The 55,926-nt window shown below is 65.7% G+C and carries 54 protein-coding genes (1 of these 54 only partly in view); 23 read left to right on the top strand and 31 right to left on the bottom strand.

The genetic code is table 11. The annotated features are described in order from the left end of the window. From NN5_RS11890 to NN5_RS11875, 4 genes are all read left to right on the top strand, one after another. A protein-coding gene (locus NN5_RS11890) for a NupC/NupG family nucleoside CNT transporter (protein WP_067734313.1) crosses the window boundary here: on the top strand, positions 1–818 show its 3' portion. Its footprint begins 508 nt before the window's first position; only the last 818 of its 1,326 coding nucleotides appear in the window; its start codon lies beyond the left edge, outside the window; it ends in the stop codon at positions 816–818. Between the two features lie 144 nt (positions 819–962). Next, the gene (locus NN5_RS11885; RefSeq protein ID WP_067734312.1) at positions 963–1,328 is read left to right on the top strand and encodes a DUF4870 family protein; all 366 of its coding nucleotides are present in this window, start codon (positions 963–965) and stop codon (positions 1,326–1,328) included. A gap of 539 nt (positions 1,329–1,867) precedes the next feature. After that, on the top strand, positions 1,868–2,239 hold the full coding sequence (locus NN5_RS11880) for a hypothetical protein (RefSeq protein WP_245656434.1): 372 nt from the start codon (positions 1,868–1,870) through the stop codon (positions 2,237–2,239). After that, a complete protein-coding gene (locus NN5_RS11875; protein WP_067734311.1) occupies positions 2,236–2,508 on the top strand; it encodes a ribosomal protein L7/L12 in 273 nt (90 codons plus the stop codon). The genes NN5_RS11880 and NN5_RS11875 overlap by 4 nt, the downstream gene beginning before the upstream one ends. A gap of 63 nt (positions 2,509–2,571) precedes the next feature. Here NN5_RS11875 and NN5_RS11870 read toward each other — a convergent pair whose 3' ends face one another. The 3 genes from NN5_RS11870 to NN5_RS11860 all read right to left on the bottom strand — a co-directional run bounded on the left by NN5_RS11870 (position 2,572) and on the right by NN5_RS11860 (position 4,724). Beyond that, entirely contained in the window at positions 2,572–2,781 is a 210-nt protein-coding gene (locus NN5_RS11870; RefSeq protein ID WP_067734310.1) for a hypothetical protein, read from the bottom strand. Positions 2,782–3,162: 381 nt separating this feature from the next. After that, positions 3,163–3,510 (bottom strand): hypothetical protein, encoded by a 348-nt coding sequence (locus tag NN5_RS11865; RefSeq protein WP_067734309.1) that lies wholly within the window; start codon positions 3,508–3,510, stop codon positions 3,163–3,165. Positions 3,511–3,671: 161 nt separating this feature from the next. Continuing rightward, the gene (locus NN5_RS11860; protein ID WP_067734308.1) at positions 3,672–4,724 is read right to left on the bottom strand and encodes a ribonucleotide-diphosphate reductase subunit beta; all 1,053 of its coding nucleotides are present in this window, start codon (positions 4,722–4,724) and stop codon (positions 3,672–3,674) included. 300 nt (positions 4,725–5,024) lie between these two features. Between NN5_RS11860 and NN5_RS11855 the strand changes: the two genes are divergently transcribed. After that, a complete protein-coding gene (locus tag NN5_RS11855) occupies positions 5,025–5,267 on the top strand; it encodes a DUF2171 domain-containing protein (protein ID WP_067734307.1) in 243 nt (80 codons plus the stop codon). A gap of 101 nt (positions 5,268–5,368) precedes the next feature. Here the strand turns inward: NN5_RS11855 and NN5_RS11850 are convergent, their stop codons facing one another. The 8 genes from NN5_RS11850 to NN5_RS11820 form a co-directional block, all read right to left on the bottom strand. Next, positions 5,369–5,761: a PepSY domain-containing protein gene (locus NN5_RS11850; protein ID WP_067734306.1), complete on the bottom strand. Its 393-nt coding sequence runs from the start codon at positions 5,759–5,761 to the stop codon at positions 5,369–5,371. Between the two features lie 393 nt (positions 5,762–6,154). Beyond that, positions 6,155–6,607 (bottom strand): MaoC family dehydratase, encoded by a 453-nt coding sequence (locus tag NN5_RS11845; RefSeq protein ID WP_067734305.1) that lies wholly within the window; start codon positions 6,605–6,607, stop codon positions 6,155–6,157. Between the two features lie 35 nt (positions 6,608–6,642). Then, entirely contained in the window at positions 6,643–6,909 is a 267-nt protein-coding gene (locus NN5_RS26540; RefSeq protein ID WP_245656432.1) for a GNAT family N-acetyltransferase, read from the bottom strand. A 148-nt stretch (positions 6,910–7,057) separates the two neighbouring features. Further along, a complete protein-coding gene (locus NN5_RS11835; RefSeq protein ID WP_067734304.1) occupies positions 7,058–7,519 on the bottom strand; it encodes a GFA family protein in 462 nt (153 codons plus the stop codon). Continuing rightward, on the bottom strand, positions 7,520–9,373 hold the full coding sequence (locus NN5_RS11830; protein WP_067734303.1) for an acetyl/propionyl/methylcrotonyl-CoA carboxylase subunit alpha: 1,854 nt from the start codon (positions 9,371–9,373) through the stop codon (positions 7,520–7,522). After that, complete coding sequence (locus NN5_RS27190; RefSeq protein ID WP_281190418.1) at positions 9,370–9,495, bottom strand: hypothetical protein; 126 nt, start codon at positions 9,493–9,495, stop codon at positions 9,370–9,372. Before NN5_RS27190 ends, NN5_RS11830 begins: the two co-directional genes overlap by 4 nt. A 51-nt stretch (positions 9,496–9,546) precedes the next feature. Next, the gene (locus NN5_RS11825; RefSeq protein ID WP_067734302.1) at positions 9,547–9,948 is read right to left on the bottom strand and encodes a hypothetical protein; all 402 of its coding nucleotides are present in this window, start codon (positions 9,946–9,948) and stop codon (positions 9,547–9,549) included. Beyond that, the gene (locus tag NN5_RS11820; protein ID WP_067734301.1) at positions 9,948–11,549 is read right to left on the bottom strand and encodes a carboxyl transferase domain-containing protein; all 1,602 of its coding nucleotides are present in this window, start codon (positions 11,547–11,549) and stop codon (positions 9,948–9,950) included. Before NN5_RS11820 ends, NN5_RS11825 begins: the two co-directional genes overlap by 1 nt. A gap of 132 nt (positions 11,550–11,681) precedes the next feature. On the opposite strand from NN5_RS11820, the gene NN5_RS11815 reads away from it, so the two are divergent. Both NN5_RS11815 and NN5_RS11810 read left to right on the top strand, forming a co-directional pair. After that, positions 11,682–12,569 (top strand): LysR family transcriptional regulator, encoded by an 888-nt coding sequence (locus tag NN5_RS11815; protein ID WP_067734300.1) that lies wholly within the window; start codon positions 11,682–11,684, stop codon positions 12,567–12,569. A gap of 239 nt (positions 12,570–12,808) precedes the next feature. Next, positions 12,809–14,260 (top strand): NAD-dependent succinate-semialdehyde dehydrogenase, encoded by a 1,452-nt coding sequence (locus tag NN5_RS11810; RefSeq protein ID WP_067734318.1) that lies wholly within the window; start codon positions 12,809–12,811, stop codon positions 14,258–14,260. A gap of 36 nt (positions 14,261–14,296) precedes the next feature. Here the strand turns inward: NN5_RS11810 and NN5_RS11805 are convergent, their stop codons facing one another. Then, positions 14,297–14,623 (bottom strand): WYL domain-containing protein, encoded by a 327-nt coding sequence (locus tag NN5_RS11805; protein ID WP_067734299.1) that lies wholly within the window; start codon positions 14,621–14,623, stop codon positions 14,297–14,299. A gap of 146 nt (positions 14,624–14,769) precedes the next feature. Between NN5_RS11805 and add the strand changes: the two genes are divergently transcribed. Then, positions 14,770–15,957 (top strand): adenosine deaminase, encoded by a 1,188-nt coding sequence (add, locus tag NN5_RS11800; RefSeq protein WP_245656430.1) that lies wholly within the window; start codon positions 14,770–14,772, stop codon positions 15,955–15,957. Positions 15,958–16,334: 377 nt separating this feature from the next. Here add and ppa read toward each other — a convergent pair whose 3' ends face one another. Beyond that, on the bottom strand, positions 16,335–16,874 hold the full coding sequence (ppa, locus tag NN5_RS11795; RefSeq protein WP_067734298.1) for an inorganic diphosphatase: 540 nt from the start codon (positions 16,872–16,874) through the stop codon (positions 16,335–16,337). Positions 16,875–16,984: 110 nt separating this feature from the next. Then, positions 16,985–18,928 (bottom strand): M61 family metallopeptidase, encoded by a 1,944-nt coding sequence (locus tag NN5_RS11790; RefSeq protein ID WP_067734297.1) that lies wholly within the window; start codon positions 18,926–18,928, stop codon positions 16,985–16,987. 104 nt (positions 18,929–19,032) lie between these two features. Here NN5_RS11790 and hisS point away from each other — a divergent pair, with 104 nt between their 5' ends. The 6 genes from hisS to metK all read left to right on the top strand — a co-directional run bounded on the left by hisS (position 19,033) and on the right by metK (position 26,401). Beyond that, positions 19,033–20,304, top strand: coding sequence for a histidine--tRNA ligase (hisS, locus tag NN5_RS11785; RefSeq protein WP_067734296.1), 1,272 nt, complete (start codon positions 19,033–19,035; stop codon positions 20,302–20,304). Positions 20,305–20,442: 138 nt separating this feature from the next. After that, a complete protein-coding gene (prfA, locus tag NN5_RS11780) occupies positions 20,443–21,513 on the top strand; it encodes a peptide chain release factor 1 (protein ID WP_067734295.1) in 1,071 nt (356 codons plus the stop codon). Positions 21,514–21,515: 2 nt separating this feature from the next. Next, the gene (gene prmC, locus NN5_RS11775) at positions 21,516–22,367 is read left to right on the top strand and encodes a peptide chain release factor N(5)-glutamine methyltransferase (protein WP_084384890.1); all 852 of its coding nucleotides are present in this window, start codon (positions 21,516–21,518) and stop codon (positions 22,365–22,367) included. A 233-nt stretch (positions 22,368–22,600) separates the two neighbouring features. Continuing rightward, complete coding sequence (locus NN5_RS11770) at positions 22,601–23,407, top strand: DUF4167 domain-containing protein (protein WP_084384888.1); 807 nt, start codon at positions 22,601–22,603, stop codon at positions 23,405–23,407. A 94-nt stretch (positions 23,408–23,501) separates the two neighbouring features. Continuing rightward, complete coding sequence (lnt, locus tag NN5_RS11765; RefSeq protein ID WP_245656428.1) at positions 23,502–25,142, top strand: apolipoprotein N-acyltransferase; 1,641 nt, start codon at positions 23,502–23,504, stop codon at positions 25,140–25,142. Between the two features lie 44 nt (positions 25,143–25,186). Then, positions 25,187–26,401 (top strand): methionine adenosyltransferase, encoded by a 1,215-nt coding sequence (gene metK, locus NN5_RS11760; RefSeq protein WP_067734292.1) that lies wholly within the window; start codon positions 25,187–25,189, stop codon positions 26,399–26,401. An 81-nt stretch (positions 26,402–26,482) separates the two neighbouring features. Here the strand turns inward: metK and NN5_RS11755 are convergent, their stop codons facing one another. Beyond that, complete coding sequence (locus NN5_RS11755) at positions 26,483–28,534, bottom strand: S46 family peptidase (RefSeq protein WP_067734291.1); 2,052 nt, start codon at positions 28,532–28,534, stop codon at positions 26,483–26,485. A gap of 282 nt (positions 28,535–28,816) precedes the next feature. Between NN5_RS11755 and NN5_RS11745 the strand changes: the two genes are divergently transcribed. Next, positions 28,817–29,668, top strand: coding sequence for a sulfurtransferase (locus NN5_RS11745; protein WP_067734289.1), 852 nt, complete (start codon positions 28,817–28,819; stop codon positions 29,666–29,668). A 171-nt stretch (positions 29,669–29,839) separates the two neighbouring features. On the opposite strand, the gene NN5_RS11740 is transcribed toward NN5_RS11745, so the two are convergent. The 5 genes from NN5_RS11740 to NN5_RS11725 all read right to left on the bottom strand — a co-directional run bounded on the left by NN5_RS11740 (position 29,840) and on the right by NN5_RS11725 (position 33,210). Beyond that, positions 29,840–30,385 (bottom strand): glutathione peroxidase, encoded by a 546-nt coding sequence (locus tag NN5_RS11740; protein WP_067734288.1) that lies wholly within the window; start codon positions 30,383–30,385, stop codon positions 29,840–29,842. 74 nt (positions 30,386–30,459) lie between these two features. Further along, positions 30,460–31,416 (bottom strand): NAD-dependent epimerase/dehydratase family protein, encoded by a 957-nt coding sequence (locus NN5_RS11735; protein ID WP_067734287.1) that lies wholly within the window; start codon positions 31,414–31,416, stop codon positions 30,460–30,462. Between the two features lie 113 nt (positions 31,417–31,529). Further along, a complete protein-coding gene (locus NN5_RS11730; RefSeq protein ID WP_067734286.1) occupies positions 31,530–32,165 on the bottom strand; it encodes a CoA transferase subunit B in 636 nt (211 codons plus the stop codon). Further along, positions 32,165–32,449: a DUF5076 domain-containing protein gene (locus NN5_RS25145; protein WP_169800982.1), complete on the bottom strand. Its 285-nt coding sequence runs from the start codon at positions 32,447–32,449 to the stop codon at positions 32,165–32,167. The genes NN5_RS11730 and NN5_RS25145 overlap by 1 nt, the downstream gene beginning before the upstream one ends. Before the next feature lie 41 nt (positions 32,450–32,490). Further along, positions 32,491–33,210, bottom strand: coding sequence for a CoA transferase subunit A (locus NN5_RS11725; RefSeq protein ID WP_067734285.1), 720 nt, complete (start codon positions 33,208–33,210; stop codon positions 32,491–32,493). Between the two features lie 258 nt (positions 33,211–33,468). Here NN5_RS11725 and NN5_RS11720 point away from each other — a divergent pair, with 258 nt between their 5' ends. The 3 genes from NN5_RS11720 to NN5_RS11710 all read left to right on the top strand — a co-directional run bounded on the left by NN5_RS11720 (position 33,469) and on the right by NN5_RS11710 (position 38,141). Next, positions 33,469–34,350, top strand: coding sequence for a LysR family transcriptional regulator (locus NN5_RS11720; RefSeq protein ID WP_067734284.1), 882 nt, complete (start codon positions 33,469–33,471; stop codon positions 34,348–34,350). 119 nt (positions 34,351–34,469) lie between these two features. After that, entirely contained in the window at positions 34,470–35,252 is a 783-nt protein-coding gene (locus NN5_RS11715) for a universal stress protein (RefSeq protein ID WP_067734283.1), read from the top strand. Positions 35,253–35,825: 573 nt separating this feature from the next. Then, a complete protein-coding gene (locus NN5_RS11710; protein ID WP_067734282.1) occupies positions 35,826–38,141 on the top strand; it encodes a CDC48 family AAA ATPase in 2,316 nt (771 codons plus the stop codon). 44 nt (positions 38,142–38,185) lie between these two features. On the opposite strand, the gene NN5_RS11705 is transcribed toward NN5_RS11710, so the two are convergent. The 4 genes from NN5_RS11705 to polA all read right to left on the bottom strand — a co-directional run bounded on the left by NN5_RS11705 (position 38,186) and on the right by polA (position 44,507). Beyond that, entirely contained in the window at positions 38,186–38,974 is a 789-nt protein-coding gene (locus NN5_RS11705) for a glutaminyl-peptide cyclotransferase (RefSeq protein WP_067734281.1), read from the bottom strand. Positions 38,975–39,041: 67 nt separating this feature from the next. Beyond that, on the bottom strand, positions 39,042–40,334 hold the full coding sequence (locus tag NN5_RS11700; protein WP_067734280.1) for a DUF3422 domain-containing protein: 1,293 nt from the start codon (positions 40,332–40,334) through the stop codon (positions 39,042–39,044). 99 nt (positions 40,335–40,433) lie between these two features. Beyond that, positions 40,434–41,573: a mechanosensitive ion channel family protein gene (locus NN5_RS11695; protein WP_067734279.1), complete on the bottom strand. Its 1,140-nt coding sequence runs from the start codon at positions 41,571–41,573 to the stop codon at positions 40,434–40,436. Positions 41,574–41,666: 93 nt separating this feature from the next. Beyond that, positions 41,667–44,507, bottom strand: coding sequence for a DNA polymerase I (gene polA, locus NN5_RS11690; RefSeq protein WP_067734278.1), 2,841 nt, complete (start codon positions 44,505–44,507; stop codon positions 41,667–41,669). 207 nt (positions 44,508–44,714) lie between these two features. Here polA and NN5_RS11685 point away from each other — a divergent pair, with 207 nt between their 5' ends. Next, positions 44,715–45,038 carry a hypothetical protein gene (locus tag NN5_RS11685; protein ID WP_067734277.1) on the top strand — a complete coding sequence of 108 codons (324 nt, stop codon included), beginning with the start codon at positions 44,715–44,717 and terminating at the stop codon, positions 45,036–45,038. 138 nt (positions 45,039–45,176) lie between these two features. On the opposite strand, the gene bla is transcribed toward NN5_RS11685, so the two are convergent. From bla to NN5_RS11665, 4 genes are all read right to left on the bottom strand, one after another. Continuing rightward, complete coding sequence (bla, locus tag NN5_RS11680; protein WP_067734315.1) at positions 45,177–46,175, bottom strand: class A beta-lactamase; 999 nt, start codon at positions 46,173–46,175, stop codon at positions 45,177–45,179. 337 nt (positions 46,176–46,512) lie between these two features. Further along, positions 46,513–48,156, bottom strand: coding sequence for a chaperonin GroEL (groL, locus tag NN5_RS11675; RefSeq protein WP_067734276.1), 1,644 nt, complete (start codon positions 48,154–48,156; stop codon positions 46,513–46,515). A gap of 45 nt (positions 48,157–48,201) precedes the next feature. After that, positions 48,202–48,486, bottom strand: a complete 285-nt coding sequence (locus tag NN5_RS11670; RefSeq protein ID WP_039288438.1) for a co-chaperone GroES — start codon at positions 48,484–48,486, stop codon at positions 48,202–48,204. 177 nt (positions 48,487–48,663) lie between these two features. After that, entirely contained in the window at positions 48,664–50,043 is a 1,380-nt protein-coding gene (locus tag NN5_RS11665; RefSeq protein ID WP_067734275.1) for an MATE family efflux transporter, read from the bottom strand. Between the two features lie 231 nt (positions 50,044–50,274). Between NN5_RS11665 and NN5_RS25840 the strand changes: the two genes are divergently transcribed. Beyond that, positions 50,275–50,790 (top strand): c-type cytochrome, encoded by a 516-nt coding sequence (locus tag NN5_RS25840; RefSeq protein WP_067734274.1) that lies wholly within the window; start codon positions 50,275–50,277, stop codon positions 50,788–50,790. A gap of 107 nt (positions 50,791–50,897) precedes the next feature. Here NN5_RS25840 and NN5_RS11655 read toward each other — a convergent pair whose 3' ends face one another. Both NN5_RS11655 and NN5_RS11650 read right to left on the bottom strand, forming a co-directional pair. Further along, positions 50,898–51,515, bottom strand: coding sequence for a hypothetical protein (locus tag NN5_RS11655; protein WP_067734273.1), 618 nt, complete (start codon positions 51,513–51,515; stop codon positions 50,898–50,900). Positions 51,516–51,593: 78 nt separating this feature from the next. Next, positions 51,594–52,460: an NTP transferase domain-containing protein gene (locus NN5_RS11650; protein ID WP_245656427.1), complete on the bottom strand. Its 867-nt coding sequence runs from the start codon at positions 52,458–52,460 to the stop codon at positions 51,594–51,596. A 183-nt stretch (positions 52,461–52,643) separates the two neighbouring features. Between NN5_RS11650 and NN5_RS11645 the strand changes: the two genes are divergently transcribed. The 3 genes from NN5_RS11645 to NN5_RS11635 are packed head-to-tail and all read left to right on the top strand — an operon-like array spanning position 52,644 to position 54,578. Beyond that, positions 52,644–54,131 carry a helicase HerA domain-containing protein gene (locus NN5_RS11645; protein ID WP_067734272.1) on the top strand — a complete coding sequence of 496 codons (1,488 nt, stop codon included), beginning with the start codon at positions 52,644–52,646 and terminating at the stop codon, positions 54,129–54,131. A gap of 58 nt (positions 54,132–54,189) precedes the next feature. After that, on the top strand, positions 54,190–54,375 hold the full coding sequence (locus NN5_RS11640) for a DUF4169 family protein (RefSeq protein WP_067734271.1): 186 nt from the start codon (positions 54,190–54,192) through the stop codon (positions 54,373–54,375). Further along, positions 54,375–54,578, top strand: coding sequence for a hypothetical protein (locus NN5_RS11635; protein ID WP_067734270.1), 204 nt, complete (start codon positions 54,375–54,377; stop codon positions 54,576–54,578). Before NN5_RS11640 ends, NN5_RS11635 begins: the two co-directional genes overlap by 1 nt. Positions 54,579–54,747: 169 nt before the next feature. Here NN5_RS11635 and NN5_RS11630 read toward each other — a convergent pair whose 3' ends face one another. Continuing rightward, positions 54,748–55,848, bottom strand: coding sequence for an NAD(P)/FAD-dependent oxidoreductase (locus NN5_RS11630; protein ID WP_067734269.1), 1,101 nt, complete (start codon positions 55,846–55,848; stop codon positions 54,748–54,750). Positions 55,849–55,926 lie beyond the last annotated feature (78 nt).

The raw sequence follows: 55,926 nt of genomic DNA, 5'->3' as shown, positions 1-55,926 counted from the left end.
TGATGACCGTGGGCCTGGCGGGCGTGGCCGGAACGATCCTGGCCGCCTATGCCTCGATGGGCATCCGCATCGACTATCTGGTCGCGGCCGCGTTCATGTCGGCGCCCGGCGGCATTTTCATGGCCAAGATGATCATGCCCGATCCGCGCGGGCCCCATCCGGACGAAAGCGACGTCCACGAAGGCGCCAACCCGCCTGCCGGCATGGCCGCCGCCGCGCTCAACCGCGAGGACGTGACGCACCAGCCGGGCGTCCATATCGACGAGCCCGAACCGGTCGAGCACGACGAGGAAAAGCCCGCGAACCTCATCATGGCCGCCTCGCAGGGCGCGCAGACCGGCGTGAAGCTCGCCGTCGCGGTGGGCGCGATGGTGCTCGCCTTCGTCGCCCTGATCGCGCTGGCCAACGGCATCGTCGGCTGGGCGGCAAGCCTGTTCGGCTTTGCGGACGTGACCTTCCAGTCCCTGCTCGGCTATGTCTTCGCCCCCGTGTTCTACCTCTTGGCGGCGCCCGACTGGCACGAGGCGATGCAGGCCGGCGGCCTGTTCGGCACCAAGATCGTGCTCAACGAATTCGTCTCGTTCATTGAGCTGGGCAAGGATGCCGGACTGTCCCCCCGCACCGTGGCGGTCGTGACGTTTGCCCTGTGCGGCTTTGCCAACTTCTCCTCGATCGCGATCCAGATGGCCGTGACCGGCGGCCTCGCCCCCAACCAGCGCCCGGTGATCGCAAAGCTGGGCATCCGTGCGCTGGCGGCAGGCAGCCTGTCCAACCTGATGAGCGCGGCGCTGGCGGGACTGTTCCTGGGCCTCTCCTGATCCGGCCCAGCCCCGGCTGGCGCGGGAAAGCCTTCGCCTAACGCCGAAACGCCACCCCCTTGCCGCATCGCACGCCGCTTGCGTCCGGACTGCAAAGCAGGCAGCATCCCTGTCGATCGGCATCCGGCCGGCAGGGAGACCGCCATGGACGATCTCGACCGCAAGCCCCCGGCTTCGGGGTTCGAATTCAACAATCCGACAGTGATCAGCCTGCTCTACCTCGCCGCATGGGTGACGGGCGGGCTGACCGGCATTATCGGTGCCGTGCTGGCCTTCGTCTGGCGCAACGAGCCCAAGGCGGATTGGGAAATCTCGCATTACCAGTATCATATCAACAGCTTCTGGATCGCGCTTGCAGGCACCGCGCTGGGCATGGTGCTGATGATCGTGCTGGTGGGTTTCCTGCTGATGGGGGCCGTCGCGATCCTCGTGATCGTGCGCAGCGTGCTTGCCCTCCTCAATGCACAGAAGCACCTGCCGATGCCCAACCCCGGTTCCTGGACGATCTGACAGCCAGACGCGCAGGCTGCCGAACAACACGGCGGCCCACGCAGCCGCCGGAATCGGCGTACCTGCAAAAGAGGTGAAAAGATTTTAATAACAATATCGATAGATAGTTAACAATACTAACCAAGACAATTTTCCTCGCCAGAACTGTCGGAATTTTACAATAAACCTAACGGAAATTGTGTACTTTATAGACCATCACAACAATCGTTATTACTGTTGACGCATATTTCGTTTTATTTGATTTTAGAACAAGAGCCAGTGCTGTAGCGCTGGCACAAAAGGTTCATGGAACCAGACAGACGAATCGCCGGGAAGGCATTGTTGATTCCGCTGTCGGGTTCGACATTTGCCCCGTCGTAGGTGCAGCCTCACCGCTGTACCGGCCGCCGTCCCTCCCACCCCCCCTGGGACGGCGGTTCGACGGGGAAAATGAAGTCCGTTTCGGAAAGGCAGGACGAAGATGGGGTTTGGACAGTCGTTCATTCTCTCCCGCCCCGGGCGTGCCCCCTTTCCTTCAGCCCAGCCGCGGGAGGACCGGAATGCCCTCTGAAGCGACGTCCGTTTCGTCAGCCGGCCTCTCGTCAGCCGGCGCACGGCCTTTCCAGTTCCAGCTGGCGCCGGACAGGCTGTGGCAGGCGATCAATCCCTGGACCTGGAATCTGGACACCGGGCAGATCGGCCTGATCAACGTCAATATCGGCGAGACCAAGTACCCCGAAACCGAACGCGCGATCCTCAACGAAGTGGGCAGCTACGGCAGGCAGATCGGACACATCGCCGATGCGCTGGAAGTGCTGGTCCGCCACTTCGACCTCACGGATCTCGACCGGAAGGAACAGGACGCGCTCGATGTGCTCAAGGGGGACCTTGCGCAGATCCGGGGCATCAAGGCACGGGAGATGGGAGCATGATGATTGTAAGCTGGTCCGTGGTCATACTCGGCGCCCTGACGGTGTTCGTGCTGGGCTGGATCACCGCCCGCGGCGTGACTGGAGCGCGCGCGCTGTCCGCTCCGGTTCCTGCACGCGCCTTCGCCAACGTGTGCCCCGCGCTGCGCAGCGAAATCGAAAGCTCGATCGCCGCCGGCCGCAAGATCGAAGCGATCAAGCTGCTGCGCGACGCCACCGGCATGGGCCTTCAGGAATCAAAAGACGCCGTCGAGGCGATGGAGCAGGTCTAGGGCCAAAGCCGGATCGAATTCCGCTCTGCCGCCCGCCCCGCAGGCCGGCGGCAGAGCCTGGCCTTACTGGGCAGTCGGCAGCGTGACCGGCACGCTCGGCCCATCCGGCTCGACCGCCCAGTCCGTCGACTGCCCGGTCGGCACCGGCGCCGGGACAATGCCGCTGGTGTCGCCCGAAGGCTTCCACAACCAGACTACCAGAACCACCAGCAGAAGCAGGATAATGATGATCCAGAACCACTTGGCACGGCCGGTCGGGGCGGAATCAGCCATATTGCATTCTCCTTCGGGAAGTTGTTGCAGGACTTGGCGCACTCGCGGGGAGAGGGATAGCAAATGCCCCCCGAGTCCCGCAAACCCTGCCTGCGAATGGGCGCGCGGCAAAGGTCACTAAGTTTGTCCGTGGCGGTCCCTGCACGTTTTCGAAAATAGCAGAGGGATCAAGGCCTTGCAGCGGACGTAATTTCGCACCGGCCCCGCGCGGCAAATAAAACGATATCGACGGTTCAAGGAGCACGGCAGGGAAAGGGCCGCGCGCAGCGTGACAGGCGCGAGGCGTGTAGGAAAGTTTCGGGACTGTAACGTCCCCCGCATCGCTCCCTCCTTCATCGTAGCCTCTGCCTGCGCTGGGGCAACGAGAAGGGGCTTGATCGCTCAACCGACCGGCCGGAGCGCGGACTTGGGCAGGCGGCTGGCGAAATGGTCGGCGCCGCCTTGCGTATAGGCATAGAGCTGGACGACCGGCACCCGGTAGTCGGCGCGCCCATCGGTCAGGATCACGGTGTTGCCGGCCACTTTCTTGACAGTCCCGATCGGCGCACCGCGATCATCGACGACCGGCAGCCCCGCCGACAGCTCGACATGCGAGATGTTGCGGACCGTCACGACATCGGGGTTGGCCATGGCGGAGGGCGTCGCCGGAGCGGTCGTTTCCTGCGCCATGGCAGGCACCGCCATGCCCAGCGCGGCAATGAAAATGGGGAACAGGGTCCTTACGGTCATAAGCGGTCTCCCGAAAGCGGGTGCGGTTATGACTGGAGGAACGCCTGTGGTGGGCGGTGGTTTCCGGAACGCAGTGTAAAGAGCCCACCCCCAGCCCCTCCCGCCTGCGGGAGGGGCGTGTCAGCGCTGCGCCGGAGGCCGTGCTGACACCTCCTGAGGGATCACTCCGCCGCCTGCGTGCCTCCGAACATGTCCGGTTCGCTGCCGTCGTCCGCCATGTCCTCGTCGTTGGCCTTGGCCTTGCGGCGCTGGTCGAAGTTGGCCCAGACGGTGTTCCAGTCGCCGCGGGTGGCGCCCTTCGAGTATTCGGTGGCGCGGGTTTCGAAGAAGTTGGCGTGCTCCACGCCGTTGAGCAGCGGGGTCAGCCAGGGCAGCGGGTGCTCGTCGATCATGTAGACCGGATCGAAGCCGAGCTGGCCCAGGCGCCAGTCGGCGATGTAGCGGATGTACTTCTTGATGTCCTTGGCGCTCATGCCGGGCACCGGGCCCATCTCGAAGGCAAGGTCGATGAAGGCGTCTTCGAGGCGCACCGTCTTCTGGCAGCAGTCGATGATGTCTTCGCGCACCGACTTGCTCAGGCAGCCGCGTTCCTTCACGAACGTATGGAACAGCTTGGTGATGCCTTCGCAGTGCAGGCTCTCGTCGCGCACCGACCACGAGACGATCTGGCCCATGCCCTTCATCTTGTTGAAGCGCGGGAAGTTCATCAGCATCGCGAAGCTGGCGAAGAGCTGCAGGCCTTCGGTGAAGCCGCCGAACATGGCGAGCGTGCGGGCGATATCCTCGTCGCTGTCGACGCCGAAAGTGTGCATGTAGTCATGCTTGGCCTTCAGCTCCTCGTATTCGAGGAACATGCCGTATTCGCTTTCGGGCATCCCGATGGTGTCGAGCAGGTGCGAGTACGCCGCGATGTGCACCGTCTCCATGTTGGAGAAGGCGGTGAGCATCATCTTGATCTCGGTCGGCTTGAACACGCGGGCGTATTTCTCGTGGTAGCAGTCCTGCACCTCGACGTCGGCCTGGGTGAAGAAGCGGAAGATCTGGGTGAGCAGGTTGCGCTCGTGCTCGGAGATCTTCTGCGCCCAGTCGCGGCAATCCTCGCCCAGCGGCACTTCCTCGGGCAGCCAGTGGACCTGCTGCTGGCGCTTCCAGAAGTCGTAGGCCCAGGGATATTCGAAGGGCTTGTAGGTCTTGCGGGCTTCGAGAAGAGGCATGCGACGGACTCCGGTGTGCGATTCGGTGCGGAAACCCGGCGCTTCTGGCGGCTCCGGGCAAGAATTTCGGCGCGCGCCTGGCGAGGCGCGAAGGAGCACGATAGCCAAAATTGTCCGCAAGAGGAGTGGTCTGCCGCAACCATCCACAGCCGCGATGACATACATCTTGCGGTTCACCGGATATGGGGACGCAAGCGCTGGTAGGCAATATAATGCGCGAATCGCGAGGAACGCGCGGCCGGGCGCGGGGTTTTCCCTAACGGAAGGCCCCTATTGGGCCCCGCACATGGAGGACGAACGATGAGTCAGATGCACTCGGGCGAGGAAGTCTGGACGACCGTGGTCGGCACGATCCGCAAGGGCATGGCCGTCATCGCGCCGGACGGCTCCAGCCTTGGCCTCGTCGCCGCGGTGAAAGGCGGCGAGATCCTGTTCGAAGGCGGGGACTCCATCCCGCTCACGCTCGTCGACGGCGTGAGCGAGGAGGGCGTGCTGCTGCAGCGCCGGGGCGATGCGACATTCGGGCTGGGGGCGCAGCCGTAAGAGCCCGTTTCAAAAATTCGCGGCGGGCGACTTTTGCGGCCCCGGCCCGAAAATGCCCGGAAGGGTATTTTCGGGCCGTCTCTCAGCGCGCGCCCTTCAGCTCACTTCCAGAACCAGCGCGGGGCGAGGCTGCGGTTCTTGCGGAAGCGCCACATCTGCACATAGAGCCAGAGGCCCGAAATCGAGAAGAAGACCAGCGCCAGGCCGGACAGCACCGAGATGGCCGTGCCGACCGCACCGAAGCTCTCACCCGAGTGCAAGTGGTGGAACAGCCCGGTCAGCGAGGCGATCCCGCTGGTATTGGGGCGCGGCGGCAGGCAGCGCCAGCCTTCGGGGCACTCGAAACCAGCCGGCGGCGTGGCGGCGGCCTGCGCCGCGGCATCGGGCGCGCCGCTCGGCCAGAGCACGGCGACCTGGCTGAGAACGCCGGTCACAGCGATCCAGAGCATGAAGACGCCGAAGAATACCGAAAGCCAGCGATGCCATTTGCGCATGGGTAAGTCCTGTTCCTGAAGCCTGAGTGATTGCATGCAATGCAAGCGCAACCTGCTCAAGCCCTCAAGCCGCAAATTGTCGTAATTAGTATGATCCCGCGCAATTTCCCCGGGCGATGACCTGTGTTTTTCGTTCCGCTTGGCTGTCGCACCATCCTTCGACACGCTCAGGATCGGCGGAAATGAAGGACGTCCCAGTCAGTCCCAAGAAGGACAGTGCGCCCGACATCCGCCTCAAAGCTTGCAGGAGAGGACTCTTCTCCCCTTCGTCACTGCGAGCCGCAGGCGAAAGCAATCCAGAGCGGTTTACGCCGGCACTGGATTGCCGCGCGGGCTTCGCCTCCTCGCCATGACGAAGGGAGAGGTGTGCGTTCCGATCGACGTATTATGGTATTACGCGCCCTTCTTCTTCAGCAGCCCGGTGCGCAGCATCGACAGCACCGTTTCGCCGCGCTGGTTGGTCAGTTCGTGCCGGAACACGACGATCCCCTGCGCCGGACGCGACCTGCTCTCGCGCATCTCGGCCACTTCGCTCGAACAAGTGAGCGTGTCGCCGATGAAAACGGGCTTGGGCGTCACCACTTTGTCATAGCCAAGATTGGCGACGAGCGTGCCAGCGGTGGTGTCCGTAATCGACAGGCCGACAGCAAGGCTGAACGTGAAAGTCGAATTCACGAGGATCTGCCCGAACTCGCTGGCCTTCGCCGTTTCAGCATCGAGGTGCAGCGGCTGCATGTTGTGCGTCATCGCCGAAAACAGCAGGTTGTCGGTCTCGGTGACGGTCCGGCTCGGCTGATGGACGATCCTGTCCCCCACCGCCCATTCGTCGAAAAACCTTCCGGGCATTGTGCTTTCCTTTGTGTTTCGGGGTCTTCGCCCCGTCAGGCGAGCTTGAGCTTAAAGCCGGCGTGGCTCCGTTCCCAGCCCAGCCGTTCGTAGAACCGGTGCGCATCGGCGCGGTCGCGGTGCGATGTCAGCTGCACCGCCTTGCATCCCCGCGCGCGGCATTCCTCGACCGCCCAGGCAACCAGCTGCGCGCCCAGCCCCTGACCGCGCAGGCTGCTGTCGATGCGCACGGCCTCGATCTGGCCGCGCCAGGCGCCATGCATCGAAATGCCGGCAAGGAAGCTGAGCTGCAGCGTTCCCACGATCCGTCGATCGCGCGGAAGGCCGCGACATAGGCCGGATCGAGCGGCAGCGAGGCATCCTCGCGCGCCCGGCCGAATTCGTCGTCGGCCAGCATCGCGACAATGGCGGGCAGATCCTCCTCGCGCGCATCGCGCATCGCAAGGCCTGTCACGCGTGCGGCTCCGGCGCTCGCAGCGTCAGCCGCGCCGGGGTCCAGTGGCGCAGCCGCCGCGCCCCGCGCGCTGTGACATCCTCGCCTTCGAAATCCATCGGCGCGGGCTCTCTTGTGAAACGGTCGCGATCGTCCAGCGCCGGCAGGTTGACCACCGCCCATGTCCCGCCGTCCTTGTGCCAGACCGCCGCCACGAAAACGCCGCAGCGCCCGCACACGAAGAAGTCGGTGATCCCGAAGCCGAAGCGATAGGGCTCCAGATCGCCCGGCGCCTCCAGTTCGATCAGCCCGTCCGGATCGGAAACCGCCATCGCGCGATGCCGCAGGCAGAAACCGCACTGGTCGGCCCGCGGCGTGAACCTCTCCGGCGCCTTGTCGCTGTGCATAACCACGCGCAAGTCGCCGCAGTGGCAACGGCCTGCGAAATGATGGGCGTAACTGTCCGGTTCCCGTTTCATCTACACGTCCTGTTCCGCGTCTTCCGCAATCTTCACCAGCAGGGCATCGACCTGCACCTGCTGGCCCGCGCCCGCGCCAAGTTCTGCCACGACCCCGTCGAACGGCGCCGTCAGCGTGTGCTCCATCTTCATCGCTTCGAGCGTGAGCAGCTTCTGCCCCCTGACGACCCTGTCGCCTTTCTCAACCTCGACCGCGATGACCTTGCCCGGCATTGGCGCCATGATCGCGCCCGAACCGCCGGTGGCGCCATGCACTGCGTCGTGACGCCAGGGGGAGAGCAGCCAGGCCTGCCCCTGCTCGGCAACCAGCACGCCCAGGGCCGGTTCCGCGCTGCCCTGCCCGGTCAGCTCGATCTCGACCCTGGCACCATCGAGCAGGAACCATGCTGCACGCCGGGGTGCAGCATTGAGACGGAAACCGGCGATGGCGGCGAGCGGCACCAGCGCATCGGCGGCGGCCTGCAGCACTTCGTCCGACGGCACGGGCGGCTCGGCCATGTCCGCGCCGTCGCGGCCGATCAGGCCGGTATCAACCGTGCCTGCAGCAAAGTCCGGATGCTGCAGCGCCTTCACAAGAAACGAGGCGTTCGTCTTCACCGGCCACACTGCGCTGTCCTGCAGCATTTCCTCCAGCCGCTCGCGCGCCTCGTCGCGATCTTCGCCCCAGGCGATGACCTTGGCGATCATCGGATCGTAGTGCGGAGAGACGTCCGCACCTTCATAGACGCCGGTGTCGATGCGCCCCCCTTCCGCATCGCCGAACTGCAGCAATTCGAGCCTGCCCACGCTCGGCAGGAAGCCCCTGGCCGGGTCTTCGGCATAGAGGCGCGCTTCCATTGCCCAGCCGTCGATGGTCAGGTCTTCCTGGCTGAGCGGCAGCGGTTCACCCGAAGCGACGCGCAGCTGCCATTCGACCAGATCGACTCCGGTGATCTCTTCGGTAACGGGGTGTTCCACCTGCAGGCGGGTGTTCATTTCCATGAACCAGATCTTGTCCGCCGAGAGCTTGCCCGAGCCGTCGGCAATGAATTCGATCGTGCCCGCACCGACATAATCGACCGCTTTTGCTGCACGCACGGCAGCTGCACAAAGTGCCTCGCGGGTTGCAGCATCCATGCCGGGCGCGGGCGCTTCCTCGATCACTTTCTGATGGCGGCGCTGCAGCGAACAGTCGCGCTCGAACAAGTGCACCACATGGCCGTGCCTGTCTCCGAAGACCTGCACTTCGATGTGGCGGGGCGAGGCGATGTACTTTTCGATCAGCACATGATCGTTGCCGAACGCACTCGCCGCCTCGCGCTGGCACGAGGCGAGCGCATCGGCGAAGTCCTCCTCGCGCTCGACCAGGCGCATACCCTTGCCGCCGCCGCCCGCGACGGCCTTGATCAGCACCGGATAGCCGATCTTGCCCGCCTCGTCGGCAAGCAGGCCGGGCGACTGGTCTTCCCCCATATAACCCGGCGTCACCGGCACTCCGGCCTCGGCCATCAGCGTCTTGGCCGCATCCTTGAGGCCCATCGCCGTGATCGAAGAAGGGTCAGGCCCGACCCAGACGATCCCGGCATCCATCACCGCCTGCGCAAAGGCGGCGTTCTCGGAAAGGAAGCCATAGCCGGGGTGGATCGCCTCGGCGCCGGTCTGCCGGGCGGCGGCGATGATCTTCTCCGCCACAAGGTAGGACTCGCGCGCCGGGGCCGGGCCGATGGGAACGGCCTCGTCCGCCTCGCGCACATGCAGCGCCTCGGCGTCCGCATCGGAATAGACGGCAATGGTGCGGATGCCGAGGCGGCGCGCGGTGCGGATAACCCGGCAGGCGATCTCGCCGCGGTTGGCGATGAGGAGCGACGCAATCATGCGTTGGCCCACCAGACGACGGCGATGACGATGGCGACGACGAGCACCAGCTTCGCGGCGAAGGCGATAATCATCCAGCGCGGCATACCGTTGTTGCCTGACGATTGCGGCTCCTGCGTCATGGCCGCCCCTTCCTGAACAGGCCGGACCGCAGCGGGCCGGCGACGAGGAGTTCAGCGATCACAATAGCCCTCCTTCCATTCAAGCGGCAATTGCGCCTCGGTGCCCTCGTAATAGGCGGCGAATGCCCTGATCATATCGGCTTTGGAGAAAGCGCATTCGGAGGTAAGAAAATCACTCGAAGCGAACAGACGCCGTAGCCAGCCGCGTTTCGGTGGCGTGCGCGTGGCTGGCAGCGGGGCATGGCGAGGCACTGCATGGAAATGATCCGCCTCGCTACCCTCGCGCTTCTCGATAACGAAGCCATTATCAAAACAAGCGGTTTGCAGATAAAATTCGTCGCCGCGTGACAGGATCGCGCGCGTGTTATCAACACCATCCAGCGAACCGAGTTCTTCGCGCAATTGTGCGATTGTCACCTCGTCGATGGTGACTCTGTCCGTTTCCAGCTTCATCACATCCGGAACACCCCGAAACGAGGCGCCTCCGGGATCGGCGCTTCAAGCGCCGCCGCCAGTGCAAGCCCCAGCACATCCCTTGTCTGCGCCGGGTCGATCACGCCGTCGTCCCACAGGCGCGCGGTGGCGTAGTAGGGGTTGCCTTCGTCCTCGTACTTCTGGCGGATCGGCGCCTTGAAGGCTTCGGCCTCGCGCTCGTCCCACTTCGCAGCATCGCGGTGGACTGTCGCCAGCACGCTGGCGGCCTGTTCGCCGCCCATCACCGAGATGCGCGCGTTCGGCCAGCTGAACAGGAAGCGGGGGCCATAGGCGCGGCCGCACATGCCGTAATTGCCCGCGCCGAAGCTGCCGCCGATCAGCACGGTGATCTTGGGCACACTGGCCGTGGCGACCGCCGTCACCAGCTTGGCGCCGTGCTTGGCGATCCCTTCCGCCTCGTACTTGCCGCCGACCATGAAGCCCGAGACGTTCTGGAGAAACAGCAGCGGGATCTGACGCTGGCAGGCCAGTTCGATGAAGTGCGCGCCCTTCTGCGCAGACTCCGAGAACAGCACGCCGTTGTTGGCAAGGATCGCCACCGGCGTGCCGTGGATATGCGCAAAGCCGCAGGCCAGCGTGGTGCCGTAGAGCGCCTTGAACTCGTGGAATTCGCTGCCGTCGACCAGGCGGGCAATCACCTCATGGACGTCGTAAGGCGCACGCACGTCCTCGGGGATGATCGCATAGAGCTCTTCGGGATCGTATTTGGGCGCGCGCGCTTCCTGCCTCGGCAGGCCATGCCGGTGCACCGGGCCAAGGTGCGAGACGATATCGCGCACCACGGTCAGCGCGTGCTCGTCATTGTCGGCCAGATGATCGGTCACGCCCGACTTGCGGCTGTGCAGATCGCCGCCGCCCAGATCTTCCGCCGAGATCACTTCCCCGGTTGCGGCCTGCACCAAAGGCGGCCCTGCCAGAAAAATCGTGCCCTGCTCCTTCACGATCACGGTCTCGTCGCTCATCGCCGGCACATAGGCGCCGCCCGCGGTGCACGACCCCATGACGCAGGCGATCTGGGCAATGCCCTTCGCGCTCATCTGCGCCTGGTTGAAGAAGATCCGGCCGAAGTGATCCCTGTCCGGAAAGACCTCGGCCTGGTGCGGCAGGTTGGCGCCGCCGCTGTCGACGAGGTAGATGCACGGCAGCCGGTTCTCTTCGGCGATCTCCTGCGCGCGCAGATGCTTCTTCACCGTCATCGGGTAGTAGGTGCCGCCCTTCACCGTGGCATCGTTGCACACGATCATGCACTGGCGGCCCGAGACGCGGCCGATCGCGGTGATCAGGCCGGCACCGGGAATATCCTCGCCATAGAGCCCGTTGGCGGCAAGCTGTCCCAGTTCGAGCAGCGGCGAGCCGGGATCGAGCAGGCGCTCCACACGGTCACGCGGAAGCAGCTTGCCGCGGCCGGCATGGCGCTCGCGCGCCTTCTCGCTGCCGCCGAGCGCGGCCTGCGCAACTTTGCCGCGCAGCTCTTTTGCCAGAGCACGGTTATGCGCCTCGCGCGCCTTGGCCTCGGGGCTGTCGAGGCTGACATTGGTCTGGAGCACCGGCGCGCTCATGCCCGCAATTCCTTTCCGGCCGCCCTCAGCAGCAGCCTCATCCCGTCGAGGTTCGATTTACACTGCCTATCTAACGAAGCTGGATCGTCAGAGGAAATTGAAAGTTTCGCCTGAATTCCATAGACAGCTTCTATGATCGATCAGTACCAGCTGCGCTATTTCCTCGCCGTGGCCGAAACCGGCAGCTTCAGCCGCGCGGCCAAGCGCGTAAGCGTGACCCAGCCCTCGCTCTCCGCCGGAATCGCCAAGCTGGAACGCGAACTGGGCGCCCGCCTGTTCGACCGGGACCGCCGCGGGCCGAACGGCAAGGGCGTGGCGCTGACGCTTGCCGGAAGCCGTTTCCTTGTCCGGGCCAGACGAATCGCCGCCGAATACGAACATGCACTCGTCGAACTCGCCGAAGTTTCCGACCCCACGCTGCTGCGCATCGGCGTGCTCGGCACCATCCCCACCGCCATGATCGAGGACCTGCTGCAGCAGCACCGCGCGCTGGGCTCCGGCGAGGCGCTGGAAATTCTCGACGGCAGCGAGCGCGACATCATCGAGCGCCTCGAACGCGGGCGCATCGACGTCGCATTGACGGTAGTGCGAGCGCACCACGCACGCTTCCACCCCGAAGTCCTGGCGCGCGAGCGCTACATGATGGTGCTGCCTGTCGATCATCCGCTGGCGGGCGAGCGCGAAGTCATGGCCGAACAGCTCGCGCGCGACCGCATGGCGCTGCGCCGCCACTGCGAGGCCCTGCCCGAGGTCAACCGCTTCTTTATCGCCCGCGGCGTGCGCCCACGCTTCGTGCTCAAGACCACCAGCGACGAACGCGTGCTGGCCGTCGTGCGCGCCGGAGCCGGGATCGGCATGATGCCCGAATGCTTTGCCGGACCCTCGGTGCGGTTCGTGCCGGTGAAGGATCTCGAACTGACCCGCGAGGTGGGCCTGCTCCATGCGGACGAAGCGCATGTCGCACAAGCACTCGCCAGCCCTTTCATCGGCCTGATCCGCCGTCACTACGGCAAGGCCTGATGTGCGCGGACAGGCCCGGCCCCTCTCGCGCGGCCGGCTCCCCGGCATGAATTCATCCCGGCAGGAAGCGAACCTGTCCCTTGTGAGGGATGCGGAAGAACCGCCCCCACTCTAGGGCCTGAATCCCCACAGACCCTAGCTGGACAGTTGTCACGCTAAGGGGTCGTCCCTATGCCCATTACCGGAACCGCCATCCTGCAAGGATGGTCCGGCAGGAATCAGAAGAGGACCCGCGCGAAATGGCCTACACCCAGTTCCTCAAGCAGCAGTGCTACATCGACGGCAAGTGGTGCGATGCCGATTCCGGGGCCACGTTCGACGTCATCGATCCGGGCACGGGCAAAGTACTGGGAACGGTTCCGAAGATGGGGGCCGATGAAACCGCCCGGGCAATCGACGCCGCCCAGGCCGCGCTGCCCGGCTGGCGCACCAGGACTGCGGGCGAGCGCGCGGCGATGATGCGCAAGCTGTTCGACCTGATGATGGCCCATCAGGACGATCTGGGCGAACTGCTCAGCCGCGAACAGGGCAAGCCCTTCGCCGAGGGCAAGGGCGAGATCGTCTATGGCGCCAGCTTCATCGAGTGGTTCGCCGAAGAGGGCAAACGCGCCTATGGCGACGTGATCCCCAGCCATCAGGGCGACAAGCGGATCGTCGTGATCAAGCAGCCGGTCGGCGTCGTCGCCGCGATCACCCCGTGGAACTTCCCCAACGCGATGATTACCCGCAAGCTCGGCCCGGCGCTGGCGGCGGGCTGCACGATCGTGATCAAGCCGGCCTCGGCCACGCCCTATTCGGCGCTTGCCATCGCCCGCCTCTGCGAGATGGCGGGCATTCCGGCCGGCGTCGTCAACGTCGTGACCGGCAGCGCGGGCCAGATCGGATCGGAACTCACCCGCAACCCCAAGGTCGCCAAAGTCACGTTCACCGGCTCGACCGAGATCGGCCGCGACCTGCTGCGCGAATGCGCCGAGACGATCAAGAAGTGCTCGATGGAACTGGGCGGCAACGCGCCGTTCCTGGTGTTCGACGATGCCGATGTCGATGCCGCGATCGAAGGCGCGATGATCTCCAAGTTCCGCAACGGCGGCCAGACCTGCGTATGCACCAACCGCTTCTACGTGCAGGACGGCGTCTACGACGAATTCGTCACCAAGCTGGCTGCGCGGGTCAATGCGATGAAGGTCGGCTACGCGATGGACGAAGGCACGCAGATCGGCGCGATGATCGACGAAAAGGCGGTCGAGAAAGTCGAGGAACACCTTCAGGACGCGCTGGGCAGCGGCGCCACCCTGCTCGCGGGCGGCCAGCGCAGCGAGCTGGGCGGCACCTATTTCTGCCCCACCGTGGTTGCGAACGTCACCCCGGAGATGAAGCTGGCCCGCGAGGAGACCTTCGGCCCGCTGGCAGGCGTGATCCGCTTCACCGAGGAAGCCGAGGCGATCCGCATGGCCAACGATACCGAGTTCGGCCTCGCCAGCTATTTCTACTCGAAGGACCTGTCCCGCGTGTGGCGCGTGGCCGAAGCCATCGAGGCGGGCATGGTGGGCATCAACACCGGCCTGATCTCGACCGCGGTCGCCCCCTTCGGCGGGGTCAAGCAGTCGGGCCTCGGCCGCGAGGGCTCGCACTACGGGCTCGATGACTACATGGAGGTGAAGTACCTCTGCATGGGTATCGATCCGGCCTGATTCCGGCGCCCCGCCGCTTTCGGGCGGGGCTGTCCGTCAGGCGTAGATCGAGAACACTTCCTGATCGGTCTCACGCGGCAGGCCGTTTTCGTCGGCGGGCAGCGGCTCAAACAGGTCTTCGGTGATTTCCGTGCCGGACAGGCCATCGAGCTTGAAATGGCCAAGGCGCCGCTCCTCTTCGGAGCGCCAGTTCTTGCGCAAGTTGAGCGCGCTGACGAACAGTTCGCCATGCCGGGAAAACAGCCGGTGCGGCGCCAGCAGCATGTCTGCGCTGTTGTAGCGGGCACTGATCGCGCGCTTGAGGGCAATCGCCTCGATAATCGTGCGCTCCGGCGAAATGGTCGTATCAGGGGCATTGTGCATCGCAACATAATGCCGGGACGGCGCGCGCCCTGCAACCCGGAAAACTGCGAGGAAAGCGCATGAACCGGCTAAGCTGCTGCAATTTTTGGAACAGTGCGTCGCCTAATCGTCGATGGACAGCCTCGCCGGAAACACGGGATAGTGCCATGATCGTGCCGGAAGGACTTTTCGGCACCACGGGGACCGCATACATGTTCGACAGAAGACAGCTCATCCGCGCCGCCATGGCGGCTCCACTGGCCTGCGCGCTTCCGGCCCGTGCACTTCTGACCGAGGCCCGCGCAGCCACGCCGCCTCAGGACGAGGCGACCATGGTCCGCTTCATCGCCGGGCTGCCCAAGGCGGAATTCCACGTCCATCTGGAAGGCACGCTGGAAGCGGAAATGAAGTTCGCGCTGGCCAGGCGCAACGGGCTGAAACTGCCCTATGCCGATGTCGCCGCGATGAAGCGCAGCTATATCTACCACGACCTGCCGAGCTTCCTGAAGATCTACTACGACGGGATGCAGGTCCTGCTGACCGAGCAGGATTTCTACGATCTCGCCTATGGCTACCTCGGCAAGGCAGCCTCGCAGAACGTGCTCTATGCCGAGATGTTCTTCGATCCGCAGGAGCATCTCAAGCGCGGCGTCCCGATCGAGGCCGTAATCGGCGGCATTACCCGCGCCCGCGGCGACGCGGCGAAGAGGCTGGGGATCGAGTCGCAGCTGATCCTGTGCTTCATGCGCGATCTCAGCGCCGAATCGGCCATGGAAGCGCTCGATGCCGCGCTGCCCTACAAGGACCAGCTGGTGGGTGTCGGTCTCGATTCCGACGAGAAGGGCAATCCGCCGGAGAAGTTCGCCGAACACTTCGCCAAGGCCCGCGCCGCCGGTCTGCATGTGACGATGCACTGCGACGTGAATCAGGAAAACACGCTGGACCATATCCGCACGGCACTGGTGGATCTCAAGACCGAACGCATCGATCATGGCGGCAACATCGTCCAGTCGCCCGAGCTGGTCGCCCTTGCCAAGAGCCTCGGCATTGCCTTCACCGTCTGCCCGACGTTCTCGGGCAGGGTCATGGAAGGCGGCCAGCCGATCAATGCCCTGCGCAAGATGCTCGACGCCGGGCTCAAGGTCTCGGTGAATTCCGACGATCCGGCCTACATGGGCAGCGAATACATTACCCAGGTGCTGATCCGCGCGCAGAAGGACAGCGCCCTGACCCCCGCCGAACTCGTCCGTATCGAACGCAATGCCTTCGGCACGGCGTGGATCCCCCCGGCGCAGCGGGACGGCTATCTCGCCAGGCTGACCGCCTATGCGGAGAGCTGGGGCGTGGCCGCCTAGGATCCGTGAAGCGTCAGCTCATACGGGCCTGCAAACGCCGCCGCCGTCTGGCCCGAATCTCCACAGCCCCCGTTCCCGCTGAGGTTCGGAGAAGATAATTCCTACCAAAACTTGCTTATATCGAGGCTTGCTGATGACAACTCCCGTCCCTTTGCTTCGTCATTGCGAGCGGAGCGAAGCAATCCAGTGCGGCGCCACGACGCTCTGGATTGCCGCGGCCCTACGGGCCTCGCAATGACGATTCAAGGTAAGGCGATCACGCGCCAGCTGCAAATCGCCCCAGGACGAAGGCCTCGCATATGACAAGGGGCCGGCGACTTTCGCCGCCGGCCCCCGATCCACATGGGGGAGTGGACCTCGTTCTCAATAAACTCGAATCAGGCGGATTTCGTGGCCTGATACCGCTCGATCGCTTCCAGAACGATCTGGCGGGCATCATCCGCACCGCCCCATGTACCGATACGTACCCACTTTTCCTTTTCAAGGTCTTTATAGTGGGTGAAAAAGTGTTCGATTTGCTTAAAGACGATCTCCGGAAGATCATCCTTTTCCTTCACATCCGAATAGTAAGGGAAAGTACTGTCCTCCGGCACGCAGACGAGCTTTTCGTCGCCGCCGTGCTCGTCTTCCAGGTTGAGCACCGCGATCGGACGGGCGCGGATCACGCAGCCCGGGATGAACGGCGAACGCGCGACGACGAGAGCGTCCAGCGGATCCCCGTCGGGCGAGAGCGTGTGCGGCACGAAACCGTAGTTCGCCGGGTAGCGCATCGGCGTGTGCAGGATGCGGTCAACGAACAGCGCACCCGATTCCTTGTCGAACTCGTACTTGACCGGCTCACCGCCGACCGGGACCTCGATGATAACATTAAGGCTTTCCGGCGGGTTATCGCCAACGGGAATCTTGTCGATGCGCATGATGGTCCTTCTTTACTGGCATTCCCTGAATAAATGCCGATGGGATCAAGATGCGCGCGACTTAGCCGTCACTCTTTTGCACCGCAACAGCCTTCTCGTCCGCACGCAATTTAGTTGCGTCGAGGTGCGAGAAGCCGGTCCAGACCATTCGCCTTGCCGGGCGTCGCGCTCTCCAGCCAGGGCCAGCGCAACCCGTCGTGGTAGTCGATCGCGACGGTATCGTACCGCTCGCCCCGCTTCACCAGCAGCGTGACCGGCTGCTTGAGCGAAGTCTTCGCGGCCGTAATGGCATTCTGGATCACCGTCTTGGAATAGGCCCGGCCGTTGACCGCCACGATCTTCACGCCATTGACGATCCCGGCATTATAGCCCGCACCGTCCCACAGCACCGACGTGACATTGCCGTCCTTGTCGAGCGAGAAGCCCAGCGAATACGTGAGGTCCAGCGTCTTGCGCGCATCGGACAGGCCCTTTTCGTAAGGGTTGGGCTCCGCCTTCCACACCAGATTGTACCCGGCCATGCGCACGCCGTTCATCGGTGCGGGCTGGTTCGTCTGATAGAGCCGGGTGCGCAGGAACGTCGCCCAGTCGTAGGGATAGATCCCGTTCAGCGTGCGCACGACTTCGTCGAAGTCATAGGTCAGCTCGCCCCAGTCCCCGTCGCGCACACCGAAGAAGGCCTTTGCGAAATCGTCGAGGCCCTTGCTGCCGCCGGTGCCCTTGCGGATGATCTGGTCGGCTTCCAGCCAGGTCAGCGCGCCTTCGACGTAATAGTCCTCGCTGCGGGTCAGCGAGACGTAAGGCAGCGGGCGGCGGCGGGCGAGCTGCGGCGCGGCGGTGGTATCCTCCACCGAACGCCAGCCGCGGCCCGGCGTGCCTTCGGCGTACTTGGCCACGGCGCTGGCGAACATGCCGAGCACGGTATCCTTGGCCTGCACGCCCGAGCGGGCCGCCAGCACATAGCCCCAGAACTGGGTCTGCCCCTCATAGACCCACAGCAGCGTGTTCTGCATCGGCTGCTGGTAGTCGGGCGTCCACAAATCGGCCGGGCGGCGGTACTTGCCGTTCCAGCTGTGGGTGAATTCGTGCGGGATCACGTTGTGATCCCAGTCCATCGCGTCCCAGTCTGTCCAGGAATTGGGCTCGTACTGGTTCTCGCTGGAGCGGTGATGCTCCAGGCCGATGCCGCCCATGCGGTCGGTCAGCGCCAGCAGGAAATCATAGTGATCGAAATGGCGCGCGCCGAACGTCCTCAGCGCCTGATCGACGAGATTGCGGTAGGTCTGGAGATGCTCGGGCGTAATCGCCAGCTGCTCCGGCTCGTCGGCCACGACGTCCAGATGCACGTCATGGCCCAGGTCCCAGCGCTTGGCATTGATCCCGGCAAAGATCGGCGAATCGACCAGCCGTTCATAATCGGTCGCCGTCCAGGTCACGGTGTCGCCCTGCCGCGCCATGCCGTCGAGCGCGGTGAAAACGGTCCAGTCCTTCGGGAACGTGACGGTGGGCTGCACCGGAATGTCGCGCACGTAATGGCCGGCGGGATAGAGGCTCATCTTCTCCCACTGCAGGTTGAGCATTTCCTGCGTCATCGTGATGCGGCCCTCGCTGGAGCGCACCGGCGAAGTGTGGACGAATTTCGCCGTCACCTGCTTGGTGCCCTGCGGCAGCGAGAGGTGGAAGGCATTCACCGCCACAGTGTCGCGCACCCAGGGAATTTCCTTGCCGTCGGCATAGAAGTGGAAATCGGCCAGCAGCGAATAAGGGCCCGTCTCGGAGTGGTTGCCGGGCAGCCAGCCGGGCTGGAGCAGCGTCAGCGTGGAGGTGCCGGGCGCCACCGGAACGCGCTCCGTCACGCGGTACACGCCGTGCTCGACATCGCTCGCATCGATCGTCAGTGCCAGGGTGCCCGGATAGGGCACGTCCTGCGCAGCCGGGATCGCCGCTGGCAGCGCGGGCGCCATCGGCGTGGTTCGGGTGGAATCCTGTGCCGTCGCCGAAGCGCCAAGGGACAGAAGGGCAGAGAGCGTCGCAACCGCGGAAAGATATTTCATTACGCCCATCTTTGCGTCCATTACCGCATTTGGCAACCATCCAATGCAGAGCTGGATGCACGCCCACTTTATCGCCGCGCCCATTCGGGCTAAGCGCGCGCGTCATGAGCAGCACACCCAATTCCACACCTCAGGGCCAGACGCCTCAGGCCATTCGCGGAACCCAGGACATTTTCGGCGCCGATGCCGAGGCTTTCGCGCACGTCGTCGAGACCTTCGAGCGCGTCCGCAAGCTCTACCGTTTCCGCCGGGTCGAGATGCCGGTGTTCGAAAAGACCGCCGTGTTCTCGCGCTCGCTGGGCGAGACGACCGACGTCGTCTCCAAGGAAATGTATTCGTTCGAGGACCGCGGCGGCGATTCGCTGACCCTGCGCCCCGAATTCACCGCCGGCATCGCCCGCGCCTTTCTCACCAACGGCTGGAAGCAGTTCGCCCCGCTGAAAGTGGCGACGCACGGGCCGCTGTTCCGCTACGAGCGTCCGCAGAAGGGCCGCTACCGCCAGTTCCACCAGATCGACGCCGAAGTGATCGGCGCGGCCGAACCGATGGCCGACGTGGAGCTGCTGGTCATGGCCGATCAGCTCCTCAAGGAACTCGGCATTGCCGAAGGCGTGACGCTGCAATTGAACACGCTCGGCGATGCCCCCAGCCGCGAGGCCTGGCGCACCGCGCTGATCGAATACTTCCGCGACCACAAGGATGCGCTGAGCGAAGATTCGCAGGACCGGCTGGAGCGCAATCCGCTGCGCATCCTCGATTCGAAGGACCCGCGCGACAAGCCCTTCACCGCCGATGCGCCGAAGATCGACGATTTCCTCTCGGCCGAAGCGCAGGATTTCTTCGGCGCGGTGACACAAGGGCTCGAAGCCGCCTCGGTGGACTTCGTCCGGGCTCCGGCCCTTGTGCGCGGGCTCGACTACTACAGGCATACCGCTTTCGAATTTGTGACAGACCGTCTGGGCGCGCAGGGCACCGTGCTCGGCGGCGGCCGCTACGACGGGCTGTTGGAAGCGCTCGGCGGCCCGCACACTCCGGCGGTCGGCTGGGCAGCGGGGATCGAGCGGCTGGCGATGCTGGTGGCCGATGCCGGTGCGTCGAGCGAACCGGTGCTGACCTGCATCCTCGCGGTCGAAGACGATGCCGCGCTGGGCTATGCGCAGAAGACCATCACCGCGCTGCGCCATCAGGGCATCGATGCCGAGATGATCGCCACCGGATCGCCCCGCAAGCGCTTCGACAAGGCGGTGAAGCTGGGCGCGAAAGTGCTCGTCTCGTTCGTGATGCGCGACGGCGTGCCTGTCGCCAACTTGCGCGCGGCGGAGCCGACCGCCGAATATCTCGCAGTCGAGCAGGTCATCCAGTCGCTGCAGTCGTGAACAGCGTGGCCTTTCAAGAAAAACCCGTCGCCCCCGCGAAGGCGGGGGCCCCGCTTTCTTCGCGTCTAACGCGCCCAAGCGGGATCCCCGCCTTCGCGGGGATGACGGATAAGGGCGCGGCATGGGAGGTACGGCACGATGTCGGTCTCTGACGAACGCCTCGCCCAGATCGCGCACCGTTTCGCCGAACTCGAAGCGCGGCTCGCCTCGGGCACGCTCGAAGGCGATGCTTTCGTGGCCGCCAGCCGCGACTATGCCGAGCTGGAGCCGGTCGCCAAAGTCGCGCGCGAAGTCGCCGACATGCGCGGCGAACTGGCGAACCTGCAGCAGCTCGACGATCCCGATCCCGAGATGCGCGCGCTCGCGGCCGAGGAAATCGCCCGGATCAAGCAGGAACTGCCCGAGCTCGAACGCCAGCTTGCCGTGGCCATGCTGCCACGCGACAGCGCCGACCAGCGCCCGGCCATGCTCGAAATCCGCGCCGGCACCGGCGGCGACGAGGCCGCCCTGTTCGCCGCCGATCTCTACCGCATGTACGAGCGCTATGCCGCCGAGCAGGGCTGGAAGGTCGAGATGATCTCCGCCAATGCCAACGATCTGGGCGGCTTCAAGGAAGTCGTCGCCAATATCGCGGGCACCGGGGTTTTCGCCAAGCTCAAGTTCGAGAGCGGCGTCCACCGCGTCCAGCGCGTGCCCGTCACCGAATCGGGCGGGCGCATCCACACCTCCGCCGCGACGGTGGCCGTCCTGCCCGAACCGAGCGAAGTCGATGTCCAGATCGAGGACAAGGACCTCAAGATCGACATCTACCGGGCCTCGGGCGCGGGCGGGCAGCACGTCAACACCACCGATTCGGCGGTGCGCATCACCCACTTGCCCTCCGGCCTCGTGGTGATCTGCCAGGACGAGCGCAGCCAGCACAAGAACAAGGCCAAGGCGATGCAGGTCCTGCGCGCGCGCCTCTACGAGAAGATGCGCGACGAGGCGCAGGGCGCCGAGGCCGAGGCGCGCAAGGCCATGGTCGGTTCGGGCGACCGCTCCGAGCGCATCCGCACCTACAATTTCCCGCAAGGGCGCGTGACCGACCACCGCATCAACCTGACCCTGCACCGCCTGCCCGAAGTGCTCGAAGGCCCGGGCCTCAGCGAACTGATCGACGCGCTGATCGCCGAGGATGAAGCCAAGCGCCTCGCGGCGATGGATTCGTGACTATCACTGTCGCCGAGCGGCTGCGCGAGGCCACCCGGCAGCTCGGCCCGGAAAGTTCAACCGGCCGCCTCGATGCCGAACTGCTGATGGCCGCGGCGCTGGGCGCGAGCCGGTCCGAACTGCTGCTGCGGCACATGCGCGATCCGGCCCCCGAAGCGTTCGAAGCCCTGCTCGCCCGGCGGCTGCGCGACGAGCCGGTCGCCTATATTCTGGGCAGCGCCGAATTCTATGGCCTGGAATTCGCCGTGACGCCCGCCGTGCTGATCCCCCGCGCCGATTCCGAAACCGCGATCGATGCGGCCCACGAGGCTTTCTCCGGCCATGCCCCGGCGCGCATCCTCGATTGCGGCACCGGCTCGGGCGCCTTGCTGCTGGCCGCGCTCAGTCTTTTTCCCGATGCCCATGGCGTGGGCATCGACCGCAGCGCCGAAGCGCTGGCCGTCGCCGCCGGCAACGCGGTGAAGCTCGGGCTGGCCCCGCGCGCCGCCTTCCATCTGCGCGACTGGGAACAGCCCGGCTGGACGCAGGATCTGGGCGGCCCGTTCGACCTGATTCTGGCCAATCCGCCCTATGTGGAAGACAATGCCCCGCTTGAGGCCGTGGTACGCGATCACGAGCCGCACGGCGCGCTGTTCGCGGGCCCCGAAGGGCTCGATGCCTACCGGATACTGATCCCCCAGCTGCCCGACCTCATGGCCCCTTCCGGGCTGGCTCTGGTTGAAATCGGGCACCGGCAGGCTGATGCCGTGAGCGCCATCGGCCGTGCCGCCGGACTGGCCGCCGCAGTCCATCACGACTTGGGCGGGCGCTCGCGAATCATCGCATTTTCGGTCGATAACAGCGGATCGGCATAAGTTTTTGCTTGGAATCCGGGTTCGGAGACCCTAATGATTACGGGGTACCGGTTAATGGACGAAACTTCCCATTCCCGGTTCACCTCCATTATTTGCAAGCGGTCGCGGTTGGGGCGCCGTGGCAAGGCAGATGTGGAAGTCTCGGCGGCCGGGGGGTTAGCCGTGATCATAGACATACGGCGGTCCGGGCGCAGCGTCCGGACGCATGCCAGGGGTTTTGAGGAAAGTAATCCTTGAATAATAATCGTGGTAACAACCGCAGGCGTGGCCGCGGCAATAACCGTCAGCAGGGCGGCCAGCAGATGAATCGCATCGACAGCAGGGCGCGGGGCAATGCTCCGCAGCTGCTGGAGAAGTACAAGAAGCTGGCCCACGACGCGCATCTCAACGGCGATCGCGTTCAGGAGGAATACTACCTCCAGTTCGCGGATCACTACTTCCGCGTCCTTGCCGACCAGAAGGCGCGCCAGGAAGAATCCCGCCAGCCGCGCCGCGACGAGCGCCAGCACCAGGACAACGGCGAGGACCACGGGTCCGACGACGATACCTACGGCGACAACGGCTATTCCGGCGGTTATTCGGGCCATCATGGGGGCGGCAACGCCGACCAGGAACGGGCGCCGCGTGCCGAGCGCGAGCCGCGCGGCAAGGCACCGGCCGAAGACCAGCCGGAAACCGCCGAAGCCGGTGAGACCGGCGCGGAAGAGGCCGGCTCGGACCCGCGCTCGATCTACGAGCCCGTGGACAATCCCTTCGTTCGCGACAACCGCAGCAGCAGCACACGCGCGCCCAAGGCCCGCAAGCCGCGCCGCAAGACCCGCGACGAAGGTGCGGATGCCGGCGAATCGGAGCAGGATGCCGGCGCGAGCAATTTCGACCCGGCCGCACTGCCGCCCTCGATTTCGGCCAAGGCGCCGGAAAAGAGCGCCGAGGAGCCTGCCGAAGCCGCTGCGGAAGAAAAGCCCAAGCGCCGCCGCACCCGCAAGACCGCACCTCCGGCCGACGATGCCGGCGGCACGCTCGAGACCGTGAACAGCTGATAATGCGACAACCTTGCCCGGCGCGCGCAACTTCGCTTGCGTCGCTGCCGGGCAGGCTTACAACCCGGCGCCGATGCACTCTCCCCGGCGCCCCATGTCCTTTCCCAAGATCCCGAAAACCCTGGAGCGGCCCCGCCTCACGGTAGCCCTTGCCGCCATCGGCAGCGGCGCGCTGGCCGCCTGCGGGTTTCAACCCCTCTCGCTCTGGCCCCTGACGCTGCTGGCCGTGGCCGGCCTGCTCGAACTCGTGGTGCGCGCCCGTACCGGACGCGGCGCCTTCCTGATCGGCTGGTACTTCGGCCTCGGCCATTTCACGCTCGGCGACAACTGGATCGCGACCGCCTTTACCTATCAGGCGAACATGCCGGCCTGGCTGGGCGGCATCGCCGTGGTCCTGCTCTCGCTCTACCTGGCCGTGTTTCCCGCGCTGGCGGGGCTCGCGGCCTGGCTGCTGACGCGTCCGGACCGGGGCCAGGGGCGTGCCGCGTTTCCCGCGTTCGTTCTCGCCCTCGGCGCGGCCTGGATCGTCACCGAGTGGATGCGCGCCTGGGTCTTTACCGGCTTTGCGTGGAATCCGCTCGGCGTGGCCCTGCTCGGCCAGTTCCAGACACGCGGGCTCGCACTCCTGACCCCCTGGATCGGCACATACGGGCTGTCCGGAGTGCTGGTCCTGCTCGCCGGACTGCCGGGCATCTTCGCCCGGCTGGGCACGGGGGGCCAAGGCGCGAAACGCTGGCTCTGGGCCGTTCCCGTCCTGGCTGCCGCCGCGGTGCTGGGCACCGTAATGACCTTGCCCGACCCCTGGGCCTCGCGTGAGGAAGGCGCTGTGCGCTTCACGCTGATCCAGCCCGACCTGCGGCAGGAAATCGTCGACGATCCCCGCTGGTACGAAGCCAACTTCCAGAAGATGGCGCTTCTGTCCCTGCCTCGGGATCCGGGGGAGAAACGCGTGGTGTTCTGGCCCGAATCGGGCCTCGGCGACTACTTGCGCGACGGCTATCCGCTCTATCTCTACCGCCTCTATACTTACGCCGCCGATCCGGAAATCGCCCGCGCGCGCATCGGCCGGGTGATCGGCCCCTACGGCCTGCTGCTCACCGGCGCCGTGGACCTCGTCATGAAGGACGAGGACGCCATTGCCGCACGCAATTCCGTCACCGCCATCGACGGGCAGGGGCGCATTCTGGCTGGCTATTCCAAGGCCCACCTTGTCCCTTTCGGCGAATACCTGCCGCTGCGCTGGCTGCTGGAACCGCTCGGCGCCTCGCGCTTCGTCGCCGGCGAACTCGACTTCTGGCCGGGGCCGGGCCCGCGAACCTACGACTTCGGCAGCTGGGGCAAGGCCGGTATCCAGATCTGCTACGAAATCGTCTTCAGCGGCGAAGTCGTCGATCCGCTGAACCGCCCCGACTACATCTACAACCCTTCGAACGACGGCTGGTTCGGGGCCTGGGGGCCGCCTCAGCACCTTGCCCAGGCGCGGCTGCGCGCGATCGAGGAAGGCCTGCCGGTCCTGCGCTCGACCACGAACGGGATCAGCGCGGTGATCGATGCCGATGGCCTGGTGCGCCATGCCCTGGCGCGCCACACCGCCGGGCGCATCGACGGCCGCATTCCCCCGCCGCATGAACCCACCCTGTTCGCCCGCTACGGCAACGCGCTGCCGCTCACGCTCGCGGCATTCCTTTGCCTTTGTGCCGTTTCGGTGGTTGCACTGGGCCGCCGTCGCGAGTAGAGAACGCCTCACATAAAGATTTCTTTATATGTCAGGTGTGATGCATGCGCAGTGATTACGTCTTCACTTCCGAAAGCGTTTCGGAAGGCCACCCAGACAAGGTCTCCGACCAGATTTCCGATGCGATCGTTGACCTTTTCCTCGCCAAGGACCCTGAAGCGCGCGTCGCCTGCGAAACGCTGACCACCACCCAGCTTGTCGTGCTGGCCGGCGAAATCCGCTGCAAGGGCGTGTACGAGGACGGCGCATGGGCCCCCGGCGCGCTGGAGGAAATCGAAAAGACCGTGCGCGATGTCGTGAAGGCGATCGGCTACGAACAGGACGGTTTCCACTGGGAGACCTTCGAGTTCATCAATCGCCTGCACGGCCAGTCCGCCCACATCGCCCAGGGCGTCGACGCCTCGGGCAACAAGGACGAAGGCGCGGGCGATCAGGGCATCATGTTCGGCTTTGCCTGCGACGAGACGCCCGACCTGATGCCGGCCACGCTCGATTACAGCCACAAGATTCTCCAGAAGCTCGCCGCCGACCGCCATTCGGGCGCGGCGCCCTTCCTCGAACCCGACGCCAAGAGCCAGGTAACGCTGCGCTTCCACAACGGCGTGCCGGTGGCCGCGGCCGCCGTGGTCGTCTCCACCCAGCACAAGGAAGGCTATGACGCAGGCGAGAAGGAAGCCGAGCTCAAGGCCTATGTGAAGCAGGTCGTCACCGACATCCTGCCCGAGGGCTTCGTCACGGCGGAAACCAAGTTCCACATCAACCCGACCGGCTCGTTCGTGATCGGCGGCCCCGACGGCGACGCCGGCCTGACCGGCCGCAAGATCATCGTCGACACGTATGGCGGCGCGGCCCCGCATGGCGGCGGCGCGTTCTCGGGCAAGGACCCGACCAAGGTCGACCGCTCGGCCGCCTATGTCACCCGCTACCTCGCCAAGAACGTGGTCGCTGCCGGGCTTGCCAAGCGCTGCACGATCCAGGTCTCCTATGCGATCGGCGTGTCCGAACCGCTTTCGCTCTACGTCGACCTGCACGGCACCGGCACCGTCTCCGAAGAGGCGCTGGAAGCGGCCCTCACCAAGGTTGCGGCCGAAAAGCTCGGCGGCCTGACCCCGCGCGGCATCCGCACCGGCCTCGGCCTCAACAAGCCGATCTACGCGACGACCGCCGCCTATGGCCACTTCGGCCGCAAGCCCGAAGGCGACCTGTTCCCCTGGGAACGCACCGACCTTGGCGACGCGCTGAAGGCCGCGCTGGCCTGAGAGCTAGGCCTTTCACCGATACAAAAAGGGCCGGGGTTCAGATGACCCCGGCCCTTTTTGTTTGGGCTTTTGTGGCGGCGCTTACTTCGCCGCCAGTTCCTTCACCAGACGCGGCGCGGGATAGATCGTTTCCAGCGCTTCCTGCAGCGCGGCGGCGGAAACCACCACGGTGCGGTTGAGCACCGGATCGTAGCCGTAGTTGCCGCCCAGCGAGTGGATGTTGCCGTCGAAAGCGGCGCCGATCACGGTTCCCGCCTTGTCGATCACCGGCGAGCCGGAATTGCCGCCGATGATGTCGTTGGTGGTCACGAAGTTGAACGCCACCGACTTGTCGATCTGCTTTTCCTTCGCGGCGAAAGCCGGGGCCAGATCGAACGGCGGTGCGCCGGTCGCGCGTTCGAAAGTGCCGCCGATCGTCGTTTCGAACGGCACTTGCCGGCCGCGTTCGGGCCAGCCTTCGACTTTGCCGTAGCTGATGCGCAGAGTGAAAGTCGCATCGGGATAGAGCGTGTCGCCATAGGCGGCGAAGCGCGCGTCGGTCAGCTTGGCTGCGGCGGCCGTGGCCGGGCCCGAATAGGCCTCGTCCACCTGCTTCTCCAGCTCACGCTGGCGCGCGTCCAGCTTGCGGGCATAGACGATCATCGGATCGTCCGACGCCTCGATCGCGGCCAGCCCGCCTTCCCACAGCTGCTTGCGGAACGCCGGATCGGCCAGCTTGGTGCCGGAGACCAGCCGCTGCGCCAGCGCCTCGGGGCTCTCCTTGCCAAGCAGCAGCTTGCTGTCCGGATCATCGACGCCGAGGTATTCGCGCGCTTTCGACAGGCTCCATTCCATCCGCAGCTCGTCGAGCCAGGGATAGACCGGCGCCGCATCGAGCAGGCGCTTTTCGGTGAGCGGCAGGGCGCTTTCGGTATAGCCGGGCAAGCGCTCGGCATTGGGCTTGGCGCGCTCCGCGGCGGCCATGACCAGCGTCTGGGCATAGCCGTAGAGTTCGCCCGAAGGCTCGCTGAAACGATAGGCCATGTAGAGCTTGCGGTAGGCCTGCACGGCCTTGTCCATCTCCGCCCAGGGATCACCGATTCCGGCGTTGGCCGCGCTCTTGGCCTTGAGGTCCGCTTCTGCCTCGGCAAGCTTGCCGGTGAAGGCCGGATCGTTCAGCGCCTTCATCCGCCCGATATAGACCTTGAGGCTGTTCTCGACGCCGTTCAGCATGTCGAGCCCTTCGCGCTCGTGCTCGGGGCTTTCTTCCATCGCGCGGATCAGGCGGCCGCGCAGTTCGGAATACGTGGTGACGATCACCGGCAGGCGCACTTCGCGTTCGAACGCCAGCTGGCTCTGGGTGTAGAGACGCGAGGTCGAGCCGGGATTGCCGACGACGAAAGTCGCTTCCCCTTCCTTGGGCGCGCGCGGGTTCCACTTGAGGTGATCCGGCGTCTTCACCGGCTTGCCGTTCTCGTAAGCGCGCAGGAAGGCACCATCGAGGTCATAGCGCGGGAAGTTGAAATTGTCGGGATCGCCGCCGAACGTCGCCGCGCGGTCCTCCGAGGCCCAGACCAGCCGCACGTCCGAATACTTGCGGTAGGTATAGAGCTTGTACTGCCCGCCGCCGAACAAGGTGACGACCTGGCAGCGCGTCTTTTCGCGGTCGGTGCAGTTCGCCGCCTCGATCTCGGCGATCCGCGCGTCGCGGGCCTTGGTCAGCGCTTCGCCGGTAAGCGAGCCGATGGCCTTCTTCACATCGGCGGTCACATCGGTGATCTTCGTCACCACTTCGGCCTGCTGGCCGGGGCACTTCTTCTCGTCGGTGAGCGCCGCGGCGACGAAACCGTGATCGAGCAGGTCGTTGTCGCCGGTCGAATTGTCATAGAGGCACGAGGCGACGCAGTGGTGGTTGGTGAGGATCAGGCCCTGCCCCGAAACGAAGCTGGCCGAGCAGCCGCCGGTCAGGCGCACGGCGGCATTGCGGACCGTGTCGAGCCAGGCCTGGTCGGGCGCCCAGCCATAGTCCGCCTTCATCTTCGCGGCAGGGAAACCATCGAAAGTCCACATGCCTTCATCGGCACGGGCAGGGGAAGAAACCAGTGCCAGCGATGCGGCCGTGCCGGCAAGCAGCGAAAGGGAACGGGGGGTCATGCGGCTATCCTTGTTCTGGCCGTGTCTTCCGGCCTCGTTCTTGAATGCGGCGACTTTCCCACGGAAATCCGCGCTGTCCAGTCCAATTCCGGCCAGCCTTAAAAGGTTGCCCAATTCAGGCCGCCCACGTTATCGACGAACGCCGCCACCACCTCTGCAAGCAACAAGCTTAGGCTTGCGCCGGCGCATTCTGTCACTAGCTTCCAGTCTTCGAACACCGGGCTTCCCGGTGCCCCCCACGTCATGCCCCCCAGCGTCATGCTTTTCGCCGAGATCCCCCCCATGTCCTTTGAAACCCTGATCACTGTCGCGCAGCTGCGATCGCTGCTCGCCTCCGGCCGCGAGGTCCTGCTGCTCGATTGCGAATTCGATCTGGGCAATCCCGGCAAGGGACCCGCGATCTATGCCGAAGGGCACTTGCCCGGTGCGCATTATGCCCATCTCGACGAAGATCTGGCGAGTCCGCCCGACGGCACCAACGGCCGCCACCCCCTGCCCGCGCCGGTCGCGCTGGCCGCGTGGCTGCGCTCGCTGGGGCTGCGCAAGGGCCAGCAGGTCGTCGCCTACGACAGCAACGGCGGCGCCTGGGCGGCGCGCGCCTGGTGGCTGCTGCGCTGGCTGGGCCACGCCCATGTGGCGGTGCTGGATGGCGGCAAGCCGGCCTGGGTCGCGGCGGGCCTGCCGCTGGAATCGGCCACGCCGGGTCCGGTGATGACCGGCGACTTCGAAGCGGGCGAGCCGCTCGTGGCCATGCCGGTCAATGCCGCGATGGTGCTGAAGAATATCGAAGGCGGCGAGGCGCAAGTGCTCGACGCGCGCGATCCCTCGCGTTTTCGGGGCGATCCCAATCCGATCGATCCGGTGGCCGGGCACATCCCCGGCGCCCGCAGCCGCTTCTTCCGCGACAACCTGGGCCCGGACGGCCGTTTCCGGTCCGCAGCAGAGCTGGCGCAGGACTTCGCCGCGCTGCTGGGCGGCAAGCCCGCCGTGCTGAGCTGCGGCTCCGGCGTCACCGCCTGCCACAATGCACTGGCGATGGAGATTGCCGGACTGCCCGGCGCGCGGCTCTATCCCGGCTCGTGGAGCGAATGGATCAGCGACCCCGCCCGCCCGGTGGAGACAGGCGAGGGCTGACACCATGACTCATTGATCCGAACTCATGGCCCTCCCTTCGTCATTGCGAGCCCGCAGGGCGAAGCAATCCAGGGCAGTTTAAGCCGCCCTGGATTGCCGCGTCGGCTTCGCCTCCTCGCAATGACGAAAAGGGGGAAGAGTCGTCACCAGGAAGCTTCCATTTAAGACGCCCTACTTCGCCAGTTCGGCCTCGATCGCGCCGACCAGTTCCGGCGCGGCAGGCTCGACGCCCGGCGCGAAACGGCCCGCGACAGTGCCGTCCCTCGCAATCAGGAACTTCTCGAAGTTCCACAGCACTTCCGGGTCCTCGGTCGGGGTCATGCCATAGCCCTTGAGCCGTTCGCGGAATTCCGCGGCAGGCCCGACCTTTTCAGGCTGCGCCTGGGTCAGCGCGGCATAGAGCGGCTGCTTGCTCTCCCCGGTTACGTCCGCCTTGGCGAACAGCGGGAACGACACGCCGTAGTTGAGCGAGCAGAACTCCACGATCTCTTCATCCGTGCCCGGTTCCTGCGCGCCGAAATCATTGGCGGGGAAGCCCAGGACCTCGAAGCCCTTGTCCTTGTATGCGTTGTAGAGCTTTTCCAGCCCCTCGTACTGCGGGGTAAGGCCGCACTTGCTGGCGACGTTCACGACGAGCAGGACATGGCCCGTGTACGCGGCAAGGCTGTCGGGGGTGCCATCGATACGGGTCAGCGGAATGGCGGCGATATCGGTCATGTCTTGAATTCTCCCGTGCTGATCGGGGAGAGTATGGGGTGCCCGCATGAGTGCTGCAAGACGGCCCCGAAACCTCAGGACGATTGCGTGAGCACCGGCGATATCCAGTCCGGATCGTGCGCGAAGGGCAGATCCGCTTCCTCACGCAAGGCCTTGAGAACGGCCGAAAAGTCCGTCTGCGCCCGCCAGCCCAGCAGGCGCTGCGCCTTGGCCGGATCATAGACCCGCTCGATCCGTTCGGGCAGCACCCAGCCCTGCCGGCCGTAAAGCGCGGCGGCCTCGGGAAAACACCGCGCGATGACCGCGCGGGCATCGGCGGCAAGCTCCACCGCATCCTCGCGCGCGAAAGGCGGCGGTGCGGAGAGAACGAACGTCTCGCACCCCTCGATCCGCTCCAGCGCGGCGAGATGCGCCAGCGCCGCATCGCCCACCGTCAGGCGGCGGTTGAGCAGTTCGTTGGCCTTGAGATTGGGGCCAGAGGGAACCGCATGAGTATCGTCGTCCTCGGGAAAGAAGCGGCCGGTACGCAGGATCGCCACGGCCATGCCGCTTTCGCGCGCGAGGAGGCGGCACAGGTTCTCGGCAGCCAGCTTGGTCACGCCGTAGATGTTGCGCGGCTCCAGCGGGCCGAACTCTTCGTCCATCCACCACGCCCCGGCTTCGCCTGCCCCGGCGCGGACGTCGGCGCGCACCATCAGCGATGTGGTGGAGGTGAACAGGAACCGCGAATGCCCGGCCTCAACGGCCGCTTCGAGCAAGTTGAGCGTGCCACTGACATTGACGTCGATGAAGGCCTGGCGCGGGAAGCGGACGATATCCGGCTTGTGCAGCGCGCCCGCGTGGATGATCGCCTCGATGCCGTAATGCGCGACCGTCTGGAACACGAGATCGCGGTTGGCGACCGAGCCCACGACGCGGGTGTAATCGCCGGGCGCGACATCGAGCCCGGTGACGTCGTGCCCGCGCGACTGCAGCAGCGGCGCAAGATGCCTGCCGAGCCAGCCGGAAGAGCCCGTCAGCAGGATTTTCATGGGCGCCTCCTTGCCGTCCGCCGCTTCGGCCGGGTGCGGAAGCGTGCTTCGACAAGCTCAGCACGAACGGGTTTGTTTTACCATCCCCCGCTCACCCTGAGCCTGTCGAAGGGTCAGATCACGTAACTCGCCGTGGTCTTCGCCGCGATTTCCTCGGCCGTGACGCCCGGCGCCAGTTCGACCAGCTTGAACGGGCTGTCGTGATCCGGACGCTGGAACACGCACAGGTCGGTCACGATCATGTCGATCACGTTCTTGCCGGTCAGCGGCAGGGTGCATTCGGGGATGAACTTGGGATCGCCGGCCTTGGAAGTGTGTTCCATGACGACAATGATCTTCTTGACCCCGGCCACGAGATCCATCGCGCCGCCCATGCCCTTGATCATCTTGCCCGGGATCATCCAGTTGGCGATGTCCCCGTTTTCGGAAATCTCCATCGCGCCAAGCACGGCCAGATCGATGTGACCGCCGCGGATCATCGCGAAGCTCTGCGCGCTGTCGAAATAGGCAGTCTGCGGCAGTTCGCTGACCGTCTGCTTGCCCGCGTTGATGAGGTCGGCGTCTTCCTCGCCCGCATAGGGGAACGGCCCGATGCCGAGCATCCCGTTTTCCGACTGCAGCGTGACGGTAATGCCCTCGGGCACGTAGTTCGCCACCAGCGTCGGGATGCCGATGCCGAGGTTCACATAGAACCCGTCCTGCAGTTCCTTCGCCGCGCGGGCGGCCATTTCATTGCGATTCCAGGGCATCAGTGGCGTCCCTCCGGATAGACTTGCTTTACGGTGTCGGTTGGACTGGAAAGTTCAGCCTGCAAACCAGCGGCTATGCCGTCACGTACCTGTTCGGCATCCAAGCCAAACTTGTAAGCGTAGGCATTGGCGGCATGATGAACGAGGTCGGCGAGAAGAATTCCGAATCCGAATGGCTGTAAATTTGCGGGTGGATCGATGTAGATGCCGCCGACGATTTCCTCTTTGCCGGGAAGAAAGGCGCGGATCACTTCGGTAGCGTCTTTAAGATCGACCTCAGTCAAATCGATAGCCCCCGTTGGCTGCCGAGAGCGGCTACCAAACATTAGACAGCCTCCCTCTCGCGCGTCGTCACGAATTCGATCTTCTTGTCGTAGGGCGCGCCCAGCACGAGGCGCTGGACGTAGACGCCGGGCAAGTGGATGGTGTCGGGATCAAGCGAGCCGGTCGGCACGATCTCTTCCACTTCGACCACGCAGACCTTGCCGCACGTGGCGGCGGGCACGTTGAAGTTGCGCGCGGTCTTGCGGAAGATCACGTTGCCGCTCTCGTCCGCTTTCCACGCCTTCACCAGCGCGAGATCGGCGAAGATGCCCTGTTCGAGGACGAATTCCTCAGGCCCGCTACGGCCTTCCATCACCTTGGTTTCCTTGCCCTCGGCGATCTGGGTGCCGACGCCGGTCTTGGTGTAGAAGCCGGGAATGCCCGCGCCGCCCGCGCGCATCCGCTCGGCCAGCGTGCCTTGCGGGCAGAATTCCACTTCCAGCTCACCGGAAAGGTACTGGCGCTCGAACTCCTTGTTCTCGCCCACGTAGGACGAGATCATCTTCTTCACCTGCTTGGTGCGCAGCAGCTTGCCGATGCCTTCGTTGTCGATGCCGGCATTGTTCGAGGCAAAGGTCAGGTCCTTCACGCCCGAATCGCGCACGGCGTCGAGCAGGCGCTCGGGAACGCCGCAAAGGCCGAAGCCGCCGCTGGCGATCAGCAGGCCGTCCTTGAGCAGGCCGTCGAGCGCGGCCTCGGCGCTGGGATAGAGCTTGTTCATGAGTCTCCCTTCCGGATTTCCGCGCGAGCCTAGACACAGTCTTTGATTACGAATAGCGATTATTTTTTATCGAATTTGATAAGCAATGATGATGAAATTGAAAGAGCTTCCTTCCCCCTCCTCTTCACAGGAGGGGAGCGAGACTTGGGCTTGCATGGCAAGTCCTGGTCGCAGCGGGGTGGTGCGGGTGCGCCACGCGGCTATTGAAGCCCGCCACCACCCCCCGGCCCCCTCCTCTCAAGAGGAGGAGGAGATTCGATGAAACGGATCGCGCTCTTCCATCTTGAAACGCTGATGTGGATCGACCGGCTCGGCACTTTCGGCGCCGCCGCGCAGCGGCTCAACACCACGCAGCCCGCCATCTCGGCCCGCGTGCGCGAAATCGAGCAGCAACTGGGCGTTGCCCTGTTCCAGCGCGAGGGACGGCGCATGGTGCTGACCGCGCGCGGACGGCGGCTCGTCCAGGCCAGCGAACCGCTGTGCCGGAGCCTCGAACAAGTCCTTCTGGAGGCCAGCGACTATGCCGGCGCCACCGGCGCCGTACGCATCGGTTCGGGCGAGATCGCCGCGGCAAGCTGCCTGCCCGCCTTCATCCAGACGATCGAACGCGAAAGGCCCGGCGTGACGATGGAGATCGAGCTCGATCTGACCGCCCGCCTCCTGCAGCACCTGCTCGCCGGCACGCGCGATATCGTGTTCCTGGCCGGGCCCGTCGCCAGCCCCGGCATGAGGACCGCGCCGATCGGATCGGTCGAGCTGGTCTGGGTGGCCGGCGCCGCAGTCGCCGAAGCGGGCGGTTTTTCCCGGCCGCTGCCGGTCTGGTCGCTGCCCGATCACTCGCCGCTCCATGCCGTGACGCTGGCGACGCTGGAAGCCGAAGGCCTTGCCGCGCCCGCCCTGCACACCTGCAACAACGTGCGCACGCTGATCGAGATCGTCACCAACGGCACCGGCGCGGCCGTGCTGCCGGAAACCATGGTGCGCAAGCAGCTGGCCGCCGGGACCTTGCGCGAAGTGCTGCCCCGCCCGCGCCATACCGTCCATTTCGAGGCCGCCATCCGCACCCGCGAGCGCGACCCGGTGATCCTCGACCTGTTCGCGCGCGCGGCGCGGCTGGAGATCGATGCCCCAGCGCCCTGACCTCTGGAAAAGCCGGGCAACTCCAATAAAATAGCACGGCCTGCGGCGATGGTTGATCTTTGTCATGGCCATTGCGCGCCCAATGGTTACTTTCGGCCTGTCAGAGGGAGAAACTGATAATGCGCTCGATTCTCGTCAACGCCGACCGCAAGCCGGGCAACGATGCCCGGATCGAGACGGCACTCGATATCGCCCGCCGGTTCAACGGGCACCTCAGCGTGCTCGTGGATACGCCGGTGACCCGCTACATCGCCATGGACCCGATGGGTGGCAGCTATGTCATTTCCGATGCGCTGGAAGAAGCGCGCAAGGAAGACGATGAAGCTGCGGCCAAGTTCGAGGCCCGCATGGCGCGCGATGACGTGCCGTTCGACATCCTGCGCAGCGAGGACGATCCGGTAAGCGCCCTCGCCAATGCCGCGCGGCTGGCCGATCTCGTCGTGCTCTCGCGCTCGGGCGGATTTGCCGGCGAACTCGCGCTTGCCTCGAACACGCCAGTCCTGGCGCTCTCCGACAATGCGAAGCTGGAAATGCCCGTCCGCCGCGCCTGCATTGCCTGGGACGGCAGCGAACAGGCCGCCTCGGCCCTGCGCGCCTCGGTTCCGCTGCTCGATAGCTGTCAGGTGGTGAAAGTGATCTCGGTGATCGAAAAGCCGGGCGGTTTCCCCGCCACCGACGCGCTTCGCTATCTCTCGCGCCACGGCATCCATGCCGAGTTCGAAGAGCACGAACGGCGCGGGTCGACCGAAGAGACGCTGGCCATTGCCGTGACTCAGGCCCACGCCGAACTGCTGGTGATGGGCGCCTACGGCAAGAGCCGGATGCGCGAATTCCTGTTCGGCGGGGTGACGGCCTACTTCCTGGACGAAGCCAACGGACCCGCGCTGCTTCTCGCTCATTGAACCGCGCGCCGTCTATGCCGGCCGGGTTGCGTTAGGATTTCGGGCCAAAGTTTCGGGCCAAGGTTTCGGGTGGGCGGCAGGCCTGCCCGTAGCCATTTGTTTTCCGGGCGAAAAACACTCAGCTAGATTAGCGAATTTCGCGATGCAGCAGTTAACGCCCTGCATAGCGCCCGGCCGGTTCTTCCGGCTTGAATTGCACGCAAGCGAAAATCCGAATCGTCTTTCACAATTTACGGATTTCCGGGGTTTGCAGCCGATACCCGCCGGGTAGTTTGGTTCCTTGCAACCTAAGTTGTGTTTTTTGCAATCGCACTTCGCCATTTCGCACTTGCACAAAACCCGGCTCATAGGCATACAGAGAGTGCCTTTCAGGCATCCTCTCCCAAAACTTTCACAGCCCGGTCGGCAACGACCGGGCTTTTTTCTTGGGCAGCAGATGGTGTCCCGGGCATGGACCGCGCCCGGCCAGCCGCGCCTCCGTTTGAAATCCCGCACAGTCATACCTAGCTCCTTCTGGCACAAGCGCCGAGAGCCGCTTCGCGGTTCGAGGCCCATCGGCCGGAAAGGAACGACATGGCGGACGGGGATACCCAGCTGGAAGAGCGCACGGTGAAGCTGCAGGTCGCAGCGGCCCGGCAGGAAGAGAGCGGCCAGGGCATCGCCCGCCTCTCGCGCGCCTCGCTTTCGGCCATCGGCGCCATGGAAGGCGACGTTCTGGAAATCACCGGCAAGTCGGTGACGGTGGCCCGCGCCGTCCTCGCTTTCGAGGAGGACGAGGGGCTTTCCCTTATTCGCCTCGACGGCCTCCAGCGCGGCAATGCCGAAGTCGGCTCGGGCGATCACGTTACTGTCCGCAAGGCCGAATCGCGCGCTGCCCAGCGCGTGGTCTTCGCGCCCGCGCAGAAGGACATGCGCCTGCAAGGCCCGCCGGGCGCGCTCAAGCGCAATTTCTTCGGGCGACCGATGGTGCAGGGCGATCTCATCGCCACCACCGGCCAGCAGCAGGTGGCGGACATCCCGCCGCAGCTTCGCCGTATGTTCAACGCGCCCGCCTATGCGCTGACGCAGATCCGCCTCAACGTCGTCTCGACCACGCCGCGCGGCATCGTCCACATCGACGAGAACACCGAAGTCGAACTGCGCGAGACCTTCGAGGAAGCGCAGGACGCGCGCGGCGACGTCAATTACGACGACGTCGGCGGCATGAGCGACACCATCCGCCAGCTGCGCGAAATGGTGGAACTGCCGCTGCGCTATCCCGAACTGTTCACCCGCCTCGGCGTCGCCCCGCCCAAAGGCGTGCTGCTCCACGGCCCGCCGGGAACCGGCAAGACCCGTCTGGCCCAGGCCGTCGCCAACGAGAGCGAAGCCAACTTCTTCTCGATCAACGGCCCGGAGATCATGGGATCGGGCTATGGCGAGAGCGAGAAGCACTTGCGCGAAGTGTTCGAGGAAGCGACCAAGGCCGCGCCCGCGATCGTCTTCATCGACGAAATCGACTCGATCGCCCCCAAGCGCGACCAGGTCCACGGCGAGGCGGAAAAGCGCCTTGTCGCGCAGCTCCTCACGCTGATGGACGGGCTCAACAGCCGCGCCCACGTGGTCGTCATCGCCGCCACCAACCGGCCCGATGCCATCGACGAGGCGCTGCGCCGCCCCGGCCGCTTCGACCGCGAGATCGTGATCGGCGTGCCCGACGAATCAGGCCGCCGCGAGATCCTCGCCATCCACACCCGCGGTATGCCGCTGGGCGAGAAAGTGGACCTCAGGGAACTGGCCCGCACCACCCACGGCTTCGTCGGCGCCGACCTTGCCGCGCTCACCCGCGAAGCCGCGATCGAGGCGGTGCGCCGGATCATGCCGCAGCTCGATCTGGAAGCGCGCACGATCCCGGCCGAAGTGCTCGAAAGCCTCTCGGTCACGCGTGAGGACTTCATCGAGGCACTGAAGCGCGTCCAGCCTTCGGCGATGCGCGAAGTCATGGTGCAGGTGCCGAACATCGGCTGGGCCGATATCGGCGGGCTGGACGAGGCGCAGCGCACGCTCAAGGAAGGCATCGAACTCCCACTGAAGAACCCGGAGGCGTTCCACAAGCTGGGCATCCGCCCGGCCAAGGGCTTCCTGCTCTACGGACCGCCCGGCACTGGCAAGACGCTGCTGGCCAAGGCGGTGGCCAAGGAAGCCGAGGCGAACTTCATCTCGATCAAGTCGTCGGACCTCCTCAGCAAGTGGTACGGCGAGAGCGAGCAGCAGATCGCCCGGCTCTTCGCCCGCGCCCGGCAGGTCGCGCCCTGCGTGGTGTTTATCGACGAGATCGACAGCCTCGTGCCCGCCCGCGGCATGGGCGGCGGCATGGGCGAACCGCAAGTGACCGCCCGCGTGGTCAACACCATCCTGGCCGAAATGGACGGGATGGAGGAACTGCAGTCGGTCGTCCTCGTCGGCGCCACCAACCGCCCGGCGCTGGTCGATCCGGCGCTGCTGCGCCCCGGCCGCTTCGACGAGCTGGTCTATGTCGGCACGCCGGACACTGCCGGGCGCGAGCACATCCTGGGCATCCACACCGCCAGGATGCCGCTGGCCGAAGACGTTGCCCTGGGCACGATCGCCGACCGCACGCAGCGCTTCACCGGCGCCGATCTGGAAGACGTGGTCCGCCGCGCCGGCCTGATCGCCATCCGCAAGCGCGGCGCCGAAGTGGAAAGCGTGACCATGGCCGATTTCGACGACGCCCTCGAAGACAGCCGCGCCACCGTGACCGAGGAGATGGAAGCCGAATACGCGAAGATGAAAGGCGAACTGAAAAAGCGCGCCATGGAAGTCTCGCCGATCGGCTTCATCACCCCGGGCATGGTCGAAAGCACCCGCGACAAGAAGCACGGGGATTGACGCGGCAAGGGCGCCGTCTTGCGGCGGCCCCCTTGCGCATCATCCTATTTCCCGCAGTCGGGCACGACTTCGAACAGCTTCGTCCAGTTCTTGCCCGTCACGAAAATGCGCTTGCCTGCCGGGTCATAGGCAATGCCGTTGAGGACCGCGTCGTAGCCGCTGGCCCCCGCCTCGTCGCCGAGGCCGGTGAAATCGATCCACGCTGTGACATGGCCCGTCGCCGGATCGATCCGGGCGATGCGGTCGGTCAGCCAAACGTTGGCCCAGATCTCCCCGCCGATCCATTCCAGTTCGTTGAGCCTGCGCACCGGCTTTCCGTCATCGGTGACCGCGAGCGTGCCGGTCTGCGCCATCGTTTCCGGATCGCGCAGGCGCAGGCTGGAGGAACCGTCGCTCTGGTAGATCGTGCCGTCATGGATGGTCATCGCCCAGCCCTCGCCCGCGTAATGGAAGTAGCCGAGCTGTTTCAGCGTCTTGGCATCCCAGCGGTAGCCCAGCCCGTCGCGCCAGGTGAGACTGATGATCTGGTTCTTCCAGAGCACGATGCCCTCGCCGAACAGCGTGGGATCGATCCGCGTCTCCACCAGGGGCGCGGTATCCGCCAGATCGCGCTTGAAGATGCGCGAATCGCCCAGCTTGCCCGTGCTCTCGAACAAAGCGCCATCCGCGTAGAACAGGCCCTCGGTGAAAGCCGTGGGATCGTGGGGATAAGTCTTGACCACATGGTAGCCGCAAACCGGCGCCTGGGCCTGTGCGGCCGGCACGCCAGGACAAGCGCAGAAAAGAAAAGCGGCAAGGCCGCTCCAGCTGAGGGGGGGAAGCAGGCGGATCATCGCTATCGCAGGTGGCAAAATTCCGGGCGTGCGGCAAGCGTCCCGCAGTACGCCTGCCAGCCGCGTATCACCCATGCCCGCCCAGCACCCGCCGCTTCAAATGGTGGATGCCCAGCCACATGCTGCCGACCACGACCGGCACCAGCGCCATGTCGATCACCGGCACCGGCAGACCCGGCCAGATCTCCTCCAGCCCCTTCAGCATGTAGGACACGAGGCTGATGCCGTAATAGCTGAGCGCCACGACGGAGAAGCCTTCCACCAGTTGCTGCAATCGCAGCTGCATCGTGGCGGACTGCTCCATCGAACGCAGCAGCCGGGCGTTCTGGTTCTCGATCCGCGTCTCGATCCGGGTGCGCAGCAGCGCGGCGAAGCGGGCGGCGCGCAAGCTCAGCTCGCTTTCCCGGCGCACATGCGCGGCACATGTGCGCACGGCGGGCAGCAGGCGCCGCTGGGTGAAATCGGCCAGCGAGGGGAAGCCCCGGACCGGCTGCGGCGCGACATCGGCCAGCCGCTCTTCCGCCAGCCGGGCATAAGCCGCCGTGGCGCTCATCCGGTAACTGGCAGCCGTGGCCACCCGCATCAGATCGAGCGAGAGCTGCGAGACCTTTTCGAGCAGCATGTCGTCGGTCATCTGCGGCAGCGCGACATCGGCGGCCAAGGCCGCCAAGGCCTGTTCGATGCGATTGAGATCGTCCCAGTGCGCCTGCGCCACCGGCAGGCCGAGCAGGGCCAGATTGCGGTAATTGCCCAGTTCCTGCAGCCGCTGGACCAGCCGGGAGAGATCGCCGCCGGTCACGTCCCCGGCGGCCACCAGCAGGCACCCCAGGCCGCCCGCGCCGATGCGGAAATCGGACCAGATGCGCGCCGCGCCCTGCGGCCCTACCCGGCAACTGACCACGTCCATGTCCGTCATGCCGAGGCGCGGCAGCACGGCTTCGGCGCCGGCTTCGTCGGGCACGATCAGGATGCGCGTGGCGCGGATCACTTCGCCGGGCAAGGCCTCCGCCCAGGCCAGCGCCGCAGCCGAAGCGGGATCGGCGGAGGCCAGATCGGCGGAGTTCAAATCGGCAGGGTCGGGCGGCATCGGCAGGAACAGCGTGATCGCGCTGGCCTCGCTATGCCGTTCCCACACGAAAGGGACACTGCCCGCCAGCGTACCGGAGGCATGGCGGGGATTGTCGGCTTCGTCCAGCGCTCCGGCCGGCAGGCCCGCCAGAGCCGCCGCTTCCGCTTCGCGGGCCTCGCCCGGAACCAGCCGCAGGATCTGCACCAGCAACATCGGCGCGGCCAGTTCGGGCCAGCGCCGCAAGTGCATTTCGCTCACCATCTGGCGGCGCAAGGGATGTTCAAACCGCATCGAAGGCCATCCTCACCGGTCTGCTGTCAGACCCAGCATAGAGCCCGGCGGCCGGTGGGAAAGCACAATCCTATCCGGCTCAGGATTGGCGTGCCCGGCTCAGGACTGGCCGGATCGCCCTTCGCCCGCTTCGGCGATCGCCTCGGCCATCGAAGGACCGGCCGCCAGTTCCACCGGGGCCACCGGCAGCGTGCGGCGGCGGACCAGCGCTTCGGGCATTTCGCGGCGGATCCAGGCCAGCACGCCTTCGCGCATGGCGCAGCGCAGATCGAACAGATCGCCCGAATTGGCCGCCGTCATCAGCAGGCGCACCTCGATCGTCTCGTTCGACATATCCGTCACCTGCACGCCCTGCGCGCGCTTGTCCCAGCGGGGATCGGCCTGGACCTGCCGTTCGAATTCGGCCCGGACCGGCGCCACGTCCGCGCCATGGTCGAGGTAGAGCATGACTGTCCCGGTGAGCTGTGCGCTCTGCTTGGTCCAGTTCTGGAAGGTGTTCTCCAGAAAGGTGTTCGACGGCACGATCAGGCGGCGCTCGTCCCAGATCTTCACGATCACGTAAGTCGTGCGGATATCCTCGATCCGGCCCCATTCGCCATCGATGATGACGACATCGTCGATCGCGATCGGCTCGGTCATGGCCATCTGGAAGCCGCTGATCAGCGCCTTGAGCGCCGGCTGCGCGGCAGCGCCGACGGCCAGCGCGGCAAGCCCGGCCGACGCCATCAGGGTAATGCCGATCTGCCGCACGCCGGGGATCGCGAAGAGCATCAGCGCCACGGTGATGAAGACGATCACGAAAGTGCCGATGCGGCTGAGGATGGCCAGGCGCGTGCGCCGCCGCCGGGCATTGCGGTTGTCGGCCACGGTGATGTCGTTGCGGACCATCATCGCGTCGACAAAACTGCGCAGCAATGCCAGCACGATCCAGCCGAGCAGGAAAGGCATGACGAAGCCGGAAACCTTGTCCCAGGCCACTTGCAGCGCGGACGTCTCGCGCGCGGCATAGGCCACGCCCAGCGCGATGAAGGCATAGCGGGCGGGCCGGGCCAGGCGCTTGACCAGAATGTCGTCGGCCTCGCTCAGGCTGCCGCGGGCCACCTTGCGCAGCACCCGGAACAGCACGCGATGGGCAATCAGGGCCACGACGATGCCGATCACCGCCGCCAGCGCGCCGGTCATCAACTGTTCGGCCCATGTGGGCAGGCGCCCGGTGAAGTGTTCGATCCAGTCAGCCATGGCGCCTATGGTATGGCACCCGCGCCCAGATTCAACCGCCAGATTGGCCGCCAGATTGGCCGCCAGCTTGACCGGCAGCAGCCATGCCTCGCGTCAATGCGCCGCGCCCCAGCTCGGTCCCGAGCCGATTTCCACGCCGAGCGGCACGTCCAGCGTCACGGCGGGCTGCGCCGCTTCGGCCATGACCCGTTCGATCACGGGCGAGGCCGCGGCGACATCGCCCTCGGGCAGTTCGAAGACGAGTTCGTCGTGCACTTGCAGCAGCATACGGACATGGCCGAGTCCGGCATCGGCCAGCGCGGAGGTCATGCGGGCCATGGCGCGCTTGATGATGTCGGCGCTGGTGCCCTGGATCGGCGCGTTGATCGCGGCGCGTTCAGAGCCCTGCCGCTCGGCGCCGTTCTTCGAATTGATGCGCGGGAACCAGGTCTTGCGGCCGAACAGCGTTTCCGAATAGCCGCGCTCGCGCACGTGTTCGAGCGTGTGGACAATGTACTTCTGGATGCCCGGGAAGCGCTCGAAATAGCGGTCGATCATCGCCTGCGCCTCATCCGCCCCGACGCCGAGCCGGCCCGCGAGGCCCCAGCGCGAAATGCCGTAGAGGATCGCGAAATTGATCGTCTTGGCGCGCCCGCGCGTATCGCGATCGACGGTGCCGAACATCTCGGTCGCGGTGCGCGCGTGGATGTCCTCGCCGTTGGCGAAAGCTTCTTTCAGGCTGGGCACGTCGGCCATGTGCGCGGCGAGGCGCAGTTCGATCTGCGAATAGTCGGCGGAGAGCAGGACGTTGCCGGGCTCGGCGACGAAGCAGTCGCGGATCTGGCGGCCGATCTCGGTGCGGACCGGGATGTTCTGCAGGTTGGGATCGGTCGAGGACAAGCGCCCGGTCTGCGCGCCGACAAGGCTGTAGCTGGTGTGGACGCGCCCGGTATCGGGATTGATCGCCGCCTGCAGCGCCTCGGTATAAGTCGAGCGCAGCTTCGAAAGCTGGCGCCATTCGAGCACTTTGTTGGCGAGCGGCGCGCCTTCGTCGGCCAGCCGTTCGAGCACTGACTGGTCGGTGGAATACTGGCCGGACTTACCCTTCTTGCCGCCCTTGTAGCCAAGCTTGTCGAACAGGATATCGCCCAGCTGCTTGGGGCTGCCGATGGTGAATTCCTGCCCGGCGAGGCCATGGATCTCGCCTTCGAGCGCGCCGATCGCCTCGGCGAACTGGCTGGAGAGGTGCGCCAGCCGGTCGCGGTCGACCTTGATGCCGTGGCGTTCCATCTGCGCGACGATCGGGATCAGCGGCCGGTCGACCCGCTCGTAGATGCGGGTGCCGCCTTCCTCGGCCAGACGCGGCCGCAGCAGCGCGTGAAGGCGCCAGGTCACATCCGCGTCCTCAGCGGCGTAATGCGTTGCCTTGTCGAGCGGGACTTCGCCGAAGGGGATCGCCTTCTTGCCGGTGCCGCACACGTCCTTGAAGGCCATCGGCTTGTGGCCGAAGTGCCGCTCGGACAGCTCGTCCATGCCGTGACCGCCGCCGATCCCGTCCGCCGAGCGCCCGGCATCGAGGCAGAAGCTTTCGATCATCGTATCGTCGATCGGCGAAACCATGATGCCATAGCGCGCCAAGACGTTGAGGTCGTACTTGATGTTCTGCCCGATTTTCAGCACCGCATCGTCTTGCAATAGCGGCTTCAGCAGCGCGATCGCCGTGTCCAGCGGCACCTGCTCGGGCTTTTCCGCGAACATGTCCGACCCCCCGTGGCCGAGCGGGATATAGCAGGCATCGTTGGGGCCCAGCGCCAGACTGACACCCGTCAGGTCCGCGCGCATGGCATCGAGCGCGGAGGTTTCAGTATCGACCGCCAGCAAGTGCGCGGCATGGGCGCGGGTGATCCAGCGTTCGAGCGCCTCGACCGTCTGCACGCATTCGTAAGCGGCATAGTCCACCGCCGGCATCTCGGGCAGCGGCTGGCGCGCGGCGCCCTCGCCCGGCCCGGCCGCCGCCGTGACGGGCTTGGCCGGATGAAGCTGGGTCGCCCGCTCGGGGCTGCCGTGCCCGCCGTCGAGCCGCTTGAGCAGGCTGGTGAAGCCGTGCTTGCCGAGGAACGCCGCAAGCGGATCAGGCGGGATGGCGTCGAGCTTCAGATCGTCCAGCGCCATCGGCAGCGCGCAGTCTTCCTTGAGCGTCACCAGAACCTTGGACAGCCGCGCCTGTTCGGCCTGTTCGATCAGGCGTTCCTGCAGCTTGGACTTCTTCATGTCCGGCGCGGCGGCGAGCGCGGATTCGAGATCGCCGTAGTCCTGGATCAGCTTGGTCGCGGTCTTGGGGCCGACGCCGAAAACGCCGGGCACATTGTCGACCGAATCGCCCATCAGCGCGAGCACGTCGCCCACCTTCTCGGGCGGGACGCCGAACTTTTCCATGACCTCGGGAATGTCGATCCGCTGGTTCTTCATGGTGTCCAGCATGTCGACCTTGCCGCCGCCGGTCTCGCACGTGCCGACAAGCTGCATCAGGTCCTTGTCGGACGAGACGATCGTCACGTCCCACCCCTGCAGGGCGGCAGCGCGGGCATAGGAGGCGATCAGGTCGTCTGCTTCGTATCCCACCTCCTCGATGCAGGGCAGCGAAAAGGCGCGGGTGGCATCGCGCACCAGCGGGAACTGGGGCTTCAGATCCTCGGGCGGAGGCGGACGGTTGGCCTTGTAGTCCTCGTAGATCTCGTTGCGGAACGACTTGCCGCTGGCATCGAGAATCACGGCCAGATGCGTCGGGCCATCGGCCTTGTGGAGATCGTCGGCAAGCTTCCACAGCATCGTCGTATAGCCATAGACGGCGCCCACCGGCGTGCCTTCCGGATCGGTCAGCGGCGGCAGGCGGTGATAGGCGCGGAAAATATAGGCCGAACCGTCGACGAGGTAGAGATGCTGCTTGGGCTCCATGGCACCAGCCCTAGCAGCGCCGGGGCGGGCCGTCAGCATGGGAGAATGCAAAAACGGGGAACCGCCCGCCGTCCACTGCGTTTGGGCCCCTATGCTTGAAACGCCGCGGCCACATCATTAATCGTCACGCCCGGCCCGTTCACGAGGCTGCAAAGCTGACGCGACGTTTCGCCGTCAGATCAACTCGCAACGAGGGAATACTGAAAGATGCGCAAGATCCTTATCGCCACCGCCGCCATCGGCGCCCTTTCGCTGGCTGCCTGCTCGCAGAAGACGGCCGATACCACCGAGGACGCCGCTTCCTCTGCCGCCGATGACATGGGCGCCATGGCCACGCAGGCCGCCGACACGGTGAACGACGCCAGCGATGCCGCGGCAGCCGCAGCCAGCAATGCCGGCGATGCCGTGAAGGATGCCGCTTCGGATGCGAAGGACGCCGCTGAAAACGCCGCCGACGCTGCCCAGGCTGCCGCCAACGACGCCGCCAGCGAACTGGCGGACCACACCGACGGCGATTCGAAGACCAACTGAGGCACCAAGGTCGGGGTCCCCGCGCCAAAGCGCATCCCCGGCCTTTTCCTCACCGCCAACAGAAAAGCGCCCCGAACCGTTCGGGGCGCTTTTCTGTTGGGCTGCTGCCTGCTTTTCCGCCGGGAGGCGGGGCCGGTGTCAGCGCGATGCGGTGTGGCGGTAGGTCGGGCCTTCGGCCAGATAGCCGCTGTAGATGGTGCGGGCGATGCTGGCGATGCGCGCTTCGCGGTTGGGGCGGCTGCCCTGGCCTGTCACGTAGATGGCCACGGCGAACACGCGGCCGTCGGGCGCCTCGATAATGCCGATGTCGCTTGAGGTGTTGTGGAGCGAGCCGGTCTTGTGCAGGACCTGCACGTCCTCGGGCAGGCCCGCGCGGATACGGCGCTTGCCGGTGAGGCAGCGGCTCATCGTGTCGAGCAGCGTCTGGCGGCTCGACGGGCTCAGCCACTTGCCCTGATAAATGCCGCTCAGCAGCTTGACCATGGCCAGCGGCGTGGCGCTGTCACGCTTGTCGACCACCTTGGCCGGATCGATGGCGCCATCGTCACGCACCAGGGTCGCGATATCGCGGTCGATATGCCAGTCCTCGATCCCGGCGCGGCGCACCCAGGCATTGACGGCATCGGGGCCGCCGACGACCTTGAGCAGCGCGTCGGTCGCGTAGTTGTTCGACCGGGTGAGCATCAGTTCGAGCAGCTTGCCCGCGCTCATGTAAGCGCCGGGACGAACCGGTGCGACCGCGGTCGAAAACGGCGCCGACTGTACCGGGATCATCATCGGAAATTCGCTGGTCAGGCTCCACTTGCCCTGATCGACGCCTTCAAGGAACGTCGCGGCGATGGCGACCTTGCTGGTGCTGGCCATCGGGAAGCGCTGATCGCCCAGCACATCGACTTCGCGCCCGGTCGCCAGATCGAGAGCGGCGACGCCGATGCGGCCCTGCGAAGCCTCGGCAACCGAGGCAAGACGCTGGCCCAGCGGCGAGGAATAGGTGCGCGGGCCGCGCAGTTCGGTGCCGAATACCGAATCGAAAGTATTCTGGACTTCGACGACCTGCTGGGTCGGCTGCGCCATCGGCGCGAGCTGCCCTGCCTGCGCGGAATTGCCCGCCAGCGAGACAGCGGCCGTGACAGCCATCAGTCCGATGAAACGCCTGGTGCCGGCACGGCACCGCGAGATAAGGTTATCTGCCCCGGTCATGCGTCCCTGTTATAGTCCCGTCCGTGTTCCCTGCAGGTTAACGCCGCAGTGACAAAAAACCACCCCGGCGCGACGAATTGCAGGGCGCTTGCGGTAATTACCGTAATCGGCACGTTCGTTTCACCAATCAGACCGATTCAAACGCGGTCTGCTCACGAAATCCCCATGCGGCGAATCGCGGCCCCGGCCGCTCGGGCAAACCGGGTCGGACATGCAAAAGGGCCGGGGATCGCTCCCCGGCCCTTCGCATTTCGTCGGTTGGACAATGAGAGGCTTAGAAGCCGCCCATGCCGCCCATGCCGCCCATGTCGGGCATTGCCGGCATGGCGGGCTTGTCGTCCGGCTTTTCGCCGATCGCCGCTTCGGTGGTGATCAGCAGGCCAGCAACCGAAGCCGCATCCTGCAGCGCGGTGCGCACGACCTTGGTCGGGTCGATGACGCCAGCGGCGACCAGGTTCTCATAGACGTCGGTCGAGGCGTTGAAGCCCAGCGTCTCGTCCGAACCGTCGAGCAGCTTGCCAGCGACAACCGCGCCGTCGAAGCCGGCGTTCTCGGCGATCTGCTTGACCGGAGCCGAAATCGCCTTGCGGACGATATCGATGCCGCGGGTCTGGTCGTCGTTCACGCCGGTCAGGCCATCGAGAGCCTTGGTGGCGTAGAGCAGCGCCGTGCCGCCGCCCGGGACGATGCCTTCCTCAACCGCAGCGCGGGTCGCGTGGAGGGCGTCATCGACGCGGTCCTTGCGCTCCTTCACTTCGACTTCGGTGGCACCGCCGACCTTGATCACGGCCACGCCGCCAGCGAGCTTGGCAAGGCGTTCCTGCAGCTTCTCGCGGTCGTAGTCCGAAGTGGTGACTTCGATCTGCGAACGGATCTGCTCGACGCGGGCCTTGATCTCGTCGGCCGAACCGGCGCCATCGACGATCGTGGTGTTGTCCTTGTCGATCGTGACCTTCTTGGCCTGGCCGAGCATGCCGACAGTCACGTTCTCAAGCTTGATGCCGAGGTCTTCCGAAACCATCTCACCGGCGGTCAGCGTGGCGATGTCGCCCAGCATGGCCTTGCGGCGGTCGCCGAAGCCCGGAGCCTTGACGGCAGCAACCTTGAGGCCGCCGCGCAGCTTGTTGACGACGAGCGTGGCCAGAGCCTCACCCTCGATGTCCTCGGCGATGATGAGGAGCGGACGGCCCGACTGCACCACGGCTTCGAGGATCGGCAGCATCGACTGCAGGTTCGAGAGCTTCTTCTCGTGGATCAGGATGTAGGGGCTGTCGAGCTCGACCGTCATCTTGTCCGGGTTGGTGACGAAGTACGGCGAGAGGTAGCCGCGGTCGAACTGCATGCCTTCGACGACATCGAGTTCGAATTCGAGACCCTTGGCCTCCTCGACAGTGATGACGCCTTCCTTGCCGACCTTTTCCATCGCCTCGGCGATCTTCTCGCCGACTTCGGTGTCACCGTTGGCCGAGATGATGCCGACCTGGGCGATTTCCGAAGTGCCGGCAACGGCCTTCGAACGCGCCTTGATGTTCTCGACGACCTTGCCGACGGCGAGATCGATGCCGCGCTTGAGGTCCATCGGGTTCATGCCGGCCGCAACCGACTTCATGCCTTCGCGAACGATCGCCTGGGCCAGAACGGTAGCAGTGGTGGTGCCGTCACCGGCCGCGTCGTTGGCCTTCGAGGCCACTTCGCGCAGCATCTGGGCGCCCATGTTCTCGAACTTGTCCTTGAGTTCGATTTCCTTGGCGACCGAAACACCGTCCTTGGTGATGCGGGGGGCGCCGAAGCTCTTTTCGATCACGACGTTGCGGCCCTTGGGGCCCAGCGTGACCTTCACGGCATTGGCGAGAGTGTCGACACCGGCGAGAATGCGCTCACGGGCGTCGCGCGAGAACTTTACGTCCTTGGCTGCCATTGTAGAATTCCTTTTAGAATATCAGATGGATGAGTGCGAACGATCTCAGGCGATGACGCCGAGGATGTCGCTTTCCTTCATGATCAGCAGGTCTTCACCGTCGACCTTGACTTCGGTGCCGGACCACTTGCCGAACAGCACGCGATCGCCGACCTTGACGTCGAGCGCCTGCACCTTGCCATCGACCACGGCGCCGTTGCCGGCAGCCACGATTTCACCCTCGGCGGGCTTTTCCTTGGCGCTGTCAGGAATGATGATGCCACCGGCCGTCTTTTCTTCAGCCTCGACGCGGCGCACGAGAACTCGGTCGTGCAGCGGACGGAATGCCATGGGATTCTCCCTTATCCTACGAACAGAAAACTGGGATTGGCACTCTAAGCTCCTGAGTGCCAACGGGCGCGGATATGGTCTTCGCCCCCAAGAGCGTCAAGCGCTTCCGGCCTAAAAAATTTCGATGTCATACTGCCGCGCGGTGAGCCGGTCCCGATGCGGGACAGGCAACCGCAATCAGGCCAGGGCAGGCCCGGAAAAGCGGTCGCGGCGGTGCCAGCGCGCGATCAGCAACACGGCCGCGACCGTCAGCCCCACCGCGAGTCCGATCCACACGCCGACTCCGCCGAGCGGCGTGAACAGGCCCAGCGCCACGGACGTCGCGAAGCCGGCCAGCCAGTAGCCGATCAGGGCGATCAGCATCGGCACCCGGGTATCCTGAATGCCGCGCAGCACTCCGGCCACGACCGCCTGCAACCCGTCCGAAAGCTGGAAAATCGCCGCGATGAACAGATAGCTCAGCGCATAGCCGGTCATGGCCGCATTGGCCGGATCCGAAACGTCGACATAGGCCGAAAGGATCAGCCGGGGCATCGTGAACATGGCCAGCGCAGACACGCTCATGAACGCCATGCTGACTGCGACCGAGGCCCAGCCCGCATGGCCCACGCCCTCGCGATTGCCCGCGCCATAGTGATAGCCGACGCGGATCGTCGCCGCCTGGCCGATGCCGAACGGCACCTGGAACGCGAAGGCGGCGATCTGCAGCGCCACCGTATGCGCGGCGAGCTGAGCCTCGCCGACGCGGCCCATCACGAAAGCGGCGCCGCTGAACAGGCCGCCCTCGGCAATCAGCGTGCCGGAAATCGGCAGGCCCAGCACCAGCATCCGGCCCAGCCGCTGCCACTCGGGCCGCCACCAGCGGCCGAAAATATGGAAACGGCGCAAGTTGCGATCGGTGAAGATGGCCGCGACATAGGCCAGCACCGTGCTCGATGCGGTAATGATGCTGGCCAGCGCCGCGCCGGTCAGCTCCAGCCGGGGCGCGCCGAAATGGCCGAACACCAGGGCATAGTCGCCGGCGATGTTCACCAGGATCGAAAGCGCCGTGATCACGGTCGCGAACACCGGGCGCCCCAGCGCCGAAACGAACGTGCGCAGCACATTGGCCACGGCCATCGGCAGCATCGCCACCGAAAGGATGCCGAGGAACTTGCCGCCCTCCCGCGCCAGCTCGGGGTCCTGACCGGTGGCCAGCATGAATTCGGTGGCGAACTGGCACAGGCCGATCCCCGCCAGCCCCAGCGCCACCGCCAGCCAGAGCGCCATCCGCGTGGAGCGGCGCACTTCGCGCACGGCATTGCTGCGCCGGCCGATGTCAGCCGCGATCAACGGGGCGCAGGCGCCGGTCACGCCGTTGAGCCCCATCATCAGCACCGCGATCAGCGCCACGGCCAGGCTCGATGCCGCAAGCGCCTGCTGCCCCAGCCGGGCGACGAACATCACGTCGGTCGCGAAAACCGCCATCTGCAGCAGGTTCGCCAGCGCCAGCGGCCCGGCAAGATGCAGGGTCGCGCGCAATTCGGCGCGGAAGGCATGAGAGACGGCGGCGGACATGGCGCGCGGAGCCCTAGGGGCAATGCCGCGCGTGCGAAAGCAGTTTCACGCATCCCATCCCGGCAACCCATTCCGGCATACGGACATTCGCTGCGCCGGACAGGATACCAAAGCGCGCTTTCACCAGACGCAAACGGCCTCGATTTTTTTGCAATCCGGTATTTGCGCTGGATCAGCAAACTGCAATAGCTCCCGCTCTACCGGGACATTCGGGTTCGAGGAGGAAGACACATGCATTTCAGGAATCTGGCCGTCATTGCGCCGTTTGCGCTGCTGGCCGCATGCGGCGGCTCGGATTCGGGCAAGGACACGGCCGCCGCCACGCCCGAGACCGATGCTCCCGCCGCCACCGAGGCTCCGGCCCCCGCCGCTGAAGCCCCCGCGGCTGAGGCACCGGCGCCCGTCGCTGCCGCGTCCCCCGCGGCCGAAGCCAGCCCGGCGCCAACCGTCGCGGCCGCTGCGGCCCCTGCCGCTTTCGCCGTGTGCCGCGCGTGCCACTCGGTGGAGCCGGGCAAGAACGGCGTCGGCCCGACTCTGTTCGGCATCGTCGGCAGCACCGCCGGTGAAGTGCCGAACTACGCGTTCAGCCCGGCGCTCAAGAAATCCGGCATCGTCTGGAACCGCGAGAAGCTCGACACCTGGCTGCAGGGCCCGATGAAGATGGTGCCCGGCACCAAGATGGTCATCACCGTGCCCGACGCCGCCAAGCGCAAGGAACTCATCGACTATCTCGAAACGCTGAAATAGCCGCAGCCAATACGAGAAAGGGGCGGCGCCGGACTGCATACGGCGCCGCCCCCTCGACCGTCATTCCAAGGGGGCGGGGGAATGACGGAGGACCGGCGGAACCGGCGTCAGACTTTCTCGCCGGGCGCCACGGGCTGTACTGCGGGTTTTTCCGCCTTCGCCGGGATCGCATGGTTGTTCGGCTGCGCGGCATCGCAGGCATCCGAGGCGGCCTTGGTCAGCTTGGGAGCGGCGCCCGAACCATCCGAGCTGTAGGAAACGGTGCGGGTGCAGCCGTTCGCATCGGTTGTCGCGGAATAATAAGTCATGTGCATACCCTTGGGCATGTCACTCGTCACCGTGAAGCCCGGCGCGGCCTGAACGTCGCCGTCATGCACCACGGCATCCTGCTGCATCTGCGCCGCCTGCTGCTGCAGCATTGCGGCGCGCTGCATCATCGCGTGCATGTGCGCATCCATGATCGCGGAGACGCGCTCCATCTCGGCGAAGGGATCGGCCATGACCGGCCCCATCATCGGGATAGCCGCCGGAACCGTGACCTGATCGGCAGGCACGATCTGCACTCTGGGCGCGACGTCACCGGTGTATTGCACCTCGACCACCGAACCATCGGGAGCGTCCAGCTTTACGGTATGAAGTTTCGCCGTCGCGGCCTCGGCCACACCGGCACCCAGCACGGCCAGAACGGCGGCGCCGAGCAGATACTTGCGGGGGGGCATTCGCATTGGGGATATCCTCCTTGGTGACTCGTCCCATTGCGATGAAGGAAGCTGCGCCTTCGAACCTGAACCCCCGATTACGGATCAGCCGCTGCCCGCGACGCGCCGTGCATCCCCGGCGCCGGGACTGGAAATGGCTGGGCCAGAAACGGCAGAGCTGGAAACGGCGGGACTGGCAGAAGCAGCAGGCCCCCGGCTTTCCAGCAGGTCTCGCACGACGGCATAGCTGCGGTCATCATCGACGTCGATCGCCTGCCCGCCGTCACGCAGCACCACCACGCCCAGCCGCAGCCCGAGACGGCGCGAGGCCAGTTCGATGGCCTTGCCCAGCGTGAGCATCCGGCAGCGCATCATCAGCAGGCCGAGCAGGCCCGCCGCGCGCCGGATTCGCGCGCCGCTGCGATCGAGCCCGCCATTGCCGCGAAACACTTCGACCGCACCGATCGCCTCAGGCCCGGACAGGCCATAGACATCGCAAGGCGCATAGTCGCCGTCCCGCAGCGCCAGGAACCGGTGCGGCGCCGAGCGGTGCGCGGCTTCCACACAGTCGCGCGGGGAAAGGGCAATCACGGCATCGGACCCGGCCAAAGCCGCCGCCACGGCGTCGATGGCCTCCACGCTCAGCAGCGCGTGGTCGGCGGTCGTCACCAGCACCGGCCCGTCCCAGCCCTCGACCGCATCGCGCACGCTGTCCGCCAGATTGGCGCGCGCTTCCACCAGCGCGACAGTCCCGCGCCCGGGAAGTCGGGTCAGCACGTCCCATACCGGCCCGAACGCCTCCCGCTCGATGCAGATCGCCAGACTCTCGACTCTGGGATGCAACGAAGCGGTGCGCAGGACATGCGCGATCATCGGCTGCCCGGCGAGGGGGATCAGGCTGCGGTGACTCTGCCCGAAACGCTCGGCCAGCGGATCGGACACATCCTTGTTCTGGCCAGCCAGCACGACCATCCGCAACGCGGGCCCGCTATCGGGCAAGACGGTAAGGCGATTTCCCATCCGGCATGGTTTGCGCAATCATGTGACAAAGGCGTGAAACAGCGGGGCGATTAACAGGGTTTCACGCCCCCAGCCTCTGGAAAAAACCCGCGCGCGCCTTGCGCCGCCCCGCCCGGCTTTGGCAGGAGGCATGCCGTGAGCGCATCCATCGTCATCGGCGACACCCCGCGCGGGGAGCCGATAGAGATCGACATCAAGGAACTTCTCGCGACCCGCCTGCTGGTGCAGGGCAATTCCGGGTCCGGAAAGTCGCACCTGCTGCGCCGCCTGCTCGAAGAGAGCGCCGGGATCGTCCAGCAGGTGGTGATCGACCCGGAAGGGGACTTCGTTTCGCTGGCGGAAGAGTTCGGCCATGTCGTGATCGACGGCGCCGCTTATGGCGAGGCCGAGATCACGCGCCTCGGCGCGCGCATCCGCCAGCACCGCGCCTCGGTGGTGCTCGCGCTCGACGAGCTGGAAATCGACCAGCAGATGAAATGCGCCGCGCAGTTCCTCAACGCGCTGTTCGACGCCCCGCGCGAGCAATGGTATCCGGCGCTGGTGGTGGTCGACGAAGCGCAGATGTTCGCGCCCGCCGCCGCGGGTGAAGTGTCGGAAGAAGCGCGCCGGGTCAGCCTTGCGGCGATGACCAACCTGATGTGCCGCGGCCGCAAGCGCGGCCTTGCCGGGGTGATCGCCACCCAGCGCCTCGCCAAGCTCGCCAAGAACGTCGCGGCGGAAGCCAGCAACTTCCTGATGGGCCGCACCTTCCTCGACATCGACATGGTGCGCGCGGCGGACCTGCTCGGCATGGAGCGCCGCCAGGCCGAGGCGATCCGCGATCTTGCGCGCGGCCAGTTCCTCGGCCTCGGCCCCGCCATCGCCCGCCGTCCGGTGGCGGTGAACATCGGCGCGGTGCGCACCGGGGCCAAGTCGGTGACTCCCGGCCTCGTCCCGCTGCCCACGGCCAGCACCGAGGACATGCGCGAGCTGCTGCACGACAACCTCCACGTCGAGCCCGAGCGCCCGGAATTCCCGCGCCCGGCCCCGCGCGTCGAGGATGCCGAGTCGGTCGCCCGGCGGATCGCCGCCAGCGAGATGCTCGAACCCACCGGCGGTCCGGCCCGCGAGCGCGAGGCCGAACGCCAGCGCGCCGAGGCCGACCCGGAAGAGAATCGCGCCGCCATGGTCGAGATCATGAACACGATGGCGCAGGAGGAAGACTGCACTTTCCAGTCCGCCACCACGCTGTTCCAGGACTTCACCATCCGCTGCCGGATGAAGGGCATTTCGGTGCGCGGGCTCGACGCGACGATGTTCCGCCGCGGCTTCGCCGCCGCCATCGCCGGGATCGAGGACCCGGACGACGAACGCTGGTTCGACCTGCAGAACCTCGCCAAGCACGTGCCCGACGATGCGCTCGCGCCGTTCTACGTGATCGCCCGCGCGGCGATGGACGGCAAGCCCTGCCCCGACGATATCGAACTCGCCAAGATCTACGGCACCAGCAGCCCGCGCCGCGTGCAGCGCCTGCTCGACTATCTCGAAAAGGACGGGCTGATCGTGGTGCGCACCGACTTTTCGGGCAAGCGCTCGGTCGGCCTGCCCGATCTCGGCGTGACAACGGCGGCCGTCGAAGCGTAATATCAATTGTCTGTTCGGCTCACGCCGAATGGCCGGTGCCGCTCCCTAAGGAACCATCATGGCCGAGATCGTCAACCTCAGGATGGCCCGCAAGGCCAAGGCCCGCGCGGCGGACAAGACGCAAGCGGCGGAGAACCGCGCGCTGCATGGCCAGACCAAGGCCGAACGCAAGGCCACCGAGGCCGACGTGGCCCGCCTCACCCGCGCGGTCGAAGGCGCGAAGCGCGACCGGACCGAAGACTGATGCGCACGACCTATCTCGAAGCGACGGTGCGGCTCTATCACCTCGACAGCGGCCCCGAAGGCGGCGCGGCCGAGACGCTGTTCTACGGCCCGCTGGCCGAAGCGATGCAGATCGCCGCCCGCCAGCCGGAAGAGGTACAGGACGGCCTGTTCCTTGCCACCGACAACGACGTGGTCGCCTATCTGGATTTGCTGGAGGGGTAGGACCGGCATTGCGGAACTGCCCAATCCTCCCCCATCGGGGGAGGGGAACCGCCCGCAGGGTGGTGGAGGGGGCTTTGCAAACGCCAGTGTCGCGCCTTTTCGCTCCCCCTCCGTCAGCCACTACGTGGCTGCCACCTCCCCCGATGGGGGAGGATCTGGAGACGTTCGCCTAAACGCCCCCACCCGCCATCGCGGCCACCCGCGCGCCAATCGCCAGCGATGACGTCAGCCCCGGCGATTCGATCCCGAACAGGTTGATCAGGCCGGGCAGGCCATGCGTGTCCTCGCCCTGCAGCACGAAATCGGCGGTGGGCATCCCCGGTCCCGCCAGCTTCGGACGGATACCGGCATAGGCGGGCTGCAGGCGCTCTTCCTCGGCATCTGGCCAGATCCGGCGTGCGGCGGCCAGAAATTCGCCCTTCAGCGCCGGATCGACGGTGTAGTCGATTTCATCGACCCAATGGATGTCCGGCCCGAAGCGCGCCTGTCCGCCGAGGTCGAGCGTGAAATGGGTGCCGAGGCTGGCCGGGCCCGGCACCGGATAGATCAGCCGCGTGAACGGCGCCCGGCCCGAGTACGAAAAATAGCAGCCCTTCGCGTAATGGAGCGGCGGCACCAGCGCCGGGGCGAGCGCCTCGATCGTGCGCGCCAGCGCCTGCGCTCCGAGGCCGGCGGCATTGACGAGCAGTGGCGCCGCCAGCCGCGTCTCGCCCACTTGAACCGTCCAGCGCGATCCGGCTTGCGCGATGGCATCGACCGGTGCTTCGCACACCAGCATGGCGCCGTGCGCCTCGGCCTCGCCGAGCAGCGCCAGCATCAGTTCGTGCTGGTCCACAATGCCGGTCGAGGGCGAATGGACGGCTCCGGCGCACGTCAGCGCGGGCTCGATCGCGCGGGCCTCGTCCGCGCTGAGGCGCACCAGATCGTCCACCCCGGCGGCGGCCCCGCGCGCCATCACCGCGTCAAGCGCGGGAAATTCCGCCTCGCTTTCGGCAATGATGAGCTTGCCGCAACGCCGGTGGGGCACCCCCCGCCTTTCGCAGAAGTCATAGAGCAGATGCCGCCCCTCGACGCAGAGCTGCGCTTTCAGCGATCCGTCGGGGTAATAGAGCCCGGCGTGGATCACCCCGCTGTTGCGCGAGGAAGTGACGGTGCCGAACTGCCGCTCACGCTCCAGGATCATCACCTCGCGGCCCGCCAGCGCCAGGGCCCGCGCTACGGCAAGGCCGACAATCCCTGCCCCGACAACGATCGCATCGACTTCGTCCATGCGCCCTTATTAGAGCCAACAGGACAATATCTGAACACCTTACCCGTTCGTGTCGAGCGAAGTCGAGACGCGCTAATC

This window comes from Novosphingobium naphthalenivorans NBRC 102051 (assembly GCF_001590985.1).
In the GTDB taxonomy this organism is placed as follows: Bacteria; Pseudomonadota; Alphaproteobacteria; order Sphingomonadales; family Sphingomonadaceae; genus Novosphingobium; species Novosphingobium naphthalenivorans.
This window is presented reverse-complemented; position numbering and strand designations above follow the sequence as displayed.

Coding starts and splice junctions, on each gene's coding strand:
- NN5_RS11885 (WP_067734312.1), top strand. CDS start 963: ATGGACGATCTCGACCGCAAGCCCCCGGCTTCGGGGTTCGAATTCAAC.
- NN5_RS11880 (WP_245656434.1), top strand. CDS start 1,868: ATGCCCTCTGAAGCGACGTCCGTTTCGTCAGCCGGCCTCTCGTCAGCC.
- NN5_RS11875 (WP_067734311.1), top strand. CDS start 2,236: ATGATGATTGTAAGCTGGTCCGTGGTCATACTCGGCGCCCTGACGGTG.
- NN5_RS11870 (WP_067734310.1), bottom strand. CDS start 2,781: ATGGCTGATTCCGCCCCGACCGGCCGTGCCAAGTGGTTCTGGATCATC.
- NN5_RS11865 (WP_067734309.1), bottom strand. CDS start 3,510: ATGACCGTAAGGACCCTGTTCCCCATTTTCATTGCCGCGCTGGGCATG.
- NN5_RS11860 (WP_067734308.1), bottom strand. CDS start 4,724: ATGCCTCTTCTCGAAGCCCGCAAGACCTACAAGCCCTTCGAATATCCC.
- NN5_RS11855 (WP_067734307.1), top strand. CDS start 5,025: ATGAGTCAGATGCACTCGGGCGAGGAAGTCTGGACGACCGTGGTCGGC.
- NN5_RS11850 (WP_067734306.1), bottom strand. CDS start 5,761: ATGCGCAAATGGCATCGCTGGCTTTCGGTATTCTTCGGCGTCTTCATG.
- NN5_RS11845 (WP_067734305.1), bottom strand. CDS start 6,607: ATGCCCGGAAGGTTTTTCGACGAATGGGCGGTGGGGGACAGGATCGTC.
- NN5_RS11835 (WP_067734304.1), bottom strand. CDS start 7,519: ATGAAACGGGAACCGGACAGTTACGCCCATCATTTCGCAGGCCGTTGC.
- NN5_RS11830 (WP_067734303.1), bottom strand. CDS start 9,373: ATGATTGCGTCGCTCCTCATCGCCAACCGCGGCGAGATCGCCTGCCGG.
- NN5_RS27190 (WP_281190418.1), bottom strand. CDS start 9,495: ATGACGCAGGAGCCGCAATCGTCAGGCAACAACGGTATGCCGCGCTGG.
- NN5_RS11825 (WP_067734302.1), bottom strand. CDS start 9,948: ATGAAGCTGGAAACGGACAGAGTCACCATCGACGAGGTGACAATCGCA.
- NN5_RS11820 (WP_067734301.1), bottom strand. CDS start 11,549: ATGAGCGCGCCGGTGCTCCAGACCAATGTCAGCCTCGACAGCCCCGAG.
- NN5_RS11815 (WP_067734300.1), top strand. CDS start 11,682: ATGATCGATCAGTACCAGCTGCGCTATTTCCTCGCCGTGGCCGAAACC.
- NN5_RS11810 (WP_067734318.1), top strand. CDS start 12,809: ATGGCCTACACCCAGTTCCTCAAGCAGCAGTGCTACATCGACGGCAAG.
- NN5_RS11805 (WP_067734299.1), bottom strand. CDS start 14,623: ATGCACAATGCCCCTGATACGACCATTTCGCCGGAGCGCACGATTATC.
- add (WP_245656430.1), top strand. CDS start 14,770: ATGATCGTGCCGGAAGGACTTTTCGGCACCACGGGGACCGCATACATG.
- ppa (WP_067734298.1), bottom strand. CDS start 16,874: ATGCGCATCGACAAGATTCCCGTTGGCGATAACCCGCCGGAAAGCCTT.
- NN5_RS11790 (WP_067734297.1), bottom strand. CDS start 18,928: ATGAAATATCTTTCCGCGGTTGCGACGCTCTCTGCCCTTCTGTCCCTT.
- hisS (WP_067734296.1), top strand. CDS start 19,033: ATGAGCAGCACACCCAATTCCACACCTCAGGGCCAGACGCCTCAGGCC.
- prfA (WP_067734295.1), top strand. CDS start 20,443: ATGTCGGTCTCTGACGAACGCCTCGCCCAGATCGCGCACCGTTTCGCC.
- lnt (WP_245656428.1), top strand. CDS start 23,502: ATGTCCTTTCCCAAGATCCCGAAAACCCTGGAGCGGCCCCGCCTCACG.
- metK (WP_067734292.1), top strand. CDS start 25,187: ATGCGCAGTGATTACGTCTTCACTTCCGAAAGCGTTTCGGAAGGCCAC.
- NN5_RS11755 (WP_067734291.1), bottom strand. CDS start 28,534: ATGACCCCCCGTTCCCTTTCGCTGCTTGCCGGCACGGCCGCATCGCTG.
- NN5_RS11745 (WP_067734289.1), top strand. CDS start 28,817: ATGTCCTTTGAAACCCTGATCACTGTCGCGCAGCTGCGATCGCTGCTC.
- NN5_RS11740 (WP_067734288.1), bottom strand. CDS start 30,385: ATGACCGATATCGCCGCCATTCCGCTGACCCGTATCGATGGCACCCCC.
- NN5_RS11735 (WP_067734287.1), bottom strand. CDS start 31,416: ATGAAAATCCTGCTGACGGGCTCTTCCGGCTGGCTCGGCAGGCATCTT.
- NN5_RS11730 (WP_067734286.1), bottom strand. CDS start 32,165: ATGCCCTGGAATCGCAATGAAATGGCCGCCCGCGCGGCGAAGGAACTG.
- NN5_RS11725 (WP_067734285.1), bottom strand. CDS start 33,210: ATGAACAAGCTCTATCCCAGCGCCGAGGCCGCGCTCGACGGCCTGCTC.
- NN5_RS11720 (WP_067734284.1), top strand. CDS start 33,469: ATGAAACGGATCGCGCTCTTCCATCTTGAAACGCTGATGTGGATCGAC.
- NN5_RS11715 (WP_067734283.1), top strand. CDS start 34,470: ATGCGCTCGATTCTCGTCAACGCCGACCGCAAGCCGGGCAACGATGCC.
- NN5_RS11710 (WP_067734282.1), top strand. CDS start 35,826: ATGGCGGACGGGGATACCCAGCTGGAAGAGCGCACGGTGAAGCTGCAG.
- NN5_RS11705 (WP_067734281.1), bottom strand. CDS start 38,974: ATGATCCGCCTGCTTCCCCCCCTCAGCTGGAGCGGCCTTGCCGCTTTT.
- NN5_RS11700 (WP_067734280.1), bottom strand. CDS start 40,334: ATGCGGTTTGAACATCCCTTGCGCCGCCAGATGGTGAGCGAAATGCAC.
- NN5_RS11695 (WP_067734279.1), bottom strand. CDS start 41,573: ATGGCTGACTGGATCGAACACTTCACCGGGCGCCTGCCCACATGGGCC.
- polA (WP_067734278.1), bottom strand. CDS start 44,507: ATGGAGCCCAAGCAGCATCTCTACCTCGTCGACGGTTCGGCCTATATT.
- NN5_RS11685 (WP_067734277.1), top strand. CDS start 44,715: ATGCGCAAGATCCTTATCGCCACCGCCGCCATCGGCGCCCTTTCGCTG.
- bla (WP_067734315.1), bottom strand. CDS start 46,175: ATGGCTGTCACGGCCGCTGTCTCGCTGGCGGGCAATTCCGCGCAGGCA.
- groL (WP_067734276.1), bottom strand. CDS start 48,156: ATGGCAGCCAAGGACGTAAAGTTCTCGCGCGACGCCCGTGAGCGCATT.
- NN5_RS11670 (WP_039288438.1), bottom strand. CDS start 48,486: ATGGCATTCCGTCCGCTGCACGACCGAGTTCTCGTGCGCCGCGTCGAG.
- NN5_RS11665 (WP_067734275.1), bottom strand. CDS start 50,043: ATGTCCGCCGCCGTCTCTCATGCCTTCCGCGCCGAATTGCGCGCGACC.
- NN5_RS25840 (WP_067734274.1), top strand. CDS start 50,275: ATGCATTTCAGGAATCTGGCCGTCATTGCGCCGTTTGCGCTGCTGGCC.
- NN5_RS11655 (WP_067734273.1), bottom strand. CDS start 51,515: ATGCGAATGCCCCCCCGCAAGTATCTGCTCGGCGCCGCCGTTCTGGCC.
- NN5_RS11650 (WP_245656427.1), bottom strand. CDS start 52,460: ATGGTCGTGCTGGCTGGCCAGAACAAGGATGTGTCCGATCCGCTGGCC.
- NN5_RS11640 (WP_067734271.1), top strand. CDS start 54,190: ATGGCCGAGATCGTCAACCTCAGGATGGCCCGCAAGGCCAAGGCCCGC.
- NN5_RS11635 (WP_067734270.1), top strand. CDS start 54,375: ATGCGCACGACCTATCTCGAAGCGACGGTGCGGCTCTATCACCTCGAC.
- NN5_RS11630 (WP_067734269.1), bottom strand. CDS start 55,848: ATGGACGAAGTCGATGCGATCGTTGTCGGGGCAGGGATTGTCGGCCTT.